This window comes from Limnobacter humi, from assembly GCF_024518835.1.
Classification (GTDB): domain Bacteria; phylum Pseudomonadota; class Gammaproteobacteria; order Burkholderiales; family Burkholderiaceae_B; genus Limnobacter; species Limnobacter humi.
The window spans coordinates 5,522-63,192 of the sequence record NZ_JANIGO010000002.1 but is presented as its reverse complement, the minus strand read 5'-3'; the positions used below and the strand labels follow the sequence as shown (position 1 = coordinate 63,192).

The following is a 57,671-nucleotide window of genomic DNA, read 5'->3' as shown; positions in this document are numbered from 1 at the left end:
CACATCGGCTCGTTTCATTTGTGACTTGAACCCACCACCACCGGCATGGAGAACCACCGCAAAACCAGCGTCTCGCAATTCCTCGGCCAATGTAAATGCCCGACGCGCTGTGCCATCGCCCTGATGAACCACATACACATCCAGATCGGCTGCATCATCCGGCTGCGCACTTTCCAGGTACAGCTCCAGGAGACGCTCCAGGCCAATGGCGAATCCAATGGCTGGCGTTGGTTTTCCCCCCAGAATTTCCACCAGGCCGTCATATCGACCACCGCCACAAATGGTTCCCTGCGAACCCAAGGCATCGGTGATCCATTCAAAGACCGTGAGGTTGTAATAATCGAGACCTCGAACAAGGCGCGGGTTTTCGATGTACGGCACCCCGGCATCATCCAGCAACCGCTTGACGCCGCTGTAATGGGCCAGCGACGCTTCACCCAAATACTGGAACAACTTGGGCGCCGCATTCACCATGGCCTGCATGGCTGGGTTTTTCGTGTCCAGAATGCGCAAGGGATTGCTGTGCAAGCGCCGCTGAGCGTCTTCGTCCAGCATCTCCTGATGTTGCTCGAAGTAGGCAATCAGGGCCTCCCGGTGGGCCAATCTTTCCGAAGCCTCACCCAGGCAATTAATTTCCAGACGAACACCCTCCAACCCCATGTCACGCCATAGGCGAGACAACATGACGATCAGTTCAGCATCAATATCAGGGCCTTCAAAGCCCAGGGCCTCCACGTCCAGTTGATGAAACTGCCGATATCGCCCCCGCTGCGGACGCTCATGGCGAAATACTGGGCCCATGGCGTACACGCGCTGGGGTGCTGCATAAGTCAAGTTGTGCTGAATCGTCGCCCGGGCAATGCCTGCAGTAAATTCAGGACGCAGCGTCAGTTCATCGCCGTTCAAGCGATCAATGAAGCTGAACATTTCCTTTTCAACAATGTCCGTCACCTCACCAATACCCCGGCGAAACAAGGCTGTGGGCTCCACCACAGGTGTTTTGATGAGGCGATAGCCGTAAGCCGTCAGCCATTCACGCAACAAGGTTTCAAGGTTTTCCCAATGAATACCCTCAACAGGCAGAACATCATTCATGCCTTTGACGGACTGGAGTTTGACTGGTTTTTTGGATTTATTGGATGGATCCTGTGACTCGGACTGGCTCATGGATTCGACTGGAAATTGATTCAACCTGGTATTGTCGCTCATTCCTGGGTGCCTTGTCGGGAGGCACCGTACCTTTGTTCCACATAACGTTGAACAATTTTCTGAAACTCTTGAGCAATGTTGTCGCCCTTCAGCGTGACAGACCGCTGTCCATCAAGAAACACCGGCGCAGACGGCGCCTCTCCGGTACCTGGCAAGGAAATGCCAATGTCGGCATGCTTGCTTTCACCCGGACCATTGACCACACACCCCATCACGGCGACCTTCAAGGTCTCCACGCCAGCATAAGTATTTTTCCAGATTGGCATCTGGTCTCGAAGGTAGGTTTGAATTTGGTCTGCCAGCTCTTGAAAGACTGTACTCGTGGTGCGACCACAACCTGGGCAAGCAATCACTTGGGGCGTAAATGCCCGCAAACCAAGGGACTGCAATATTTCCTGCGCCACCACCACTTCTTTAGTCCGGTCACCGCCCGGCTCGGGTGTGAGAGAGACCCGAATCGTGTCACCGATGCCTTCCTGCAACAGAACCGCCATGGCTGCCGTGGACGCAACAATGCCTTTGGTGCCCATTCCTGCCTCGGTCAACCCCAGGTGCAAGGGGAACTCGCTGCGCTTGGACAATTCACGATAAACAGCAATCAAGTCTTGAACCTGGCTGACTTTGCAGGACAGCACAATTCGGTCGGCCGGCAGACCCAGCTCAACAGCCTTGTGGGCGCTGGACAGGGCGGACTCGATCAGTGCCTCGTACATGAGTTGTTCGGCTGGCCATGGCTCTGCACGTCGACCATTGTCGTCCATCATCCGGGCCAACAGGCCTTGATCCAGACTCCCCCAATTCACCCCGATGCGAACAGGCTTGTCGTATTCGATCGCCATGGCAATCATGGCCGCGAAATTGTCGTCCCTCGACCGGCTGGATCCCACATTGCCGGGATTGATTCGATATTTTGACAAGGCTTTGGCACAATCTGGATATTTTTGAAGCAATAAGTGGCCGTTGTAATGAAAATCACCGACGATGGGCACCGGAATTTTCATTTTGTCGAGTTGTTCACGGATGTAGGGTACGGCCTGCGCTGCCGCATCGTTGTTCACGGTAATGCGCACCACCTCAGAACCAGCCAGGTACAACGCCTTAATCTGAAGCGCGGTGTTCAAAGCGTCGGCAGTATCTGTGTTCGTCATTGACTGAACGACAACCGGCGCACCCCCCCCCACCTGAACTGCATGATCTTTCCAGCGCACCACCACGCGGTGCGTTGAACGGCGTATTGAAGGAGTATTGGCGATCACAGTAACACCCGAACATGAACAGAGACCTTGTTGCTTGAATCAAGGGACGGTGGGTCGACTCAAGATCTGAATACAAGGTCACAAAAATCAAAAACCGTCCCGGTGGAGGACGGTCTGCTGCACAACCAACCGATCGTGGATTACTGGACCGTCAATCGGGCCACCTCACCCCGAATGGAAGAGCCCAAATCAACATACTGCCCGTTGTTGAATACCCGAACGGCTTTGGCGTTTCCGACAATCAGTTTGAAGGGACCTTTGCCTTTGACGTCCAATGAGGACCCGCCGGCATTCAACTGGGAGATCAGCACTTGATCATTGGCATCACGCACTGTGACCCAGCTTTGCTCAGAAAAATTAAAACGCAATGTTGAATCGGCGACATTCGCAACAGGTGACGCAGCTGGTGCAGCTGCTGGCTTGTTGGTCAAGTTCGCCGTGCTGGCCGGTGCAGCAGGCTTACTGGGTGTTGGTGTATTGGCAACCGTGGCGGCGGTGGTGGGCGTAACGTTGCTGGGCGCTACGCTGGCCGATGGCGACGCAGACACAGCAGCCGCAGGTGCAGCAGGTGCAGCAGGTGCAGCAGGTGCAGCAGGTGCAGCAGGGGCGGCCGGCGTGGTCAATGGCGCAGCAGACGGTGCAGGTGCGGCAGGTTGTTGCAATGCCGGAAATACAGCGCTTGCCATGGGTTCAATCGACGATCCTGAACCGGTCGGCGTATTTGCAGATTGGGCGGGAGCCGGAATGGGAACCGATGGCGCAGCTTGCTCAACCGCAGGCGAAGTGGCCTCGGCAGAATCTGAAACCTCTTTGGATTTTCCCGACATCAACACGGGCAAATAGAACACAGCCATCAGCACCAATGCACCAAGCACAATGCCATAGCCCAGTGATTTGCCAGGTTTTCGATCGAAACTCAAGCTGGTTAAACGACGAGAGGTGCTGGGCATGCGCGCCTCGGACACATCAGAACGAACAGCTTGCTCACTGGCTGCTTGCGTTGCCCGCGCAACCGTGGAATGTTCAGACAAGCCATACGCCAGAATCACCGGCGTTGGGTCCATTTTCAATACTTTGCAATAACTCTTGATGAATGCCTTGGCAAACGTTTCGGGCGGTAGCTTGGTCGTGTCGCCACTTTCAATGGCCTGCAACTGGCGTTCATTGATTTTGGTTTGACCGCTGATGTCCGACAGCGTCATTCCGGCGCGTTCACGGGCCGAACGCAAGAGGGCTCCAGGGTTTTGCCCAGGTTCTAACAGCGTCAAGCTGGGTTGCTTGTCGGGATTCACAGCAGGCTCCGGCTTGGAACCTGAAGATGCAGTCAGGTCGCTATTGCTCATCGCACGGTTTTCAATCATTTGGGGTTTCCGGTGGCCATACATCGGTATGGCCATTTTCTTTAGTTATAGGTCATTTAATCGGGTGGTGCAGCTTACCATTAGAGAATAATCGAACACGGTCCCGTTGTTCAAGGAAATTTATAAACTATTCAGATAGTTGAACAACGTTTTAAAAATCGGTTTTAAGACAGTCGACCTGCTTTGAAAACCCATCTACCCGAATGCATTGGCATACTCAACACCCAAATCCATTGTAGAGCAAACCACTGCCCAGGAACGTCATGAAAGGCGTCGTTTTGCGCTGGCTTTGAGAATTTCCACGGGCACTACCGACTCAAGACGCTGCTTGATTTTCGTGCGGTCTTTGACTTCTCCAGCCAATTGCCCACAAGCAGCGTCAATGTCATCGCCCCGTGTTTTGCGGACGGTGGTAACCACGCCCGCCTCGGACAAAATATCCACAAAAGCCTTGATGGCCTGAGACTTTGACTTGTGCAAACCAGACTCGGGAAACGGATTAAACGGAATCAGGTTGAATTTGCAAGGCACCACCTTGGCAATATCCAGCAATTGGCGGGCATGCTCAACCGTATCGTTGACGCCATCCAGCATCACATATTCAAACGTAATGAAATCGCGAGGCGCAAAACGCAAGTACCTCAAGCAGGCGTCAAGCAGCTCTTTCAGTGGGTACTTTTTGTTGAGCGGCACCAAGTGGTCGCGCAAAGCATCGTTGGGCGCATGCAAAGAAACTGCCAGCGCCACCGGGCAATCTTGCGACAAACGATCCATAAACGGCACCACCCCCGAGGTGGACACCGTCACCCGCCGGCGCGACAGACCATAAGCCATGTCATCCAGCATCAATTGCAAGGCTGGAACCAAGGCGTCGTAATTGAGCAAAGGCTCTCCCATGCCCATCATGACCACATTGGTCACCGGTCGCTCTTGCGCGAACACATGGTCGCCCGCCTCTTTCAGCAACACGTTGGCCTTCCACAATTGGGCCACAATCTCGGCGGTACTCAGGTTGCGGGAAAAACCCTGTTTGCCAGTGGAACAAAAACGGCAATTCACGGCGCAGCCGGCTTGGGAACTGACACACAGCGTGCCGCGCCGCTCTTCGGGAATAAACACGGTTTCTACAGCGTCGCCATTGCCGACATCGAACAACCACTTGCGTGTGCCATCTCGGGACTTGTGGTCTGAAATAATACCTGGTGAACGCACACAGGCTTTGGCTTGCAGGTTTTGCCGGAAGGATTTGGCCAGGTCCGTCATGGCCTCAAAGTCTGCGACACCGCCCTGGTGAATCCACTTGGCCAATTGCTTGGCTCGAAACGGCTTCTCGCCCAACGCTGTGCACCACTGCACCAGCTCAGGCACCGAATATTCCAGCAGATTGTCCAAGTTGTTTCCCATGTGCTCGAATGAAAAGCGGGAGCGCCTGCGCCCCCGCCAAATTTACCACTTCGCTTACCAATGCTGCCAGGCGTGTGCAAAGCACCCTGGCCGATGCACCCAAATTAGCGCGCAAACACCTGGGAGGAACGGAAGAAGTAGGCGATTTCAACGGCCGCAGTGTCGGCACCATCGGAACCGTGAACAGCGTTGGCATCAATGCTTTCAGCGAAATCGGCACGAATGGTGCCGGCTGCCGCTTCCTTGGGGTTGGTTGCACCCATTAGTTCGCGGTTTTTGGCAATCGCGTTCTCACCTTCCAGAACCTGGATCATCACAGGACCGGAAATCATGAAATCCACCAGGTCCTTGAAGAAAGGACGGGCTTTGTGCACAGCATAGAAGCCTTCCGCTTCAGCGCGGGACAGGTGAGCCATGCGGGCAGCCACCACCTTCAGGCCTGCGCCTTCAAAACGGGAATAAATCTGACCAATCACGTTTTTTGCAACTGCGTCGGGCTTGATGATGGACAGGGTGCGTTCGATTGCCATGAGGACAACTCCAGAAATGATCGAAAAGTTTGAAAAGATTGAGGAAATTAGCCTTATATTATAGCCCGTCTGTGTGAAGTTTGCTTTGCAGTGTTTTAAAAAATTTCCTCTAGGCCCGTTCACGCGCTTGATTTGCAACTTTTCGCCCCTACCATTACTCTAAATTCACACACAGCCCAAGTTCGCCGATGAGCATGGGCATTGATCAGGGAGTGACTCATCCATGTCTGACTACAACGTAACCTCGTTTGGACGATCCGCGGACACCGTCGTGGTGCAAGACACCAACCGTGTGCTGCGCAACACTTACTTTTTGCTGGCGCTGTCCATGATTCCGACAGCGCTGGGTGCCACCTTGGGTGTTCAGTTTGGCTTCTTCAGGTTGTTTGCGGGCAGCCCACTCATCTCGTTCCTGGTCATGATGGCCGCCATGTTTGGTTTTGTTTGGGGTATTCAACGCAACAAAGACAATGGCTTGGGCGTGGTGCTCATGTTGGGCTTTACATTCTTCATGGGCTTGATGCTGTCGGGCATCTTGTCGGTCGCCCTGCGATACAGCAACGGCGGCTCGATCATCGCCATGGCCTCACTGGGCACCGGCGCTATTTTCTTTGGCTTGGCCAGTTACGCGGCCGTGACCAAACGGGATTTCACCACCATGGGCAAAACCTTGTTTGTGGTGCTCATGATGGTGTTGGTCGCTTCGGTGGCCAACATCTTCCTGAAAATGCCAGCCCTGTCGCTGACCATTTCAACCCTGTGCGTGGGCTTGTTTTCGATGTTCTTGTTGTATGACCTGCAGCGCGTGATGCGCGGCGGTGAAGACAACTACATCACCGCTGCCTTGGCCATTTACCTGGACCTGTACAACCTGTTTGTCAACTTGCTGCAGTTGCTCATGGCATTTGCGGGTGGTGATCGCGACTGATGGTGGGATCAACAGGGGTTTACCACGCGTAAACCTTTGTTGAAAAAGACTTTTCTTGACACAGCGCAACATGAAAAGTACTTGCAATCGGTTTGCAAAAGGCGCAATCTGAAAGCTCGACAGGTCGATATAGTATCGACCGCCAAGTTGGAGAGGCCAGTCTCCAACGTAAACGGGGCCCCTAGGGCCCCGTTTGTTATTCTGCGCGCAGCTCAGTCGCTGCACCCTGCTCCGCTGGCGCCCCGATCGGTACCCAATCGGCCTTGCGCTCAAACACAGCAATCGACTCCACATGCGACGTGTGCGGAAACATATTGATCACCCCCGCCTGTTTAAGCACGTATGGCCCCGCGCAACACAGCACAGCCACATCCCTGGCCAAGGTTGCCGGGTTGCACGATACATACACGATTCGACGAGGCTGATACGCAGGCTTTGCACCCACAATCGCTTTGCAAATTTCAAGTGCCCCATCCCGTGGGGGGTCGATCAACACTTTGTCGAACTGCCCCCAACTCTCCCATTCCGGGCTTTCAACCTCGAACAGGTTGCGAACATGAAACTCGGTTTTGTCCTGAAGGCCGTTGAGCACCGCATTGGCACCAGCTCGATCGACCAAGTCCTGTGAACCTTCAAAGCCCTTGACGAAACGGCTTCGGGTGGCCAAAGGCAATGAGAAATTTCCGAGACCGCAAAACAGGTCCAGTACGCGATCTTCGGGTTTCAAGTCCAATAGCGATACCGCACGACTGACCATGGAGTCGTTGATCCAATGGTTGACCTGGGTAAAGTCCGTGGGCCGGAAACGCATCTGCACACCAAAACTTGGAATGTGATAGGCCAACTCCCGAGGCACATCGGCTTCCAGACGATAAGCCGATGCCGGGCCCTCCGGCTGCAGCCACCAGTCAATACCGTGGGCTTGCCCAAACACGCGCAGCGTATTCAGATCACCGTCCGACAAGGGCTCCAGATGACGCAACACCAGTGCAGTGACCTCATGCCCGACAGCCAGCTCCAACTGGGGAATGCGCGTGTAGATGGACAGCGTCTCCAGCATGCGGCCAATCGGCACCAGCAAGTCGGATATGCGCTTAGGCAGTACATGGCACTCGGTCATGGTGGCCACATAGCTGGACCCTTTTTCATGGAAACCCACCAGCATGCCGCCTTTCTTCTCCACAAAGCGAACAGTGAGGCGTGCGCGGTGGCGATACCCCCAAAACGGGCCCACCATGGGGCGCATCATTTGTTCAGGCTTTTGTCGACCAATGCGCTCCAACAAATCTTCCAATGCACGATTTTTGATGGCCACCTGCGCATCGGGCTCAATGTGCTGAACAGCGCAACCCCCGCAAGTTCCAAAGTGTGGGCACTTCGGCTTGACACGCAGTGCGGACTCGGAAAGCACCTGCCGCGTGATGGCCCTGGCATAGGAGGGCTTGCTTCGCGTGACCTCGGCCACCACGGTTTCACCCGTAATGGCACCATCGACGAAATGCACTTTGCCGTCTACATGGCCAACGCCATTGCCTTCGAGGTCGATGGACTCGACCACCAGCTTCACCTGGACCGGTGCGGCCGGTGTTCTGTTTCTGCTGCGTCCCATGTTGAATTGTTCAATAAAGTGTGAATGGATGGCTTATCGCTTGGGCAGGTAGTCCATGGGATCCACAGGCTTGCCCTGTTTGCGCACTTCAAAGTGAAGTTTGGGTCGATCGGCGTCCGACTGGCCTGCCTCGGCAATTTTCTGGCCTTTGGTTACCGGGTCACCCTCTTTGACCAGCAGTGTTTTGTTGTGGGCGTAGGCGGTCAGCAAATTGTTGTCGTGTTTGAGGATGATCAGGTTGCCATAGCCCCGCAATGCGTTGCCGGAATACACCACCCTGCCCGCCTGGGCTGCCACCACCGGGTCGCCCACCTTGGCCGCAATGTCCAGCCCTTTGCTGCTACCGGCTTTGTAACCCTGCAGCACTTCACCAGGGTGGGGCCAAACAAAGCCCAATGTGGCGGCAAACGGTTTGGGCGGCTCAACCGGGGTGGTCTCAATCACCTTGGGGGCTTCGATGGGCTTTGCACCACCCGCAGGCGCAACCGGGGTGACTTCCACGCCATTGCTGTCCGTCGTGGTGCCTGCACCAGCCACAGCAGGTGCAGAAGAAATGCCCTCCACTTTCAAGCGCTGGCCCACAAAAATTTTGTTGGGGTCGCTGATGTTGTTGGCGCGCGCCAACTCGCGCCAATCCAGACCAAACTCCAGGGCAATTTTATACAGCGTATCGCCCCCAACCACGGTGTAATAGCCGTCCACAGCCTGGTAACCGCCTTCAACATTGCGCGTGGGCAAACGGTCAATCACGGGTGCCGGCTGGTTCAAGGGTACGGATGTACAGGCAGCCAACACTGCAGAGGCCACACCAAGCAGCAACAGGTGACGGGTGTTTTTCATTGTTCTCTTCTCCATGCCATGTCTATACCAAGCGTGGGCTCAGGCGGTGAGCCTAAACCTCACGGGTGCCCTTCAGCAGGGGCACGAATTTAACCAAGTCTTTGTTCTCGCGGTGCCATTTATCGGCGGTCAATCGATCCACCGTGACCAGCACCTGTTTGTCCTGATCGGCCACAGGCACAATCAGCCGCCCGCCCACTTTCAACTGCCGAAGCAGCTCCTGCGGAATATCCAGGCCGGCGGCGGCCACAATAATGACATCAAACGGTGCCAGCGCGGGCATGCCCAAGAGGCCATCACCGTGCAATACCTTCACTTTGGAGACCGCAGCAGCAGCAAGGTTCCGCACAGCCTTGTGATACAACGCCTCAATGCGTTCAATGCTGACCACGCGCTTGGCCAGACTGGCAAACACGGCTGCCTGATAACCACAACCCGCCCCCACCTCCAGCACATTGTCCAGCGACTTTCGACCTTGCAATGCGTATTCCGCAAAGCGGGCCACCGTGAACGGCCGCGAAATGGTTTGCTGGTGCCCAATCGGCAGGGCAGCGTCTTCATAGGCGCGTGATGCAAATGCCTCGTCCACAAACAAGTGACGGGGCACAGCACCCACAACGTCCAACACCTGCTGGTTGGCAATGCCCAGTGTTTTTAACTTGGCCACCAGGTTTGCCCGCGCTCGGTCAGAGGTCAAACTCAAACCACCGATGCGCTCGGGCACGCGGTCCACCTTGCGGGCAGACTGCGGCATCAGCACGGGGGCGGGCTTGAAACGGGGCTTCTGGTCCATGCGTTTACAGCCAGGCCGCCACGGTGTTGATCAGGTTGAAATCACTCAGATCGGCCTTCAGCGGGCTCACAGACACACGCCCTGCCTTGACCGCATAAAAATCGGTACCTGGGCCTGCATCCTTGGCGCTGCCTGGGGGACCAATCCAGTACACCACTTCATCTTTGGGGTTGGTGGTGGGAATGACCGGCTCTGCATGGTGGCGCTTGCCCAACCGTGTGCACTCATAACCCTGCAACTCGTCGTAGGGCAAAGGCGGAATGTTCACATTCAGCAGGCAGTGTTCAAGCCCCTGAGGCTTGTCCAGAAAACGCTCCACAATTTCGGCCGCCACACGGGCAGCACTGTCCAGGTGTGCATAGCCTTTACCAGCCAGCGAAAAGGCAATCGCGGGAAGACCGCACTGGTAGCCTTCCATGGCAGCAGCCACAGTGCCGGAGTAAATGGTGTCATCGCCCATGTTGGCGCCGTTGTTGATGCCAGAAAGCACCAGATCAGGCCGCTCGTCCAGCAAACCCGTGACTGCAATGTGTACGCAGTCGGTGGGTGTGCCGTTCACGTAACGAAAGCCGTTGGATGCCGTGCGAACGGTCAGTGGGCGGTCCAGCGTGAGCGAATTGGATGCACCCGAACGGTCCTGCTCCGGCGCCATCACATCGAGGTGAATGGCTGTGCCGAAGCGCTCAATCAGCGCTGCATGCAAGGCCAGAATACCGGGGGCGCTGTACCCGTCATCGTTGCTGATGAGAATGCGAGGAATGCTGTGCGAGGCCATCACGCGGGCTCCTTGCGGCGAAACACCCAGCGGGTATCGGTGGAGGATTTGGCATCGTATTTGTAACCATCGACATTGAATTTTTTTAGTTTCTCTGCCTCGGTAATGCGATGGTCAATCAGGTAACGGGCCATCAAGCCACGGGCTTTTTTGGCGAAGAAACTGATGACCTTGTACTGGCCATTTTTTTCATCCTGAAACACGGGTTCAATGACAGTGGCTTTCAGGGCTTTCACATCCACCGATTTGAAATACTCGTCTGAGGCCAGATTGACCAACACAGGGTTTTCGCCTTTCAGTTCTTTGTTGAGTGCAGGCGCGATCGTGTCTTTCCAGTAGCTGTACAGGTTTTCACCTTTGGGATTTGGCAAACGGGTGCCCATCTCCAATCGGTAGGGCTGCATCAGGTCCAGAGGGCGAAGAATGCCGTACAGGCCCGACAGGATGCGCACATGCGCTTGCGCAAATTTCAAACCGTCTTCATCCAGGGTTTTGGCATCCAAACCGTCGTAGACATCGCCGTTGAAGGCCAGCACGGCTGGACGTGAATTGCGTTTGGTGAATGTTGTTGACCACTCGGCATAACGCGTGGTGTTGAGCACTGCCAGTTTGTCGGAAATCGACATGAGTTCGCCCAACGCTGCCGGACTCATGGGGCGCAACGTGTCGACCAAAGCCTCAGCCTGCGGCACAAACTGCGGCTTGGTGCTGAGCGTGGTGGACAAAGGGGTTTCGTAATCCAGCGATTTGGCAGGCGACAGTACAACTAGCAACATGGCGCAACTCGGAATGGGGGATGAAACACAAACCGACATTATCGCAGGAAGTGGGGAAGCAAAGGATACGGGCGGACCCGATGGCGGGAAAAACTGGGCAGGGTGAACAGTGTGGTGGCCGCGGGGCGAATCGTGTCGCCCCGCTTTGGCCGAGTCTCCCAGGCTGTCCCTCCCGAAGATGTCTGTTGTACCGCTGGTGCAATCAATTGGATTCAACCCGGTTGGTGGTGAATTGCTGGTTGGCAATTTTCAATTTACTGGATATAATTACAGCACATCACTTCGAGAGTGCCACCATGAAAGGCTTGACCGCTCGCCAGCAAGAAATCCTGGACCTGATTCGTGAACAAATCGCGCAATTTGGCCGGCCGCCCACACGGGCAGAAATTGCCAAAACATTGGGCTTTCGCTCAGCCAACGCGGCGGAAGACCATCTGCAGGCTTTGGCCAAAAAAAATGTGATTGCGCTGGATGCCAGCACATCCCGGGGCATTCGCCTGCTGGGTGACTATGCCGAGGGGCTGGATGAGTTGGCTGGCAAAGCCACCGCAGCGGCTACTTTGGCAGCCAACAAAGCAGCCGACCATCTTGCAGCGCTGGCCGAACAATTCATGCAGCTACCCCTGGTGGGACGTGTGGCGGCAGGCAGCCCCATTCTGGCCCAGGAACATGTTGAAAAACATGTGCCGGTTGACCCTGCCCTTTTTCCTGACAAACCCGATTACCTGCTGAAGGTTCGGGGCATGTCCATGAAAGACATCGGCATTCTGGACGGCGACCTGTTGGCGGTTAAACGCACCACCGAAGCCCGGGCCGGGCAAGTGGTGGTGGCCCGCGTCAACGACGATGTCACCGTAAAACGGTTTTTCAAAAAGGGCCATTCGGTGGAATTGCACGCGGAAAACGCGGAGTTCGCCCCCATCGAAGTGGACTTGCGCAAAGACAGCTTTGCAATTGAAGGCTTGGCGGTCGGTTTGATTCGCCAAGGGCACTTGCACTGACATGCACAGCCTATACGGGGTTTTCCATGTCATCCACACCCAAATTGCCTCTGGAAAACGGCGGCCAGCCAGCCGCCCCCCTGCAGCCTGAACACATTCACCCCGCCCTGTGGCGCGCCCACCAACTGGGCAGCGACACCACCGCCCGCATACCCAGTGGCTTTGTCGAACTCGACCAGCAACTGCCCGGTGGCGGTTGGCCAACCCGAAACCTGATTGAACTGTTGCTGAAACACCAGGGTATTGGCGAGCTGCGTTTCCTCATGCCGGTGTTAAGGCGACTATCGCTGGAAGAACGCAAACTGGTGATGGTGGCCCCCCCACACCTGCCCCTCACCCCGGTGTTTGAGCAATATGGCGTCAACCTGAAACAGCTCACGCTGGTACAAACCAGCAAGCCCCAAGACCGCTTGTGGGCCGTGGAACAACTGTTGCGCAGCGATGCCTTTGGTGCGCTTCTGGTGTGGTTGCCCGAGGACCGGCAGTTGGTCAGCCCAACCACGTTGCGGCGTTTGCAATACCAGTCCAGCCGAAGCGCAGGCCTCAGTTTTGTATTTCGCCCCCTACATGCGCAACACCAGCCATCACCGGCCTCACTGCGCCTGTGCCTGACCGCACAAAGCCCACACCGGCTGCGGGTGCATCTCATTAAACGGCGTGGCCCAGTCATGGAACACCCTTTGAGTATTGCACTGCCCACACCACACAGCGCCCTGCCCGGGCTGATGCTTGAACATGAACTAAACGCCACGATTGGCCCACGCTCACAGGAGGTTTATGGTGCGCTGGATCGCCGTGAGATTCACACCCACACCCCAGGCAAGCCGCAACAAACCCTCTTCTGAACCCTGGGTGCTGCAACGCCAGGCCGAGGTGTACGAACGGATGGCGCGTTTCACCCCAACCATTTGCCTGCGGCAGGATCAACACCAGGCCAACCGGGGTTGGTTGCTGGAAGTGGCCAGTTGCGAGCGCCTCTTTGGTGGTCTGAACGGCTTGCTGAACACAGTGTGGGAAAGCCTGGATGGTTTGGAATACCCGGTCTACCTGGGGCGTCATGCCACCGCCACAGGCGCCTGGTGGATCAGTAAGCACAAAGCCGCTGAACGGCACGCAGATTGGCTAGAGCAGGACACCTGCCCCGCGCTGGACGACTTGCCAGTCCAGGCACTGGATGCCCCATTGCACACCTTGCAAACCTGGGAACAATGCGGCTTCCACACCTTGGCTCAGTTGATGAACCTGCCGCGCGACGGTTTCATCCAACGCTTTGGCAACACCCTGCGAGGGGAACTGGATTCCGGCTTTGGCTTGCAGCACCGAGATGCGCCCGCCTTGCTGGTTCATGCACCCACTGAGTTTTTCGAACAGCGGGAGGAACTGCCTTTTCACACGCAGCAGCACGAGGCCCTGCTTCGGCATGCAGAGCGGCTACTCAAACGACTGGAAGACTGGTTGAACGCCCGGCAAGAACACACCCGGGCTCTGCACTGGACTTTCGAAGAAGCCCATGCGCAGATTGAACTGCCCCTGCGCAGTGCAAACCCCATGCACCAGGCCAAGGATTGGTTGCACCTGTTGAAACATCGTCTTCAGCGCTTGCCGTTCACCGACGATGTGCGCCATGTCCTGCTGCGCTGTGAACACACCGAACCCTGGCAAACCCACAGCTTGAGCCTGTTTCCCAGTGCAACGGAAACCGAAACCCACTGGGACAGCACTTGCGACCTGCTGCGCGCGCGCCTGGGTGAGCAAGCGGTGCTATTTGCACACACCGCACCAGACCCAAGGCCCGAACACAGTCTGCAATTCAAACCCACACCCGCACAGGCCAGCCAACGCAAGGTACCCACCGCATTGCCTGGCAGCACACCACGCCCACTGTGGTTGCTGCCACAAGCACGCGCCGTGCAAGGCGCCCTCCCCAGTTGGACGTTGAACAGCCGTTGGCAATTGCTGTCGGGCCCTGAGCGGGTGGATTACGGCTGGTGGGACAACACCCCATGCCAACGTGACTATTACTGTGCAATGAATCCCCAACGGAGCATGGTGTGGATTTATCGGGATTTGCAGATGGATCCTCCCCAGTGGTACTGGCATGGAGTATTTGCGTGAGTACCGAACAAACACCCCCTGAGTTTGCCGAGCTGCTGTGCACCAGCAACTTCAGTTTTTTGAAGGGTGCATCCCACCCAGAGGAACTGGTGCTGCAGGCCAGCCGCTTGGGTTACCGCAGCCTGGCAGTGACCGATGAATGCTCACTGGCGGGCATTGTGCGTGCCCATGAAGCCGCCCGAGAGCATCACATCCATCTGATTGTGGGCGCTCAGTTTGAACTGTCCAGCAGCGGCGAGTTTGCCGGTCAACGTTTTGCATTGCTCGTCAAAAATCGCGAAGGCTACACGCAGTTGTGCAGGCTCATTACACGAGCCCGAACCCGTGCAGACAAAGGTCAATACACCATCACCCACCGCGACCTGGCCACCCCCCTGCCCGGCCTGCTGCTGTTACTAATCCCGCGAGAGCACAATAAGGCGGGTTTCCCGGTTTTTCTGGCGTGGTGCAGCAGCCGGTACACCGGCAGAATCGGTATTGCAGCACACATGGCCCAGCAAGGTTTTGATGCAGCCTGGACCACCCAACTGCGAACGTTGGCTGGCCTATACCAATGCCCGGTGCTGGCCAGCAATCGGGCCGTGATGCATGCGCCCGACCGAAAACCCCTGCACGACCTGCTGACAGCCATCCGCTGCAATGGTAGCTTGCAGGCTGTGCGCAGCAAACTGCTGCCCAACAGCAGCCGAAGCCTGCACACCCGTACCCAATTGGCGCAGCTTTACCCGACGGACTGGCTAGACAACACCCTGCAATGGGCAGCGCAATGCAGCTTTTCCATGGACGAGCTCAAATACCAGTACCCTCGGGAGGTTTGCCCCGAAGGCCTGAGCCCAACAGAGTACCTCCGGGCACTGGTCAAACAAGGGGCTGGACAACGCTTCCCCAACGGCATCCCCCCCTCTGTTCAGGAACAGCTGGACCACGAACTGCGCTTGATCGCTGAGCTGCAATACGAGGCTTACTTTCTGACGGTGCATGACATTGTTCGTTTTGCTCGCAGCCAGAATATTCTGTGCCAGGGGCGAGGATCCGCCGCCAATTCAGTGGTGTGTTACTGCCTGTACATCACCGAAGTCAACCCGGCCGACATGGCAGTGCTGTTTGAACGCTTCATCAGCCGTGAGCGCAATGAGCCCCCCGATATTGATGTGGACTTTGAACACAGTCGGCGAGAGGAAGTGATCCAGTACATCTATCGCAAGTATGGCAGGCACCGTGCAGCCCTGGCGGCCAGTGTGGTGGTGTACCGCCCGCGTTCAGCCATTCGGGATGCCGGCAAAGCCTTGGGCCTGTCGCCTGAACTGATTGAACAGATTGCCACCTCGCAAGACGGCGGATACAACCGGGTGATGAACCTGGAGCATGCCCAACAGGCTGGTTTGGATACACAGGACCCTGTGGTGCGTCGCTGCCTGTTTTTTGCAGAAGAGCTGCTGCGCTTTCCCAGGCATTTGTCGCAACACACGGGTGGCTTTGTCATAGCCCGGGACAATCTGGATGAATTGGTCCCGGTTGAAAATGCAGCCATGGCGGAGCGCACCGTCATCCAATGGGACAAGGACGACTTGGATGCCATGGGCTTGATGAAAGTGGATGTGTTGGCCTTGGGGATGTTGAGCGCCATTCGGCTCACACTGGATGAGCTGCAGCACAAGCCTGGGGCGCCCAAGACGTTGCAAGGTATTCCTGCCGAGGAACCCGAGACCTACCGCATGATGAGCCGGGCCGACACCATTGGTGTATTCCAGGTGGAAAGCCGGGCCCAAATGGGGATGCTGCCGCGTTTGCGGCCCGAGAAATTTTACGACCTGGTGATCCAGGTGGCCATTGTGCGGCCAGGCCCTATTCAGGGTGGCATGGTGCACCCCTACCTGAAACGTCGTCAAAACCCGGCTGCCGTGAAATACCCGTCAGAAGACCTGAAAGCTGCGTTGAAGCGCACCTTGGGTGTACCCATTTTTCAAGAACAGGTCATGCAAATTGCCATTCTGGCGGCTGGGTTTTCACCGGGTGAAGCCGACCAGCTTCGCCGCGGCATGGCCGCCTGGAAACGGCGTGGTGGCCTGCACCACTTTTACGATCGCGTGGTGGGCGGGATGCTGGAACGCGGATACACCCGCGAATTTGCCGAAAGCATTTTTCGGCAAATGGAAGGCTTTGGTGAATACGGTTTTCCGGAAAGCCATGCCGCCAGTTTTGCCAAACTGGTTTACATCTCTGCATGGCTCAAATGCAACCACCCGGATGCTTTTCTGTGCGGTCTGCTCAATGCGCAGCCCATGGGCTTTTATGCCCCCGCCCAACTGATTCAAGATGCCCAACGGCATGGCGTGCACGTACTGCCTGTGGATGTACAATGCAGTGGCGTCGACAGTCACCTGGAACACCCAATAACCCGTGACGACCACGCCCGCTCACGGCTGATCAACAACCATTGCTTGTATCCGGTACGCCTGGGGTTTAACCGTGTCAACGGCCTGAAACAGGCAGCAGCACAACGCATTGTGGAAGCCCGGCAAGCCGGTCGCTTTCACAGTGTTGAAGACCTCAGCAAACGCGCCCAATTGGACCGCCGCGACCTACAAGCATTGGCAGACGCCGATGCACTGAAAGTGTTGGCCGGGCATCGACGGCAGGCTGTCTGGCAAAGCGCGGGCTTGGACCACCACCGGGATTTGCTGCAACAAACACGGCAAACCGAGACGACCGTGACCTTGCCACCGGCGGGGGCTTTGCAAGACATGCTGGCGGATTATCGATCACTGGGTGCCAGCCTCGAGCACCACCCCATCGCATTCTTGAGGATGCATTTGAGCAAGCACCGCATACAGCCCATCAGCACTTTGAAAACCTATCCCGATGGTCGACTGGCCAGGGCCTGTGGACTGATCACCCACCGTCAACGCCCGGCCACAGCCAAAGGCACTGTGTTTCTAAATCTGGAAGACGAAACCGGACATGTGAATGTGATTGTTTGGAATGACCTGGCCGAACAGCAGCGACACATATTGCGCAATGCCACCGTGATGGGTGTGTTTGGTGTTTGGCAACAGCAGGGGGAAGTGGTGAGCCTGCTGGCCAAAAAGCTGGTGGACTACACGCCACTGCTGACCGAACTCACCGTTCACTCCCGGGACTTTCGCTAGTCCCGGCATCGACATTAAATATCGACATCCACCAAGTTACCCTTTTCTTCCAGCCAGGTGCGGCGCGCGCCACTCTCGGTGCGCCCCATCAGCATGTGCATCATGGCATTGGTTTGGTCTGTGTCCAGCTCGCCCAGGGTAACGGGCAACAATCGACGGGTGTCCGGGTTCAGCGTGGTTTCCCACAACTGCTCTGCATTCATCTCGCCCAAACCCTTGAAGCGGGAGATCTTGATGTTGTGTTCCTTCACGCCTTCCTTGCCCAGCTTGTCTTGCACCGCGAACAGCTCAGCTTCGTCCAGGCAATACAGCTTGCGCGCTGGTTTTTTACCCATGGCGGGCACATCCACCCGGAACAAAGGCGGACGTGCCACGTACACATGGCGATGGCGGATGAGCGCTGGAAAATGGCGATAAAACAGCGTGAGCAACAGCACCTGAATGTGCGAGCCATCCACGTCTGCATCTGACAGAATACAAATTTTCCCATAGCGCAAACCAGACAGGTCTGGTTCGTCTGACACGGCGTGCGGATCAACCCCAATGGCCACCGAAATATCGTGAATTTCCTGGTTGGCAAACAAACGGTCTTTGTCGGTTTCCCAAGCATTCAACACCTTACCCCGCAAGGGCAAGACAGCCTGAAACTCTTTGTCGCGGCCCATTTTGGCAGAGCCACCTGCTGAATCACCTTCCACCAAAAACACTTCATTCAACGTGATGTCGGTGCTTTCACAATCGGTGAGTTTGCCCGGCAAAATCGCCACCGAGGAACTCTTTTTCTTTTCCACTTTTTGAGCAGCGCGTGAACGAGCCTGAGCCTGCTTGATGGCCAGTTCAGCAATTTTCTTGGCGTCTTCCACGTGCTGGTTCAACCACAGTTCAAATACCGGACGGACCAATGACGATACCAATTTCACAGCGTCGCGGCTGTTCAGGCGTTCCTTGATTTGCCCCTGGAATTGAGGGTCGAGCACCTTGGCCGACAATACAAAACAGGCCTTGGAGAAGATGTCGTCGGGCATCAACTTGATACCTTTGGGAAGGAGTGAATGCAGTTCACAAAACAACTTCACAGCCTGGAACACAGCCTCGCGCAGGCCAGACTCATGGGTACCGCCCGCCGGGGTTGGAATCAGGTTCACGTAACTTTCACGCACCGGTGCACCTTCGGTCACGAAGGCCAGCGCCCAGGCAGCGCCCTCACCCTCTGCAAACCCCTCATCGCGCTTGAGATCAACGGTGAGGTCACCCGAGAACAGTGGTGCAACCAACTCGCGTTCCATCAATTCTTCACGCAAAAAGCCTGTCAAACCATCGTCAAATTTCCACTTGCGGGTTTCACCCGATTTCTCAATCACCAGCACCACTTCCACCCCCTTGAGCAGCACGGCCTTGCTGCGCAACAGGCGCTCCAGTTCAGCCATGGGTAGAGCGGGCGAGTCAAAGTATTTTGGGTCGGGCCACACACGGACCAGCGTGCCTTTTTTCGGGTCACCCGATGTTTGAGGGCGAACCTTGAGCTGTTCAACCACATCACCGCCGGAAAATGCCATGGAGCCAACCTGCTTGTCACGCACGGCAGCAACCTCCAGCCGAGTACTCAGCGCGTTGGTTACTGAAACACCCACACCATGCAAACCGCCCGAGAACCGGTAAGCACCACCATCTGCCTTGTTGAACTTGCCACCCGCATGCAGGCGAGTAAACACCAGCTCAATCACTGGGACTTTTTCCTCGGGGTGCAACCCGATGGGAATACCGCGACCTTCATCCTGAACAGACACACTGCCATCCACATGCACAGTGACCGTGATGCGGGAGCCGAACCCGCCCAGGGCTTCGTCAGCTGCGTTGTCGATGACTTCCTGAATGATATGCAAGGGACAGTCAGTACGGGTGTACATGCCGGGGCGCTGTTTGACTGGCTCCAGACCTTTCAAAACACGGATGGACGATTCTTGATATTGGCTCATGGCTTGGTCAATGGAAAACACCCTTGGATGATATCAACAACCGGCTGATTCTCCCGATTTCCGGAACCATTTCCGGGGATGAAGCACCTAGAACATGAATGAATTCCCGGGAGCGCCAAAGCTTGGAGCGGTTAACACAATTAAGTGGCGTTGAGAACTTGCACCCCGGTGACTCGCTTCGAATGATTAACTCCCGGTGTCGATTTTTGAGAGATTGCTACCCTTGTGGCTCAATCAAATCATACAAGCCGAGGAATCAATGCAATCCATCCCATTTCAAGTTGAGAGGTTTGCCGTGACCCCCAAGCTGACTCCCTTGAAAATTGCTGCCATCCAGCAGTGTGACACCGACCGAGGAACAACCACCCGCTCGGAGTTTGAGAGCCTGATTGCCAAACAGGACAAACGCCTGCGGAATTTTATCGTCAAACACTTTCGTGATGAAAATGCGGTCGAGGATGTTTTTCAACAAACATTGATCGAAGCGTACTGCTGCTGGGACAGCTTCCGCGGTGACGCCAAGCGCGCAACATGGCTGTTTGGCATTGCCTTGAACATCATTCGAAACATGTCACGCCGCTCCCCACAGTTTCGATTCAATTTCACCACCGATGACGAACTGGAAAACGAGCAGGCCGAGGATGCAGACCCACTGTCGCATTGCATGAAAAACGAATTCAGCATCAAGCTGCAAAGCGCGATCGACAAATTGCCAACCGACTTGAGAGAAACATTGGTGCTCGTCGTTCAAAATGGAAACTCCTATCAGGAAACAGCCGACATCCTGGGCATCCCGATTGGTACCGTTCGATCTCGCATTTCGAGATCCAGAGCACAGCTGAAAAACATTTACGATCAATACATGGACTGATGAACGCCCCTGAAGCTTGCATCCCAGACCCAACACAGAATACGACCGCCTTGATTCTTGAACAGTTGGGTATGGGCGGTGGTGAACTTGTTGGCGTTCAAACAAACCAGAGCTTTCGGATTGAATTTGAGAATCAGTTTTGTGTGGAGCTTTACCCACTGTCCAACAACATTTGCAGGATCAGTGCGCGTTTGAGCCGTTTGGCGAAATCACTTGAAACCCAAAATCGGCAAATTGAAAAGGCGCTGGATCTACAGAGAGATTTGATTCATCGAACACCACATGCCAGTGCCTTGGCGATTTCAAATCATGACAATTGCCTGCGCAGCGTGCTTGACCTGCAGTGGCCGACCACCGCAAGACTGCAGATGATCGGGCACTTTCAAGATTCGTCTGAAGACTTGATGCAACGCTTTCAGGAATTTGTTCATTTTGCATATGCATTCAAACTGACATTTTTGGCAGAAGGCTAAGGCCCGCGTTGGGGCTGTTGATGAAGCGGGTCAGAATTGATCAAGCCCGTTCAGTGCTGGCCACTTCCAATTCGCCCAGCAATGTATCAACCCAATGATCGAACGCCAGTTGAGCTTGCTCTGGCGAATCAAAGGTACGCATCAAACAAATATCCAGTTGATTAACGTTACGCAAATGTAGCGCAGAACCTGCGAGGCTGAAGAATCGCCACCGATAATCGAGCCATTCTCGATGACAACGGCTGTGGTATTCATTCAAGCGGAGTTCCCAGATGAATTCATGGGGTGCCGACTGATGCTGAAGAAGAGAGAACCAACCCAAACCCGGTTGAGTACGCTCAAGCAGTGTTAAATGACGTTCGATCACATCGGGATTAGAAGCCATGCGCTGATTACTCCACTTCAATACTGCAAACAACTGTCCTGCCGAAGGTACACCTCTGAAGAATCATTGCTGTTGATCACCTTGACTGACAGAGGCTGCAAGGGTTTGGACGCCAAGCGACTCATGACCGAATCGAAGGTGTTGACTCTCGCATTGACCGCTGAAACTCCAACACCACCCACAGCACCAGTGCTTGCGGCTTGGGAACGGAGTGAAATGAGGTTGCTGGGCAAATTGCTCATGAGATGTTTTCCAAAGGTTTTATTTGAGTGCAATTTCTGACGGACTGGTTCCATCGGAACGACCACTGGGATTGAATTCCAGTTCATACCGGCGCAAACGGTAATACAAGGCGTGCAGCGGTAAACCCAGTTCAGCACTGGCTGATTTTGCACAGCCCTGGTGTCGCTTCAACGCTTGCTGTATCAATGCCAGTTCGAATGCAGATACCCGCTCCTTGAAACTGAGCGGTGCCTGCTCATGCGCAGCCGGCAGTCCGTCCGGCCCGGTATCCAATCCAATCACGTGCCGCTGTGCGCACGCTTGTAGCTCACGCACATTGCCTGGCCAGGCATGACTCAACAATTGATCGGCCAACTCTGCCGTCAACACTGGCGCTGAGCATTGGTAACGCTGGGTAAATAAATTCAGGAAATTCGAATACAGGGGAACAATGTCTTCCAAACGGTCCCGCAAGGCAGGCAATTGCACCTGGGACACATGCAAGCGAAAGTAGAGGTCTTCACGAAAGCGCCCTGCATCAATCAACGCCCGAAAGTCCACCTTCGTGGATGCAATCACCCGGCACTCTGACTCGACATAATGATTGCCACCCAATCGTGTTGCTCCACGGTACTGAAGGGCTGTCAGCAATTTGGCCTGACAAGGTAAGCTCAGGCTGTCGATTTCGTCGAGGTACAAAGTACCTTGGTGGGCGAGCTCCAGTTTGCCGGGCCTGTCTTTGCTGGCACCTGTGTAGGCCCCTGCACTCACACCGAACAACTCCGCCTCAAACAAATTTTCCGGCAAGGCTGCACAATTCACGTGGACAAATTGACCAGTGCAGCGGGATTGTTGATGCAACCAACGCGCGGCGGTGTCTTTGCCTGCGCCAGTCGGTCCAAGCAACACGGTGTCGACTGTCAGGTTTTTCAATCGAGTCAGTTGCTGCACTGCCCGTCTCATGCCTGGCGATCGGACAACATCAGCATGAAATGGGTTATCCGCATCAGGCTCAGTGAATGAGCCTGACTGACCCAGTTGAAGAGAAAACGGCTGTGTCTTGGCCAGCTTTTCCAAAATCTGGACAGTTGACAATGGATCCGCTGGAACGACGATCGACGCAAAAATGGGTATATCGTGATACACATAGGTCTGCCACGGTTGATCGATGAAGCGGATGATCTGCGTGGCGGGATCCCTGCCCTCTGCCTTCAGCCGATCGATGAGGTTGACCAGCTCATCCACGGGTGAATCCACCGCAATCCAGTGGTCTGGCAAAGGCCGCCGGCTCAACAAATCTTCCAGTTGTATCTCCCTCAGCTCGGTTTGCATCAACAGGGCTGCTGCGCGCAAGCGGCTTCGTAGGTCTGGGGATCGTACACACACAGTCAGTCGGTTCATGACGGGCTTTGAAAGCGGCAACACGTGAATTGTCCTCAAAACAGTCTTCAGACACCTCACCCACTGGTGCGGGTAACCCGCATAGGTTCAGTGGGTTTTCTCAGGGGGCAATTCAGCGCGCTCCATCTCTTCTCGAAGTGCATCCCTGGCGCGAGACAGCCTGGAGCGGACTGTCCCAATTGGCAGATCCAATTCCACCGCAGCATCCTGATAACTCAGCCCCTCCAGCAACACCAGTTGGACCACACGTTGCATTTTCAAAGGCAAGTGTTCGATGGCGCCTCGAAGCAAATCAATGCGCTCGCGCTGCAGCGCAGCCTGCTCGGGTTCCAGCTCGCTGTTGCAGGGCAAATTGTTGATTTCGTCCTCACAATCGTCTTGACAAAATCGATGGCTGTCGTCGCGATAGCGGAAGTTTTTGACCAAGTTCAATGCAATACCGAACAACCAGGTTTCCGGTTTGGACTCACCACGGAAGCGGGACCAATTTCGGAATGCCGCCAAGTGTGTTTGCTGCAACACATCATCCACCCAGTCGTCTTTGCGCAAATGCTTTCGAATGAAATGGGTCAAACGGCTACGCTGACTGGTCAGGAGTATTTCCAGGGTGCGCAACTGCTCCGGGGCCAGTGGTGCATCCTGAACCAGCGCATGGGCCAACAGGCTGTCTTGAAGGCAGTGAACATCTTGCAGGGTATTCATCATCATGGGCCGACCTTTTGAGAATGTATTTCCTTCTCACGGTGCAGGTGTTGTGCCAACAACCCCATGTATGCAACCTATTGATATATTGATATTTAATTGGGTTAACTCGAACGCTGCGTTTGAATTTTTGTATACAGCCCGCGCAATCAACGTCGAAAAAACCAAATCAGACGCCACAGGCAAACCCGGAACGCTCCCGTTGGCTGGTGGTGTAGAATACGGCGCTGGTCAGGTGGTCCCGGTCGTATAATGGATAATACAGGCCCCTCCTAAGGGTCAAATACAGGTTCGATTCCTGTCCGGGGCACCACGGAACTTTCAAGCGTCGATGTGGGTCATCTCTGTTATTGCCTTTGAGATTGCTCCATGACCGTACCCGGTGCAGTAAGCACAATCGAGTGGGTCGCAGCCGTGCTGTTTGGCTTGGCTGTTCTTCACACATTTTCCACCAAGCTGTTCGCCAAGCTGGCCCACGGTCACTCTGCGCATTCAGGCCTTTGGCACTGGTTCGCTGAAATCGAGGTGGTATTCGGCGTGTGGGCACTGGTGCTCATGCTCAGCCTGTATGCCTTGCTGGGCGAGCAGCAGGCCGTGGCTTATCTGGAAAGTCGCAATTTTACGGAACCACTGTTTGTGTTTGCCATCATGGTGGTGGCCGCCAGCAGACCTATTTTGCTGAGTGTGCAATATCTACTTGAAACAGCCACCCGATTCATGCCAGTGAACCAGGGCATTGCCATGTATTGGTTGTGCCTGGGGATTTTGCCACTGTTGGGCTCGTTCATCACCGAACCTGCAGCCATGACCCTGGCAGCCTTGCTGTTGCGAGACCGATTCTTTACTGCGTCGGTCAGCAGTCGCTTTCGTTACGCCACCTTGGGTGTGTTGTTTGTCAATATTTCAATTGGCGGAACATTGACCAATTTTGCAGCACCACCGGTCCTGATGGTGGCCGCAAGCTGGAACTGGAGCTCGACCTTCATGCTGACCCAATTTGGGTGGAAGGCAGCTCTGGCGGTGTTTGTAAATGCCAGTGTGCTGGCACTGTGGGTACGGCATGAACTCAGAGACCTGAAAATGCCAAAAAATGCAGAGGTGCCAGTTCCACGATTGGTGAGTGCGATACACGTCACCTTTTTGGTGGGTGTTATCGTGTTCGCGCATCATCCACCTGTGTTCATGGGTTTGTTGCTGTTTTTCATTGGCTACACAGAGGCCTACAAGCAGCATCAATCGCCACTCATCCTCAAAGAGGCGTTGTTGGTGGCTTTTTTCCTGGCTGGATTGGTGGTGTTGGGTGGACTGCAACAGTGGTGGTTACAAGACACCCTGCTGGGCGTCGGTTCAGGTGCGCTATTTTTCCTGGCCACCGGTTTGACGGCGATTACCGACAATGCGGCGTTGACCTATTTGGCCTCTTTGGTTGAAGGCACCAGCGCTGAGTTCCGTTATGCGATTGTGGCTGGGGCGGTGACAGGGGGTGGTTTAACGGTGATTGCCAATGCGCCCAATCCCGCTGGCCTGTCCATTTTGAAAGACCGCTTCACTGATGGGACGGTTAACCCGATAAAGCTGCTCCTGGCGGCTTTGCCGCCAACAGTGATTGCTGGCAGCGCTTTCATGCTGCTATAAAAAAACCCCGCCAGAGGCGGGGTTCAAACTCGATTACAGACTGCTGGTTTGGGCGCCCAATTCAGCGACGCCGGGTACAACGCTTCTTGCATGCCGGTGATGCATGCAATCTCTCAATTGGCTTGTTCAGCGGTGATTCTCCAGTGCCCATCTTCTTTGCTCAAGCGCAAGGTTTTTTGAGTCACTTCCTTGAAATTGTCCGAACGGTAATCTTGTTCAAAGGTGGCCACCGCCGTGGCTGAATTGCCATCGGCCGTGACATCGATTTTGAGGTTGGCCAATGACACTTCAATGGACTTTTTGCTGGCGATCCGCTGGCGACGCTGTTTTTCCCACTGATCGCGGGACAAAGCACCCGGAATCTCAAATTTAGGTGAGTAGAAACTAAGGTAGCCATTGACGTCACGCGCACTCCAGGCCGCAGCCCAATTGCTCACAGTTTCATTCACCTCCGCCTTCAAGGCCCCCAAATCGGGGCCGGCTGGCACGGGTTCAGGCGCTGGGGCAGCAGGTTCCGCCGCTGTTACGACCGGTGCAGCATCGGCAGGCAATGCTGGTGCCTCAGCAGCAGGTGCTGCCGCCGGTGCAGCTGGTGCGGCTGGTACTTCACTGCCCAGTTCTTTCGGGCGAAGCTGGTCCAGACCGAGGAAGTGGCTGACCGGCTTCAATGCCTCGGCATTGTTGATCATCAACTGACCACCGTACACCACAATCAACAAGCCGGTCATCATGGTGTAAACAGGCAGCAGCCAGCGCTCGTACTTGTAATAGAACGGACGGTGTTTGCTTTCTGCGTCGGCCTTGTCCATTTCCGCCTCGCCCACCACTTGCCGAGCAAGCAGCTGGTTCAGCGCCACAGGTGGTGACAGGTAACCCAATTCAAACGCGGTGACCACAATCATCCAGAAGTGCACGGGGTGAATGCCGTTGGAATACGCCACTGGGGCGACTGTGGCTGACACCAGAATCACCGCACCGAACGGGTCCATCACCATGCCGATGAAAATCATCAACAGCATGAGCAAGGTGAGTGCAATCCACACACTGCCCATGTCGGCCGGCACCAGGCTCATGATGCCGGAGCGTTCGATCATGCCACCCACACTGACCGACAAGGCCATCAGCATGATCAGCGCGCCGATGTGACCGATGGTCTCGGTGGTGGCTGCTCGCACCGCAAATTCCAAGCCTTGGTTCTGCTTTTTCTCGGACGGTGTGTCGCCACCCACCTTGGTGGGGCCACCGCGCAGTTTGTCGAAAATGATCACGAACAGCATGATCACGGGCAACATCACCGGTGCAGTGAATTCGTCCAGCTTGGTGTCCAGCAGGTATTCATAGCCAAACACCACCAGCAGCATGATGACGATGTAGGGTGACACCGGCACCAAGGCCCGCAATGACTGCGGCAAGGCGTCTTTGGCTTTGGCCCGTTCAATGGCACGGCCTTCCGACTTCAGCAAAGCGATGATGACAAACAGGGTGGATGTCATGATGAACACGAACAGACCCCAGCCGTACAACTCACTGGTGGTGACTTCCTTGTTCAAGGCGGCAATCACCACAATCAGCAAGCAGGGGCGAAGTACCACACCCAGTGAACCGGACATGGCTGCAGCGGCCAGCGCAAACTGGCGGCGGGCACCCACGCCCAACACTTCCCGGTACACGATGGCACCGGCAGCAATCACAAATACACCCGAAGCCCCGGTGTAGGCCGTGGGCACCGCAGCGGCCAACAGCACAATCCAGGTAAACACTTCGGGCGGCAGTTTCCATGGGCGCAGAATGTCCATGAACAACTGCACCACGCGGGTTTGCTTCAACAGCATACCTGCCCACAGGTACAACGCCAGGTTCAGGAAGATGGAGGCCAGTTCGGTGATTTGACCAAAATAAATGGCCAAGCCAGCAACATAGTCGTCCATGAAGAAGTTGAAGCCCGCATTGATGGCCATGAAGGCATACAGCGGAATACTCAGGACACCCAAGCCGTATGAGCCACCGGGCTCGGCATGGGCCGGCATTTTCAACACGTCGCGCAGGCTGATTAGCGACAGGCCTGCAAACAAAATAATCGAGATCCAGCTAATCGCCGGGTGCTCCACCGGTACACCAGAGTCCATCTGCAGCTTGAGGTAATAGCTGGTGGACACAAACATGATGAGGTTGGCAATCAACATGGCGACCGAATACACCTGGAAATCTTTCCGGGTGCGGGGCGGCCTCAAATTGATGTGGTGATACCCCATGGTCGTGGTCACGGCGGCAATGGCCACCATCACCAGTAGAATCAACGGCCGGTTTTCAGTACCAAATTTAAAGATGCCGAAGAAACCGGTCTCCAGACTTCGAAACGCTTTGAGTTCGGGGGTGATGGCTTTGCTGACTTTCTCGTACACCGCATAGCGTTCCTGACACAAGGAACGGGCTGCTTCCAGGGACTGGCGGATTTCATCTGGGTTTACTTCCTGGGGACCAAACAGGGAATCCAGATCGGAGGCCGGTGCATTTTTCGCCTTTTCAACTTCTTTGGCCACCAGGGTATCGATGTCTGGATTGGGATCGCAGGTGGGCTTTTCCGGATCGGCACGCAGCAGGAAGTATTGAACCTGTTTTTCCGAATCACCAAACATGCGCTCGCCCAGCCGCAACAACTGGCCGTGAACCATCTCACCGGTACCGATGATCAGGGTCAACAACAGCAACGAGAAGATGGGTAAGCTGGATAACCATTCCTGTGGGGAACGGCCAATCCACTTTTTGCCTGCGGAAGTCTGCATGACGAGTCCTTATCAGTGCCAGCCCTTGGGCCAACGAACAAAACAATAGGTGTTTAGCAACTGTAAAAACGGGGGCATGCACAACCCCCGCTTTTTTAGGTCAAATAACCCGGTGCAGGTCTGCCGCACCGGTGACACATGGCATTACAGCTCGTTCTTGGTCGCGCATTCGGAGTCTGCACGGTTTACACCGCAACGAATGCTTTTCATGATGTTCAAGGTTTTGGGATCATAGGCACCGCTCTTGGCCAGGTCCACGCGGGACTCACGCAACAACACGGTGTATTTCACGGAATCTGCTGGCGCAATTTCCATCCAAGCTGCGGCTGGAATGGCTTTCTCGGCGTTGTGAACGATCTTCAAACCGTCACCAAAACGCTTGGCCCAGTAGTCACGCGACTTGGTGGCAAAACCATCGGGGAACTTGGTTTTGTTGACCACGATCTGGTAAGTCAACACAGCCACGGGGAAGCGTGCAATTGCACCCTTGGTGCCCACGCCTTTGTAGAGTTCCAGTGGCTTGTAGGCAGCAGCGGGCGCGGCAATGATGTCCACAGACCCGTTGTTGAACTTGGCACCGAAGTTGGAAATGTCGGCAGACACTGGGGATGCACCCACTTTGGAAATCATCTGCTTCTGAGCTGAATCGTAGTCAAAAGAGGCGATTTTCTTGCCAGCCAGCTTTTCCACCGAGTTGATGGAGCGGTCGCGGGTGTACAGGTAAGCAGCACCGAACGGGATGATGCCGGCGACTTGGTAGTTGCCAGAGGTCATCAGTGCATCGGCTTTCTCGGAGGCAAACAGCTGAATGGTGCGCTTGACCACTTCGTAGCTCAGGTCCATGTCCACCTTGCCGTCTTTCACCACAGAAGCGGCACCCAGGGCGTCGATGGAACCGGCCACCGAGTTGTAAGCGCGTGTGCGGAATGATGTGGCCACGAGCATGTCGCACTGGCCAGTCTTGAAGTTTTCGGACGCAATTTTCTCGTCGGTGAATGGCTCCAGTTCCAACTCGGCACCAAAGCCCTTGGCAGTCAAGGCATAGTCTTTGGTCATGTTGAACACATCACCACCAGCACCCAAAATGTCGAACACGCACACTTTGTTTTTGGCTGCCAGGGCTGGCGTTGCTGCTGCCATCATGGCGAGGCCCAAACCGGCGGCCACTGCTTTCAGTTTAATTGTCATGGAATATCTCCCTTCAGGTAGTTGACGCTCACGGGACAGGCGGGCAACTCGAGGTTGAACCGCCCAGTGCAACATCCGCAGCATTATTTCAATAGATCGTCCACGTTCATGCCTTCAGGCATCGCGGCTTCTTCGTCCCAGTATTTACCCATGGCACCCACTGGCGTGCGGGTTCCCGTATTCTCGGTCCAGTAACGGTCTGACAGGTTCAGCATCGTGGTGGACGCCAAAGCCTCAACCAACCGGTATTGTTTGCTGGGCTTGAAGTCTTTGACGTTGGCAAATCGCTTGGTGGCGTCGCGGAAGCGAGCCGTGTCGCCCACAGCCAGTGCAGACAAACCATACATCACGTGGGCCAAACGAACGCCGTGGCGCTCACCGATGGTCATGGACAGGCGGAAGGTTCCCCAGATGTCCTTGCCTTCAGAGGCACCGGGAAGAATGCTCCACACCACCGCACGGGCCGCATTGGGAGCACCCCACCACTTGCCGTTTTGCAAACAGGCCAGTGCACGTTCCGCTTTGGGTGCGATGTCGGTGGGCACGCCCACCATTTGCTGCGACGCAATATCATTCACCACGGCTTGCAAGCCAGCCACGGTACCCAAGAGGTAAACCAGCTCATCAAAATCGCGCTCGAATTCGGGGCACTTGTCGCCGTACGAGAACCGGTACTTGTCTTCCAGTTTGGTGCGCATGACCTCGAAGCTGGCCAGTTGGCGGCGGGCCGTCAGTTCCAACAAGCGCTTTTGGGCAATTCGCGCGTCTTGCGCTTCAGGAATGCGGTTTTCTTTGGATGCACGAAGGTAGCGCAGCTCTTCTTCCACAGCCCGGGCTTCTGAACAGGCGGCAGCTGACACATACAGCAAGGACTCGATCAGTGAAGGGTCACCGTGGAAGGCGCGCAAGGCTGAATTCAGGAGGGGGAAGTTGGATTGGGCGAAATTACAACCCATGTCAACATCGGCAATTTCAAGCTGGGGAGGAAGAACGCGGCGTTCAACCAGATTAATGGCCAGGTTGGTGGCAGCCCCTTCTACCTTGGCGCACCCTGAAACGAATGCCGTGAGTGCAAGAAAGCCAGAAATGGCGGCTATGCGTAGTACGCCCGCTTTGATCATTCAGATGTCTCCGTCAGTGTTTTTCTTTTTACCTTGCAAGCGGTCAATTGGATTTGACCGGCGAGTAACAAAGTTATTTTTTGTTATTAAACCATGAATCACCGGGCACACAAAGGGAAGTCGCGCTCTAAAAGCCGTATTTGCCGCAGTATCCGAACGGTGATTCGAAAAATGGATGCAAAAAGCCCCCCAGTTCCAGCGGTAACTTTCCCCTCGAAGTTGGGACAATCAGGTGTTGGTTTTTTTCAGAAGATGCCCATGACACCCACATTGAATGCTGCGGAACGTGCGCACACCCCCCCTTCTGCGCTCAATCCTGCCGTCCACCAGGCGGTGCAGGACATGACGCCATTGAAGGGCAAAAATGCATTGGTGGTGGACTCAGCCTTGGCAACACGCCGGGCCTTGCAGGACCAACTGTCTCAGTTGGGTGCCCGATCGGTGGTGTTTGCCAGCAGCGTATCCGAAGTGGAGCAACAACTGCTGAGCCGGGATTACTCGCTCATTGTGTGTGAATACCAACTGGAAGGCGAACGCAACGGACAACAATTGCTGGAAGACTTGCGGGTTAACCGGAAACTGGACCCACACGTGGCTTTTATGATGGTGACGGGTGAGCGCAGCTACGCGAATGTCGTGGCAGTGGCCGAATTTGAACCCGATGATTACTTGATCAAACCATTCACCGCCTCGACACTGTCTGATCGGGTGGTTCGCATTTTTAATAAAAAACTTCGCCTGTCCAAGATTTATTCGGCCCATTTTGAGGGTCGGTTTGAGGAATTGCCGGCCCTGTGCCTGGAGATGCTGGTGGAATACCCCCAGTACAGCCTCGAACTGGAAAGGGTGCGAATCGAGTCGTATTTCAGATCGGGGCAACTGGACAAAGCCGAGGCCGCCCTGAAAGAAGACCTGGAGCAAGAGCCACGCCCCTGGATGAAGCTATTGCTGGCCAAATTGAAAGTGGAACGCAAACGCTATGATGAGGCTGGTCAATTGCTGTCGGGTATCGTGAAACACAACCCCGAATACCTGGCTGCGAGTGATTTGTTTGCCGATGTGTTGTGGGAACAAAACCGCCCAGCCGATGCGTTGGATATTCTCGAAAAAATGGGTGCCAAGGCCCTGGCCTCCACCACGCGGTTGCGAAAACTGGCGGATTTGTCTGTGCGGGTGGGAGACAACACCCGATCCAAGAATTACCTGAACAAGGTTATTGATCGTTCCAGAAACACGTCCCTGTCGCAGTTGGGCGACTACTTGCAACTGTCGAAAATTTATGTGGCTGAAGGCCGAGTGGATGAGGCGGAAAAGCTGACTGCCAAACTGCGCAGCACCGTGAGTTCCAGTGCACTGGAGATCGCACGGGCCATCCTGAACATTCAGCGCGATATTTCAGATGACCGGGGCGGCCGTGCCAAAGAACGATTGCATGCATTCTTTGAGGAACACACGGACGACCTGGACAGCATGGAACCTGAAACACTAACCAGTCTGCTGGAAATGTGTTTTTCAGTGAATATCCCGGGGAAAGGCTACGAACTAGCCCGACTGATTTCCAAGAGGAAGCCCAGCAAAGGCATGCTAGACCGTATTCGCGTGGCCATTGAAGCCTTCAAACAGGATTTTGAGGACAGTTAAAGCACGAACACCGGGCTACTGCGACCTGAACACCTGCTGAATGAGTTCGTCCAGATACTGGTTGTAAAAATCGGGCAATCCAGCCCCTTGCAACGGTTTGGCAGGTGTACCCCCCGTGGGTGTAAACACCCAAACTGTGGGCGAGAACTTCACATCCAGGCGCTGAGCAACTGCTTTACCGGTTCGTTGTTGACCGTCAAACCAGACCACCCGACGGCGATCGTCGGTAAAGTCCAATTCAAATACACGCACGTGCCCTCGATAAGCAGGGTCTTTTTCCAGGTGACGCAAAGACTGCGCCCGCACCTGCTCGCAATACGTGCAATCTGGAATGGAAAACAGAATGACCACCGCGCCTGGTTGTTGAAGGCTCAGCGCGTGAGCCTGAGACAGGTCCACCGGAAACGGCAGGTGCTGGTCCTGGCCATACGAGCCCCCAGACAGTGCTGCACACCACAACAGCAGCAGACACCTGATCATCATCTACAGCACCAAGCCGGGATTGCCTTGCATGCCAGCGAGCTCGGGCAGATAAGGGAATTTTTTCGCAATGGTTTTGTGGGCTTTCAAGTAGCCTTCCACCACATCCCAAATGGGTGCACCTGGCGCATTTTTTGCCGCCTCGGCCACTGGCGCCCAACCGGCGACTTTGTAGAGTTTGTCGGCATCCAACGGTTTGCCGTTCAAACGCAGGTTGTCAATGCGCCTGCCCATTCCTTCATTGGGCCTGCACGTGTAGGTGAGCCCGCCCACGCGAACCATGTCACCACCCTGCTGATAATACGGGTCCGGGTTGAACAGGTTGTCGCACACGTCCTCCAGAATGGTCTTGATCATGCTGCCGGGCATGTCGGTCAATGTGGTGTAAGGATAAGTGATGGCAGTTTGATCCATCACATGTTCGCGGGTGATGGTCTGCCCGGGCAGCAAGGTGGTCCCCCAACGGAAGCCTGGCGAAAATGCAATCTCGGCGCCCTTCACTTCCATCAAGGCATCGACAATCAACTGGTCCCAACTGCCATTGAAATTGCCGCGCCGGTACAACAGCCCTTCGGTGACTGCCAGTGGTTCGGCCAGCCTGGCGGCAAACGGTGCACGAACACGATCGATCAGTGCTTGCATGGCTGGGTCGGCGGGTAACAAGTTGGAAAATACGGGAAGCAATCGATAACGGAAATCTTGCAATCGACCGCCCCGAACATCCATGTCCAACACACCGAGAAACTTGCTGTTGCTGCCCGCGTTGGTGACATGGGTCACCCCACCAGGGTTTTTCACGGCGATGGGTTTTGGCACACCGTCGTGCGTATGCCCACCCAGAATAAAGTCGATGCCGCGAACGCGGCTGGCCATTTTCAGGTCCACATCCATGCCATTGTGGGACAACACCACCACCACTTGGGCGCCTTTGGTTTTGACCTCTTCCACCACGGATTGCATGGTCTCTTCCTGAATACCAAATGACCAATCAGCCACCATATACCGTGGGTTGGCAATCGGTGTGTAAGGGAATGCCTGGCCAATGATGGCAACCCGAACACCGTTGATGACCTTCATCACATGGCTGGGAAACACTGCATCGCCAAAATCGACGGTTTTGATATTTTGGGCAATGATGTCAATTTGACCTTTGAAATCATTCTGCGCAATTTCCAGGACACGGGCTTGCCCGTAGGTGCATTCCCAGTGAAGGGTCATGACATCCACACCCAGCAACTTGCTGGCATCGACCATGTCTTGGGCATTGGTCCAAAGACTGGTGGCTGAGCCCTGCCAGGTGTCTCCGCCATCGAGCAAAACTGCCCCGGGGCGTTGGGCTTTCATCTGCTGAACCAACGTGGCCAGGTGCGCAAAGCCACCCACTTTGCCGTACTTTTGCGCGGCTGCCTCAAAATTCAGGTGGGTGAAAGCATGGGCCTGCGGGGTGCCTCGGGATATGTTGAACGCCTTGAGCAACTGCTCGCCCACCAGGTGAGGCGCCTTTCCAAGCGCGCTGGCCACCCCGAGATTGACACTGGGTTCGCGAAAATAAATCGGTGTGAGCTGGGCATGGCAATCGGTGAAATGCAACAGGCTGGCATTGCCAAACGGTTTGATGTCGTACAGTGCAGTGCCTTTGCCGGCCGCCAACGCATCTGGACTGTTGAGCACCATGCCAGCAGCCGAGGCAGCAGCCAGCATACCCATGAATTCACGTCGATTCATTTGCATGAGAATGTGTCCAGTGGAGTAAATGACATCGGAGGCGACACTGTCGCCCCCGAGCAGTGAACGCTTACTTGTTGACCGGTGAGTCGGGCGACATCAACAGGGCCATCACGTCCTTGATTTGCGCTTCGGTCAAAATGCCTGCATCGCCAAACCGGGGCATCACCGAACAGGCGTTGTACGCATGGGAGTTCCAGATTTTCGCCCAAGTGTACTTCATGGTCTCTTCGCTGTTGCCACGCAATTTGGCGTAGTTGTAGAGCGAGGGGCCGATATTGCCGTAAGCCAATTCCTGGGGGGCCAGTTGGTGGCAGGCGTAACAGTTGCCGCCAGCCGGGTCACCGGCTTTGTCGGAAAACTGAAAACCCGTACCAGTTTGTGCAATTTTCTCGCCGCTTTTCCAGTCGCCCAAATACTGGCCATCTGCAGGAAACTTCACGGAACTCAGCGCTGCTTTTTCGATGGCTGCACGTGTCGATTCAGGCAGTGGTTTGCCAGAGTCGGCGACCGAACATGCCTCCTGCAAGGCAGTCTGCTGCACGCGCTCCAGTTTGGCCTGGCCCTTGTCCTGAAAGCTGCTCAACAGTTCCTGACGAATTTGCCCATCACTCACCCTGGGTGAATCTTGCAGAATTGCACAGCCCGCAACCGTGAGACCCACTGTACCCAAAGCGATGTAAACAGTTTTACGCATCATGTGTGTGCTCCTTCAACGCTTCAGCGAAGTGGCCTGCATCGTACCGCCTTTGGCATTCACGCCCAGGAAGGTGATGAGGTCGATGGACGCCTGCGAACCAAACTTCAGTTCAGGAAAGCGCTGCTGGCGGAAACAGTCATACATGCGCCACTGCATGCTGCGAACCGCCCCTTGGGAAACCCGGTAAGCTGGCCATGCGGCAAAAGCGGCTTGTGCGGGGCCCGACTTGGTCAGGTTGGGTAGACCTTGCAACCGAATGCGCTTGTCGTCAGACCCATGGCAACTGGCACATGAAAAATCGTAAGGGCCACCCCGGTAATAAAACAATTTCTCGCCGCGTGCACGGGCCGCGCGCTCTTCCGGGTGCGATTGCGGAACATCAATCGTTGCCCCGCGGGACTGGGCATATACATAGGCAACCAGCGATTCCATTTCGGTGGGTTTTTCCGCCGTGCCAGAGAAGGGTTTTTTAATCACCTCCGCCTCATCCCGGCCTTGCAAATTCACCATGCAATACACCAGACGGGATTCCACATCCAGCACCTTCCCCGCATCGGCGAAAAACTTGGGTAACTTGGCCACAGCGCCTTCCAGCTTGCCGGGGCCCATGCCCAAATCGCACTGTTCCAGGGAAACCTTTTTCGGGCCTTTCGGTGTTTTCCACAAGTCTTCGCCGCGCAGTTCAACCAACTCGGCCGGGTTGCCATCGGCCAACATGTCCCGATATTCCTGAATGCCCTGCTCGGTGGTTTTTTGTGCCATGGCCACTGGGCTACCCACCAGGTAACCGATGGTGCAACCCACTGCGAGCGCAAGCCATGAGCCTGCCTTGACCGACAATTTGCGGTGTGATGTGTGTGTCATCCCCGACTCCTTCTGGTTGTGATTGGATTAGGCAATCTTGGCCTTGTCGGTCCGTGTTTCGCCTTTGTTGTCGACCCAGCTAACTTCAACCGTATCGCCCACATTGCCGCCCTTGAACTGGAACGAGAGGAATGGATTCTTGGAAACCGATGGACCCCAGTTGGCCTGAAGCACCACTTTGTCGTTGCACTTGGCGGTAACCGTCTGAATGTACCACGCAGGCACCAAACTACCATCGGCGGCTTTGCGCTGACCGGTTTCCATTTCATGGGACATCAACACTTTCACTTCCACATCAGCGCCATTGGCTTTGGCGCGAATTTTCATTGGATCTGCCATTTTCGAATTCTCCGGCTTGTTTGTTGTGTGAATTGCTCGACGATGTGTGCTGCATCAGCCGCCACAACCACCCAAGGTGACTTTGACTTCTTTCTTGGCAAAGTAATACTGTCCATCGGCTTTCACCAGGGCGTACACATCGCTGGAGCGGCCCATTTTGACGCGGGTATTCACTTTGGCATCCGTACCAGCGGGCAATACAAAACTGGCTGACAGCACCGATGGATTGTTGGCCACCAGCAAAGCCACTTCTGTGGTGTTGGGCAATGTGCTGGACACACCCACCGGCACCACCGCGCCGTTTTCCGCAATGTCGGGCGCAATCACGGTGACCGCATTGCTTTCCTTGGGGGCTTTGGTGCCCATGGCTTTCCACAAATCGTCCAGGGTTTTGGCAGTGAATGCCTTGTCGTTGTAGCCGGCAGTTGAGGCCAACACGTCGCTTGGTTTAATCAAACCAGCGGCCACGGCCAACCCCAGCACGGTGAATCCGGATGACGCCTTCAGCAAGGCACGTCTGTTTTCATTCATGGACTTCGTCCTCCTAAAAAACGGTTTGTTCTTCGCGGCTATTTGTTCAGTTTGACCAAATCCTGACTCACCCAACTCGCCAATGTATTCAACTCATGTTCACTTAGCTGCGACTGCGCCGGCATCGGCACATTGCCCCACTGGCCCGTTCCACCTTGCCGAATTTTGGAAACCAGATAAGCATGCGCGTCACTGCGGTCTTTGTACTTGCCAGCCACAGCCACCATGGCAGGCCCCAAGCCCGCTTGGCCCACCGCATGGCATGCGGTACAACCTTGCGCATTGAACAGCGCTTCGCCAGCAGACACGTGGCTGACTGCAAGCTTTGGCGCCAGCGCCGTGGATGTTTGCTGCCCCCGCACAGGGCCGATGACCCGGTTCTGATCCATCAGATTGCCGTGCGCATCGGCAGCGTAATCTGGAATGCTGGAGCTGACAACAACAGACCTCACGCAGTTTGACATGCACCGCCGCTCTTTCACATCGGGTTTTCCCGAAACCTGCCACAGGCCGTGTTGCTGGGTCATGCCATGGCGGTTGGGCATTTTGTTCTGCACGGCTGCCATGTTGTCCTGGTTCAACTCAAAATCGTCGGGCACGATACCCCCCAAATTCAAAATATACGCCGTCACGGCATACACCTCGTTGGCACTCAATGATTTGGGCGCATTCCACGGCATGGCGCGGTTGACGTAATCCCACAAGGTCGAGACGGTGGGCACCTTCATCAGGGTGGTGCGCTGAGGCACGGCACCGGTGCGCAAGGCGGCCACATGGCCTGATTGAATATCGGCATCCGTGGTGCCACCCACGATCGGCGTAAACACCTCATTGCTTTCACCAAAAGCGCCGTGACACGACGCACACTGTGCATCCCACACCAACTGCCCTTGTTGTACGCTGCCCCTTCCCTTGGGAATGCCTTTGAAGTCTGGGCGTACATCAATGTCCCACGCTTTGATTTCGGCTGGGGTCGCAACGCGGCCCAAACCCTCAAAAGCCCATGCCTGCACAATCGTGCAACATCCAGCGACCACCCATGCACACCCAATCCATCGCCTCGCATTCATCATGATGCCTTCACCTGCACGTTGTTCACCTCGCCCGAGGCCAACACCTGCCAGCTCTGAATGGCGTTGTTGTGGTACACGCTTTTACTGCCACGCACGCCACGCAAGGTTTGATAGCTGGGTTGCACATAGCCCGTGCTGTCCACAGCCCTGCTTTGCAGAATGGCCTCCTGTCCGCTCCACACCCAAGGCAGACTGAAACGGGTCAAACACTTGCTAAGCACGGGCTCTTCCAGTCGCGCAGGCTTCCAGTTGCGTCCACCATCCACCGACACATCCACCGCTTTGATGGCACCGCGCCCTGACCATGCAAGGCCCGTGATGTTATAGAACCCAGTGTTTAACAACTTCTGACCACCCGACGGTGTGGTGATGACGGATTTGCATTCCTGAATGGACGTGTATTGGCGGTGTTGACCATCCGGCATCAAATCCACGTAATGGACCGACTCGTCTTTGGTGCCGTACGGTTGATCCCCCACCTCAATTCGGCGAAGGTATTTCACCCAACTCACACCCTGAACACCGGGCACAACCAGGCGGAGTGGATAGCCATTTTCCGGGCGCAGCATCTCCCCGTTTTGCCCGTAGGCCAGCAACACCTCACCAGACTCGACCATCTCCATGGGAATGGTCCGCGTCATGGAAGAACCATCGGCACCCTCGGCCAAAATGAAGCGACCCTTTTTCAGGTCAACGCCGCAATACTCCAGCACTTTAATCAGTGGTACACCGGTGAACTCCGAGCAGGACAGCATGCCATGCGTGTACTGCACCGTGGGCACCGCCACATTGCCCCATTCCATGCCCGAATTGGCGCCGCACTCAATGAAATGCATGCGGGAGACCGATTCCATGCGCATCAGTTCGTCCATCGTAAACACCATGGGGCGGCTCACCAGGCCGTTGATCATCAACCGGTGCTGGGTGGGATCGATGTCCCACCAGCCTTGGTGGTGGCGTTCAAAGTGCAAACCAGAGGGGGTAATCATGCCAAACAGGCCCTGCAAAGGCGAAAACGACACCGATGCCGCACCCACCCGCGTCAAACCCGGTGACTGGCGGCGTTGCAAATTGGACTCGTATTTGGATGGTTGCCCATACGGATGTGCAGCCACCGACTGTCCCAAGCCTTTGCTGTGTTCTGGCAACTGAAGAATGACGGGGTCGCCCTCGCCCACCGCTTGAGCTTGAGCTTGAGCCAGGGTGGGTACCAAAGCCGCTGCGCAGGCCAGAGCAAATGCCTGACGGAAAAATTGCCGGCGATCGATCTCACTGGATCGATTGACCATCGCCACATCGGAACGGGAAATGAAATATTCGGGTGCCCGCTGCACCCGCCCCAATGCCACGTTGGCCGGAATATTGTCTGTCACGAAGATCTCCTGCGTGTCGAATTCTTTCTTTATATGAGCATATGCTCATTATTAGAATAATGCCACTACTCGATGCTTCGTTTCAGTGAATGGATTTACCCAACCCCTGCTTTCAAGGGGGTTATCAAGGTTTTCGGGGCTTTTTCTTGTCGCGCAGAATGGCGTCGTGATCGAGCTTGTACTCAGGCTTGGCAATGCCCTGGCTTGCAGGGTCGGTTGGCAGCACATTGTGAACAGCCTGTGCGCCCACTTTGGCCACCAGCCGCACCGTGTCATAGGCTGAGTGGGTGATCTTTTTTTCCACCATGTGCACTGCCGACGATATCGGTGCAATGGGGCGGATTTTTTTCAACACCGAGAAAGGAATGTCCGCGATGCGGCGATGCACGCTCTCAACCTGGCGGGTGCCTTCGTCGAGCGTGGCTGAAACCAAGTCAACAAGGCCACGCAGGTGCGGTTCCAGGGACTTTTTGCGGGGCATACAAAACCTCTTGGGGGCTTTAATTGAGTGCACGGAAGTCTAGAGAACTTTGACAGACCCGTGTAGGCAAACCATTCCACTGTAAAATACTGGAATTCATCGATTCATTCAATTGCAGTGGCCACAATCATTTACGACCTGGAGTGCGAGTACGCACACCGCTTTGAAGGCTGGTTTCGTTCAGCCGACGACTTCGACAGCCAACGCGAACAACAATTGCTGACCTGCCCGGAATGCGGCACAGCGGCCATACGAAAGGTGCCCTCTCGCATCAATATTGGCCAGGCACGCGCATCAGCCGAGGCCTCCAGCACGGAAGCCGCCCCCCCCACATCGGCTCCTGTGGTCGATGGGAAGGCCAACACGGTGGATGTGGCCACGGCATTTGTCATGGCCAAGCAGGCCATTCAGGCGTTGATTCGGCATTCGGAAGACGTGGGTGACCGGTTTGCAGAAGAAGCCCGCAAAATTCACTATGAAGAAGCACCAATTCGCGCCATTCGCGGACAGGCCAGCCCAGAAGAATTTGAAGAACTGCGGGATGAGGGCATCGACATCATTGCCCTGCCCCACTTGCCCTTGGAAGATGATCTGAACTGAGGCCGTACAGCCTCTAAGCCATGTGCACACCCAGTGCTCTACCCAACAGTGCACTGGCGGCCATCGAGAAGGTGCCCCAAATGGCCACCCGGAATGCGCTGCGCCACACATGGGCATTGGACGCCCTGGCCACCAACGCACCTGTGACAAACAGCGTAAACACACTGCCCAACCCCATGGCCCACAAGGTTGTTGTCAAATCGAACTGCAAAGTCTGGGTAAGCCACATCAGCAGCAAGGGCACCACACCACCACTGAGGAATGTAAGCGCCGACGCCAAGGCCGCTTGGGCTGGTTTGGCTTTGCTGTGCTCGGTGATGCCCAATTCATCGCGTGCGTGGCTTTCCACCACATCATGCTCCGTGAGCGCCACTGCAACCTGGCGAGCAAGGTCGGGTTTCAAGCCTCGACCTTCATAAATTTTCTGCAACTCCATCAACTCTTGCTGAGGGTTGTTTTCGATGTGTTTGATTTCCAGCGCCAGTTCAGCCTCTTCAGCATCCGACTGCGACATGACGGACACCCATTCGCCCGCGGCCATGGACGCGGCGCCTGCCACCAGGCCAGCCACGCCGCTGGTCATGACCACAGACCATTGCGCACCGCTGCTGGCCATGCCCACCAGAAGGCTGGAGATGGAAATAATGCCGTCATTGGCGCCCAAAGTGGCAGCACGCAGCCAGCCGATGCGATGAATCAGGTGTTCATGGTTGTAATGGGGGCTCATTTGACACGCTGCTTTTCAAGTTTGCGGGCCAGCGTTCGTCGATGCATGCCCAAACGCCGGGCGGTTTCTGAAATATTGAAATCGGTTTCCACCAATACCTCGTGAATACGCTCCCATTCCAGGTTCTTCAGGGATGTCGGTCGGTTGGTCAACTCGGGTTCTTCGGTACCCGCCACGTGGTTGAATGCGGCTTCGATGTCGTCGGTATTCGATGGCTTGGCCAAGTATTGGCACGCACCCAGTTTAATGGCTTCCACAGCGGTGTTGATACTGGCGAAACCTGTCAACACCACAATCAACATCTCTGGATCGTGCTCATGCAAGGCCTGTACGCAGGTCAGGCCGGATGCCTTGCCATCCAGCTTCATGTCCACCACGGCGTGGGTGGGGTTGTGCTGTTTGAGGAAATCTTGCATCTCGTCAAAATTGGCGGCGTGCAGCACCGTGTAACCTCGACGCTCGAACGAGCGACTCAACACACGGCCAAACGATGCATCGTCTTCCACAATCAACAACAGTCGATCACCGGACATCCAACTTCTCCACAGACAACTCAATCGACTTCATGGGCAGTTGAATGCGCACTTGGGCACCCCCTGCCACCCTGTTACTGGCTGTCAGCGTGCCGCCCAAGGTACGGACCACATTGACTGCCAAAAACAGCCCCAGGCCGCCGCCGGGCCGCCCTTTGCTGCTGTTGTAGGGTTTACCGATATTGTCCAGTATTTCAGGCAGAAAGCCAGGGCCTTGGTCGGATACGGTGAGAACCAATTGTTCATCCTGGCAATCCGCCTCCAAACACACCCACTGCGGTGACACTTCAGCTGCGTTGTCCAACAGATTGAACATGGTTTGCTTCAAGGCAGACTCAAAAACCACAGGGGTATTTTGCTCAATTCGGTTGACCAACTGAAACTCGATGGTGGGTTGGGCCTGCTTCCACTGCTCAATCACCTCATCAACAAAAACCTTGAGGGTGGTTCGGCGCGAGGATTCGCCTCGGGTTTCACCAGCAGACATCAGAATGCCGCTCACGATGCCCTTGCACCGGATCAACTGGGTTTGTAAATCCTCCAGGTCTGCCTGCAAATCCGGATCATCACGAAACAGGGGCATGTGTTTCCAGTCATTCAGAATAACAGCCATCGTCGCCAACGGTGTGCCAAGCTCATGGGCTGCGCCCGAGGCCAGAAGCCCCATGCGAACAATGTGCTCCTCCTCGACTGCGCGCTGGCGAATGTTGGCCAGGTAGGCATCACCGGCACGCAGGTTGCTGCTGATGCGGGTAATGAAAAACACCAGCAGTGCAGCAATCAAGATGAAACACACCAGCAAACCCTGTAAATAGAGGCTCGGCATCAGGTGGGCGCTGGTTGGCGGCAACTCCAGGGGCTCGTGAAAGACCGACAAAAATGCCAGACAATAGGTGGTGATGAGCATGAACAGCCAGGCACTGCTGGCTTTGAGCAACACGGCACTCAACGTCACCTGCAACAGAAACAGGAATGCAAACGGGTTGTTGGTGCCACCGCTGAAATACAACAGCGCTGTGAGGGTTGCCACATCCACCATCAAAGCCAAAAACAGGGCCTGGTTGGTGACCGTGGTTTCATCATGCCAACGCAGATGGCTACCGGCATTGAATGCAATCAAAACCACCAGCACGGTGATCATTTTGGCCATGGGCAAATGAATGCCCAGCACCAGGGTGGCCACCAAAATGGTGGCAATTTGACCCAACACCGCCAGCCACCGCAGATGAATGAGGTGCAGCATGTTTTTGTGCCCGGTCTGGCTCAGCACGCCATGCTCGAGGCTGGCGTCATCCAGTGGGGTGCGTTTGCTGACAATGTCGGTGTGGCTGGCCATGGGGTACCGCGGGTTCAGTCTGGGCGGCGACGTGCAAGCCAAATGCTGACACCGGCCACCATGCAGGCCAAAGCATACCAAGTGATGGCGTATTGCAGGTGATTATTGCGAAACACGAGCACAGTCAAACCCGTCAAAGGTAACTTGGCGGGATCAATGCTCAGCCGCTGTTCGCCCGTGTCATCTTGTGCCCTGTGGGCACGTACCACCGCGTCAATTCGGTATTCGGGGCTTGGTGCTTGCTGAGCATCCACAAAATAAGGTGAGGCCTTGGTCAACTGCAGCTGTTGATTGAACGCGGCAACATCCCGCGAATACCACTGCCCTGTGTCAGGGCGATTGGGCCTTAAAAATCCGCCATGCGGCTCGGGCAATCGAAGCAAGCCCACCACGTGAGCCTCAGCTGGATTTTCTGCCGGCAGGGGATCGGTCCAGTTTTCCGGCACAAAACCCCGGTTGATCCAAACGCGATAGCCCTCAGCCGTTTGCAGGGGTGTCATGAGCCAAAAGCCCTGGCCATAAGGGGATGCAGCCCGAACGCGCATGGTGTGAGCGACATCCCATTGACCTGCAACATGCACCCTCAGGTACTCATGGCTCTGCGCCGTGATCTCGCCCCATTGTGCTGGGCCTGGTGCATCCACTGGCGTGCCATAGGCCCGGCTTTCAACGCGCTCAATCAGGTCAAGCTTCCACTGTCGACGCTCCACCTGCCAAGTGCCCAAAGCTGCAAACACGAAAAACAAAAAGGCCGCGCCCAGTGCGAGCGCAGCCTTTTTGAAGTTGAGACGTTGCCGTCCGCCGATCATGGCAGCTGCTTGATTTTGTCCAGCATCTCGTGGTTCATGCCGGGCATCATGTTGGTGTTCATGTGGTGCATCACCCAAATAGAACCGGCCAATGTGATCACCAGCAGCACCAGGGTAAAGATCAGCGCCAACATATTCCATCCCCCTTCACTGCGGGTGTTCATGTGCAGGAAGTACACCATGTGAACCAGAATTTGCACCACTGCAAAAGCCATCAGCACCAAGCCCATGGTGGTGGAGCTTGGAATCGCTTTGTTCATGACCAGCCAAAATGGAATGGCGGTGAGAATGACTGACAGCACAAAGCCAACGGTGTAGCTTTTGACCGTGCCGTGTGCGTGGTCGTCATGGTCATCGTGGTGACCATGGTCGTGTGTGTGGTGATCGCTCATGGCAACACTCCCATCAGGTAAACAAAGGTGAAAACACCAATCCAGATCACGTCCAGGAAGTGCCAGAACATCGACAGACACATCAGGCGGCGCTTGTTTTCAGGAATCAAGCCATGCTTGCCCACCTGCACCATCAACACCAACAACCAAATGGTGCCAAAGAATACGTGCAGGCCGTGGGTGCCCACCAGTGCAAAAAACGAGGTCAGGAAACCACTGCGTTGAGGGCCGGCACCTTCATGGATCAGGTGCAGAAACTCATAAATTTCCAAACCCAGAAACGCGGCACCGAACACACCGGTGATGGCCAACCAAACCAGCGTGCCGCTTTTGTTTTTGGCTTGCGAGGCAATCATCGCAAAGCCATAGGTGATGGATGACAACAGGAGGAAACCTGTGTTGATGGCCACGAGTTTCAGGTCAAACAACTCGGCGCCGGTGGGGCCACCCGCATAATTGCGGCCCAGCACAGCATAGGTTGCAAACAGACAAGCGAAAATCAGACAGTCGCTCATCAGGTAAATCCAGAAGCCCAACAGCGAGCCGTTCTGGGGGTGATGCTCCTTCACGTAATACCGTGAACTGACATCGTTGGACGCTTGGGCGTCCAGCACGGCAGCATTAGACATGCTTGGCCTCCATCAGAAATTGAGTGTGTGCGTCCTCGGTGCGAACCACGTCGCTGGCCGGGATGTAGTAATCACGCTTGTAATTGAAGGTGTGAATGATGGTTGCAGCCACCATGGCCACAAAGCTCACACCCGCCACCAGCCACATGTGCCAGATCAGGGCAAAACCCACCACCGCACTGATGGCGGAGATGATGAAACCTGCACCCGTGTTCTTGGGCATGTGGATGTCAACGAAGCCGGTCAGGGGGCGCTTGTAGCCATTGGCTTTCATGTCGGTCCAGGCATCGTTGTCATACACCTTGGGGGTGAACGCAAAGTTGTATGCGGGAGGTGGGCTGGATGTGGCCCACTCCAACGTACGACCATCCCAGGGATCGCCGGTCACGTCACGCAGCTCCTTGCGCTTCCAGATGCTGACGCCAAACTGCACCAGCATGGCAGCAATACCCAGAGCAACCAGCGCGGCACCCAATGCAGCAATCTGGAACCAGATCTGCAAGCTGGGGTCACTGAACTGGCTCATGCGGCGGGTCACGCCCATCAGGCCCAACACATACAGCGGCATGAAGGCGAGGTAGAAACCAATGACCCAGCACCAGAAGGACACTTTGCCCCAGAAGACATCGAGCTTGAAGCCAAAAGCTTTCGGGAACCAGTAGTTGATACCGGCAAACAGACCAAACAGCACACCGCCAATGATCACGTTGTGGAAGTGCGCAATCAGGAACAGGCTGTTGTGCAACACGAAGTCAGCAGGCGGTACCGCCAGCAGCACACCGGTCATGCCACCAATTACAAAGGTCACCATGAAGGCGATGGTCCACATCATGGGCAACTCGAACTTGATGCGGCCCTTGTACATGGTGAACAGCCAGTTGAAAATCTTCGCACCCGTGGGGATGGAGATGATCATGGTGGTGATCCCGAAGAACGAGTTCACGCTGGCGCCACTGCCCATGGTGAAGAAGTGGTGCAACCACACCAGGTAGGACAGGATGGTAATCACCACAGTCGCGTACACCATGGAGGTGTAACCGAACAAACGCTTGCGGCTGAATGTGGCCACCACCTCGGAGAAGATGCCGAACACGGGCAGCACCAGGATGTACACCTCGGGGTGACCCCAAATCCAGATCAGGTTCACATACATCATGGCGTTGCCGCCAAGGTCGTTCGTGAAAAAATTGGTACCGAACACACGGTCCAGACCCAACATGGCCAGCACAGCAGTCAACACAGGGAAAGCGGCCACAATCAGCACGTTGGTGCACAGCGCGGTCCAGGTGAATACGGGCATTTTCATCAACGTCATGCCGGGTGCGCGCATTTTCACAATGGTCACCACCAGGTTGACCCCGGACAGCAATGTACCCACACCCGCAATTTGCAAAGCCCAAATGTAGTAGTCCACGCCAACCCCTGGGCTGGCCAAAATGCCAGACAGCGGTGGATAGGCCAACCAGCCTGTGGTTGCGAATTCACCCACAAACAGCGAGGCCATGATAAGCGCTGCGCCCATGGTGGTCATCCAGAAGCTGAAGTTGTTCAGGAACGGGAACGCCACGTCGCGTGCGCCAATTTGCAGGGGCACCACATAGTTCATGAAGCCGGTGACCAAAGGCATGGCCACAAAGAAAATCATGATCACACCGTGGGCCGTGAAAATTTGGTCGTAGTGGTGTGGTGGCAAAAAGCCTTCGTTTCCATTGAAGGCAATGGCCTGCTGCATCCGCATCATGACAGCGTCGGCAAAACCGCGCAGCAACATGACCAAACCCAGAATCACGTACATGATTCCGATTTTTTTGTGGTCAATGCTGGTAAACCAGTCCCGCCACAGCACGCCCCACAGGCGGTACTTGGTCACCAATGCCATGGTCGCCAGTCCGCCCAGCATCACCATCGCGAAGGTTGCACCCACGATGGGGTCATGCAGGAACGGCAGTACGTCCAGACTCAGTCGCCCGAACAGCAAATTGGGCTCAGTTGGATAGTGAATCATCATGGTCGTCGTTCTTCGAAGATTGGATAATCGGGAGGGGCTTGTTGCTGGCGTTCACGCCATTCGGTGTGACTGTGCACATCGCCTTGTTGATCAGAATGGCCAGTTCCTCAGCTTTCAATGCCGTGCCATTGCGCAGGCTGTCAGCCATCATTTGGGCGTCCATGCACACAGAACCTTCAGCCACGCAGCGGTTCACAATGGCGTGGAACAGGTCTTTGGACACTGTGCCAAACTTTTGAACAGGGTCTTTGACGCTGGGCTTTTCCAGTTCGGTGTACAGCGCTCGATCCAGGGTTTTGCTGGCTTTGCGCGTGTTGGCCACCCATTGGTCGAAATCAGCGTCATTCATGCCGTAGTACTTAAAGCGCATGTGAGAAAAACCGGCGCCGCTGTAGTTGGCCGAAAAGCCTTCATATTCACCGGGCTTGTTGATCACGGCGTTCAGCGTGGTCTCCATGCTGGGCATGGCGTAAATTTGCCCAGCCAATGCAGGAATGAAAAAGGAATTCATCACAGTCGAGGCCGTGATCTTGAAGCGAACCGGCCGATCAACCGGCGTGACCAGTTCATTCACCGTGGCAATGCCCTGTTCGGGATAGATAAACAACCATTTCCAGTCCATCGCCACCACCTGGATTTCCAGGGGCTTGTGGTCTGCAGCCAAAGGGCGTGATGCATCAATGCGCTCCAGGGGGCGATACGGGTCCAGTTTGTGGGTGCTGACCCAGGTAACAAGACCCAACACAATGATGATCAGCAGCGGCGCACCCCAGATCACCAGTTCCAGTTTGGTGGAATGGTCCCATTCAGGATCGTATTCAGCGGCTGTGTTGCTTTGGCGGTATTTCCAGGCAAAAAACAAGGTCAGCACAATGACCGGAACGATGATCAGCAGCATCAAGGCTGTGGAGACCAAAATCAGGTCGGCCTGCTGCGCGGCCACATCGCCTGAGGGGTTCATCACCACCGTTTTGCACCCTGTGAGGAGCATCGCCGGCAGCAGCGCGATCAGACCCGCGCGATGCTTGATGCGCGGCCCGATGGAGGAGCTTAGTTTGCGTAGCGAAATCATTCGAATACACCAATGCCAGAATGTGAATGTGTGCTACTTTAGTACCGTGGGTTGGCGGTGGGGATTGGACATTTTGTCCCACCCCGTAACAACAAGAAATAAACCATTGAAAATCCACAAAAAATCAAGCAAAGAACGATGCGAGGAGTGATTCTAAACATGAGCGGGCAAACCGTGGACAGCAGCCAACTTCAGGCAAAACCAACCCCCCAGGCCAACAACATCTCGGCACACCACCACGGCAGCAGCCATGTAGACCCGGGTGACATCGCCATTGGCGTGGTGATTGGCCGGGCCTCCGAATACTTCGATTTTTTCGTTTACGCCATTGCGTCGGTGCTGGTATTCCCATCGGTGTTTTTCCCGTTTGAAGACAAGCTGACCGGCACGCTGTATTCCTTCGTCATTTTCTCGTTTGCATTCCTGGCCCGCCCATTGGGCACGGTGCTCATGATGCGGGTGCAGCGTCAATTTGGCCGCGAAGTCAAACTGACGATTGCGCTCTTCATGATGGGCATATCCACCGCAGGCATTGCATTTTTACCCATCTACGAACGCATTGGATTTACCGCTGTCATCCTGCTGGCCTTGCTGCGCATTGGACAAGGCATCGCCTTGGGTGGTTCCTGGGATGGCTTGCCTTCGCTGCTGGCCTTGAGTGCCCCGGAAAACAAGCGGGGTTGGTACGCCATGATTGGTCAATTGGGTGCTCCGGTCGGCTTCATCATTGCGGCTGGTGTGTTTGCTTACCTGTTGCACAACCTGTCTCAGGACGATTTCCTGACCTGGGGCTGGCGCTATCCCTTCTATGTAGCCTTTGCCATCAACGTGGTGGCTTTGTTTTCGCGCCTTCGCCTGGTGGCCACCAATGAATATTCCCGCATGCTGGAAGAGCAGGCTTTGCAACCGGTGAGCACCTCGGAAATGGTCAGCTCACAGGGCTACAACATTCTGGTGGGTGCACTGGCTGCCCTGGCCAGTTATGCCCTCTTCCACGTGGTCACCGTTTTTCCCTTGTCGTGGATTTCCCTGTACTCCCAGCGCTCGGTTGATGAATTCCTGGCTGTGCAAATGCTGGGGGGTGCCATGGCAGCCTTCGGTGTATTCACATCGGGCCTGATCGCCGACCGCTTTGGTCGCCGCAATACCCTGGGCACCTTGGCCGTGTTGATTGCTATTTTCAGTGGCTTCGTTCCCATGCTGATGAATGGGGGCGATTCCGGCCAAACCATTTTTATTCTGGTGGGTTTCCTGTTGTTGGGCTTGTCGTATGGCCAGGCTGCGGGTGCGGTAACCGCCAACTTCAAACAGAAATTCCGCTACACCGGTGCAGCACTCACGTCTGACCTGGCCTGGCTGGTGGGCGCGGCATTTGCGCCGCTGATCGCCTTGGGCTTGTCTGCCCATTTCGGCCTGGAATATGTAAGCCTGTATTTGTTGTCAGGCGCCTTGGGCTCACTGGCGGCGCTCAGCTTGAACCGGGCACTGGAAATTCGGGACTGAGCATTCTTGAATACATTTCACTGCACAACCTGCGACTTTATGCCGCACACGGTGCAGTGAGATGCCCTGCCAAACCAGACGCTGAACAGCGAGAATACAGGCTTCGCATTTTCAACGCCTGAACCATGACAATCCGCGCTTACGCCCTGCACCGCCGCCTCATGTGGTTGGCTGCCAGCGCCGTCACGCTGTGGGGGCTATCCGGTTTGTTGCATCCCATCCTGACAGCGCTGGGCATTCAACAAGTGGTGTTCAACGCGCCCACACCGGCGCTGCAACTGCAGCACACCCGGTCGATTGCCGGTATTCTGAAAACAGCGGGCATCCAGCAGGCTCAACTCATTCAGGTGCTTCCCCATGACGGACGCCCGCTTCTTCAAGTCACCCAGTCCAACCAGGAACCCCGGCGTTATTTCGACATGACCACGGGCCAAGAGCTTCCTGGACAGGACCTTGCGCAAGCTGCGTTCATCGTGCGGCACTACATGAAACTGCCTGCCGATCGAATGGCGACCCGCTCCACCTTCATCACCGAATTCAGTACCGAATACCCGGCCGTAAACCGATTGTTACCGGTTTACAAACTGGAGTATCCGGAAGCGAATAGCCTGGTGGCTTATGTGCACACCGGAACCAACGCATTGGCTGCGGTCACCGATCCAACCAAGCGCCGCCTTCAAACCGCATTTCAGTGGCTGCACACTTGGAGCTGGATGCCAGAGCCCCTGGCCTGGGTTCGAGGGCCGGCCATGGTGGTGCTGCTGGGCACTGTCTTGCTGATGACGGGTACCGGGCTGACGGTTTTTTTCAAAACGCTTCGGCTGCGCAAACCGCGAGGCTGGCCCCGAGCGCTTCACCGCTGGGTAGGCCTTGGGTTGGCTGTGCCACTGGCCGCCTGGGCGTTCAGCGGGGCGCTGCACCTGCTGATGAATTCGTCAAGCAACGTGGAAGTGCGCACCGTGGCTGCGCCACCCATTGAGACTCACCGATTGCGATTTGATATTCAAGCCGATTGGGCGCACACCACCCGGGGACTCCAACTGGCTGGTTTTTCGATTGTAGAGTCACCCCATGGCGAACTGCTGTATCGATTGGCCCTTAAACCTGAGAGCACAGCCGACGGTATTCCAATTCTGCCCGATGCCATTCGCAATGCGCGGTTTGATGGTGCGCCGGTGACCGGCCCAGCGCTGTACGTGAATGCTGAAACAGGCCAGGCATGGAACGGGGATGACAGGCAATTGGCCATCCAATTGGCCACCCGATACATGGGACAAAGCGAGGCCAACATCCGCTCTGCACGGCTGATCACCCGTTTTGGTCCCGAGTATGATTTCAGAAACAAACGCCTGCCCGTGTGGCAAATCGAATTCGAAGCCCCATTGAGCAGCACCGTGTTTATCGACACGCAAAGTGGTGTGCTAGCCGACTCGATTCACCAGTTTGAAAGGCCGGAACGCTGGAGCTTCTCATGGCTACACAAATGGGCCTTTGTTCAGCCACTGGGCCGGGGCTTACAGAACTGGGCCACTGGCAGTGTTGCACTGGCCTGTGTGTTGTTGCTGGCGGTGTTGGGTGTGATCAAGGTGCGCCGTTCGCATCGACCCGGCTAAACTGCTGCAGGTGGACCCTGTATCACCAGCGAATCTGCACCCCGGCGTACAGCGAGCGGCCGTCCCCCGGTAAAAACTGGGCTGCCTGTGCTGGGTTGAATTGACGTACAACACTGGTGGTGGCCACATAGCGCTTGTCGCCTAAGTTGCGGGCATCCACAAACCATTCTGCAGACGGCTGAGCACCCAGGCCCAGGGGGACACTGACACGTGCGTTGAATACACCATAACCAGGAGCCTGCAGCGTATTTTTGTGGTCAACCCAGGTCGGGCCAGCTGCATCCATGGACAGACTGGTTCGCCAACCACTGTTCCACAACCGCTCGGCGCTCAGGCGCGTGGCTGCCGCTGGCAGGCCAGCAATTCGTGCATCGCCAAAATCTGGGTCCGACGCAAAACGGAAGTGGTTCAACAGAGTGCTGTTTCGGAATGTCCAAGCACCAGCCGAGTAGCGCAACCCCAATTCAAGGCCGAGGCGATGGGTTTCCGGTGCATTGAACGTGCTGGAAATGGTGGTTCCGGGAATAACAGTGGCCATGAGTTCGTTGTACACCTCAGCGTAGTAAGCCGATACATCCCACCCCCAATTCAATTGTTCACCACGGTAACCCGCCTCCACGGAAACACCGTCCTGGGCTGCATTGTTGATGGTGAATTGACCTGCGGTGCCCGAGACACCCAACTCACCAAACGACGGGGGTTCAAAGCTTCGAGACAGGTTGGCATAGACCTGCGACTGATCAGCCAGCGTTTTGATGATGCCCACGCGTGGGCTGATCTGGCCGTATTGCCGCTCAAATGAGAGAAATTGCCCGGTGCCGCCCAAGGCGGTGCTGTTGTAGCCGTCGTACTGGCGTTGTGATTGTTGAAATTGCAGCGCGGTAATCCACAACAAGTCCGATTGCAACGCGAGGCGGTTTTCAATGAAAAAGGACTGGTTTTCAGCCCGTTGGCGGCTTTGGTCCAACAACGGCCCTGCCGGCACACCCCCATTGTTGGCGCGGTTGGTGTTGTCCGTCACGCCACGGCCATAGGCAAGGCCAACGGCGGTATCGGCCAGCATGCCCCACAGGGTGTGCGGCAAAGCGTATTTCAATTGCCCACCCCAATCGAGGTTGTTCTGTTCAATCACTTGGAAAATGGGGTGAAACAACTCTTTGCTGCTGACATACCCATTCACATCCAACACACCTTCACCGATGCGGATTCGCGTGCGGTTGGAAAACCGGTCGAGGTTCAGATCACGCCGCTGCCGCAGGGCCGCATTGGTGGCATTGGCCTGCTGGGGGTTTTGTTGAATCTGGTCCAAAGTCAAATTGCCAGGCAGTTGCGAATTGCTGCGTGCGCTGGCCATGAAGAACCGAGTTTGTACATCGGGGTTGATGACCCGGCCGAGGTTACCCACCAGCTTGACGCTGTCTTGTTTGGAAAAATCCCGAAACCCGTCTTGACGGGATTGGGACAACATCCAATACCCGTCGCTGGCAACGTCCTTGAAAGCGCCCTGCACCGCCGAGCGCAAATAACCGAAAGAACCCGTTTCCATGCGAGCAGCGGCTCTGGGGGCGGTCAAACCTGTTTGAGACACATAGTCGATGGCACCACCCAGCGAAGCCACACCCAAGCCAAATGCGTTGGCACCGCGGTACACCGCCACGTGGTCAGCCGCCAAAGGTTCAATCGCCTGAAAATCAAACGACCCGTCCGCCAGATTAACGGGAATGCCATCTTGGGTAAGCCAAACACCCCGACCATGGAAGGTCCGTTGAACACCCGAACCCCGAATGGACAAACGGGCTTCGTCTGCACCAAATCGTGGTTGAATAAACACACCGGTGGCATAACCCAGGCTGTCTGCAAAAGTGGATACGCGGCCTTGCTCGAATTCTTCTCGATTCACCGCGCCAATGCCGCCTGGGGTGTTCTCAATCCGCACTTTAAACTCCGCCCGGCTGGGCTGCGTCGACAGGAGCGGTTGCTCGCTGGCCCCACTGACCACCACGTCCGGCATTTGATGACTGGGCTCATGCTCAGCCAAAGCATGGCCGTGGACTGTACACAGCGTGGTTGATGACAAAACCAAAATCCAGGGGCGTAACAACGGCATGATTTAAAAAAACGGGTTGGGTGTAACGTGGCGACAGCTTAAGGATTGGCGGCCGCTAACGCCATGCGACATGATGTCGCACAAGTAGAGTGGGTGCTCCTTGGGCCATGTTGCGGCCGGTGTTAGACTTCGGGCGTTTCGATATTTCCCTGTGCTGCATGAACCTGCCCCTGCCCGTGAATAACCCGGCGCTGTTTGATGGCGTTGCCCAATGGTTGTGCCGCATTCCACACTGCACTATTTTAAAACTTGAATTTGTGCAGGGTGAGCGCGGCAAAGCCACCCTGCGCCTGCCCTATCAGGACCGCTTGGTTGGCAACTCCAAAACCGGCGTGTTGCACGGCGGCGTGATGACAGCCCTCATCGACACCACCAGTGCACTGTCCATTTTCTCGTTGCTGGAAAGCCCGGAAGCCACGCCCACGTTGGACTTGCGGATTGATTACCTGCGGCCCGCCACACCGGGTTTGGATGTTTACTGCACGGCCGAATGCTATCGACTGGCCCGCAATATAGCGTTCACCAGGGCCACCGCTTACCAGGAAGGCAACCCGCAGCCTGTGGCCTACAGCGTGGGTACCTTCATGCGACGCCACCCATCCAAAGGAGAAGCCGCATGATGGACCAACGCGATCAACTGGAACAATTGCTGGACCAGTCGCCTTATGCGCGGCTCATCGGCATGCAGATTGACGTTCGGGACGGGCAACTGGAATTCCACTTGCCCTTTCAAGCCCACAACATTGGCAATGACCAGTTGCCCGCGCTGCATGGTGGGCTGATTGGGGGCTTCATGGAAATGGCTGCGCTGATGCACATGATCTGCATTCGGGAAACCGACTCGGTTCCAAAAACAGTGGACTTCTCGATTGATTACCTGCGGCCTGGCTTTGCTAGGGACTTGATGGCGGTGTGCACGGTCACCAAGCACGGCAAGCAAGTGGCCAATGTGCAGGTATCTGCATGGCAAGAATCACCCGACAAACCCGTGGCGGTGGCACGGGCTCATCTCTTACTGGATTGAGTCCATATCAACGCGCGGCAGCAGTCTGCACCGAGTCGATGAACACCTTCACATCGCGTGCAGACTCTTCCGGCGCTTCCACCATCGGCATGTGGCCCAGGTCGTCGTAAACTTTCGCGCGCAGGTTTTTAACACCGGCTTGCCACACAGGCACCGAGCTGACGTCAATCAACTCATCCTTCGCACCCCACAGCAACAGCATGGGCGCCTTGATGTCACCCAGTCGGTTGCCCAGCACATCCATTTGGTGAATCGCCTTGAAAATGGTGGCCAATTCATCACGACGGTCCATGTAGGTTTTGGCCATGCCATTGAGCACAAACTGTGGCAGATAAGGCGGTTTGGCCATGGTCATGGCGTAGAACTCCTTGAACTGCTCTGCACTCTGCACTTCAAAGGGGTTGCGACCGCCAGCCACCATTTGTGCCATTTTGCTGGGCTTGGGGCTTTGCACGCCAGCCGGGTCCAGTGCCGACACACTCCACACACGGTCGGGATAATTGGCTGCCAAGGTGGCAGAAATATACCCGCCCATGGAGTTACCGACCACATGGAATTGCTGTACGTCCAGGGCATCCATCAAGGCCACCACCCGCGACGCCTGCGCGGTGATGGAATAATCCCAGCCAGGCTGAAAGCCAGTTTCTCCGTGACCCGCCATGTCGGGAATCACCACATGGTAGTCCTTCACCAGATGCGCAGCAAAACGGGGCCATACATCCTTGTCAGCACTGTAACCATGCAGCAGCACCACAGTGGGCTTGCTGGCATCGCCACCTTCATACAGTCGGTGGGCAATGCCCGTGGCCGTTACCGTTTTTTCAGCAAAGCCATGCACACGGGCTTCCAGCTGCCCACCGTACTGCATGAACAACTGCCCCGCCACCGGGTTGGCATTCAAACCCCAACTTGCAAGCCCTGCCAATGCCAGTGCAGCAACAATCCATTTTTTCATGATGACAACCCTGATTATTGAAACACGTGGTGCTGTGGCTTGAAGTTGTTCGCCAGCTGTCGGTACGTGAAGCTAAAGCCTGGAAACATGGCAATCACATGGCCGCTCTTGCTTTGGTACCAGCTGTTGCAACCACCAGTCTTCCACACGGTTTTGTCCATCTCAGTGTGAATCATGTGCGTGTAGTCATGCTCGGCCTGTGGTTTTACCTCAATCACTTGCTTGTTGTTTTTTCGAAGCGCATCAATGCTCTTCATGATGTAGTTCATCTGCGCCTCGATCACAAAAATGGCGGAGGTGTGGCCAATGCCGGTGTTGGGGCCAGTCACAATGAACAGGTTGGGAAAGCCAGGTACCGTGGTGCCCAGGTAAGCGCGTGGAAACTCCTTCCACACTTCGCCCAAGGACTTTCCATCTCGGCCTTTCACCGGGTAGGAAATCACGCCATCGGTGGCATCATAGCCGGTGGAATACACAATCAAATCGAGCTCAATCTGTGAGCCCGACTGGGTTTCAATACCAGTTTCAGTGATACGGGCAATGCCATCGGTTTTGTCATGCAGGGTGACGTTTGGCCGACAGTAGGCCGGGTATAGCGTGTTGCTCAGGATAATCCGCTTGCAACCAATGGTGAAGTCGGGTGTCACCTTGCGGCGCAGCTCAGGGTCGGCGATCTGCTGTTCAATGTGTTTAAGGGCATGGTTTTGCGCAAACACCTTGAGCGCAGTCTGCGAGTATTTAAAGCCCACCACCCGGGCTTCCAGCCCCCAATAAATGGCGGTGCGCAGCGCCTTGTATACAGGTTTGATGCGCAACAGGGAACGCTGCCACGGCTTGAAGCTGCGGTCTGGGCGCGGCAATACCCAATGCGGACTGCGCTGGAAAATGTGCAGCTCGCCCACCTCGCCAGCAATGGCGGGAATCACCTGTGCCGCACTGGCACCACTGCCAATAATGGCCACACGCTTGCCACGGTGGTCATAGCTGTGGTCCCAGTTGTTGGTGTGAAATGTTTTTCCTTTGAAGGTGTCACGCCCTGGGAAATTGGGAATCACCGGGGTGCTCAAAGGGCCCGATGCATTGATCAGGATTTGCGCATACACCGCATCACCCTGCTCGGTTTCAATACGCCAGCATTTCAATTCTTCTTGCCACTCCACCTTGACCACATTGGTTTGGGTGCGGGTTTTTTCACGCAGTTTGTACTTCTCAATCACGTGGTTGGTGTATTCCTCCAGCTCAGCCTGCTCCGCAAACATTTGCGACCAATCATAGGGCTCGTGGGAGATGGAATACAAAGGCGATTGAACATCGACGGCGGCACCCGGGTAACTGTTTTGACACCAGGTACCACCCATGAATTCCCGGCGCTCCAGAATCACAAAATCGCTGATACCGCGTTTGATGAGGTTGATGGCTGCGCATTGCCCACCAAAGCCACTGCCAATAATGACCACCTGATGCTTGTCCATGTGTCTCGTGTCCCGTTGAATTGTTATGGTCTGAGAGAAATCCGGTTAACACTGTATATCTGACAATGGACGTAGTCAATTTAGAATATAGAAAACTGAATGTGTACTCCAAACGATGGGATGAAACATTCACCGCCCGCTGAACGGATATCGGTTCAGCGGGGGGATTGACTTTTGGCGATTGAACGGGAAAGGTGTCAAACCACAGTACTGCTGCCAACCACCAGCGAATTAATTTTGGTTTGATCCCAAAAGGTACCATCCGCAAACGTAACTCTATCGATGTCGTACGGATTGTTTCCTGTGCTTGAAAAATGGTTGCTCACACGAATGGTGTCGGTGGTGCCTTTAATTCCCAGCACCAAGTCGCTGTAGAAGCGAGTAACCACGATATCGGCCTGAGCAACACCACTGTTGAATGAAATGGCGTCCACCTTGCCTGTGGTTAAGTCGTAGTGGTTAATCACATCTTGGCCATACCCACGCCCAAAAACATAGGTATCGTTGCCAGTGCCGCCGTCCAGATAGTCATTTCCAGCACCACCGTCTAGCCGGTCGGTGCCCAACCCCCCATACAGCGAGTCATCGCCATTTCCACCCGTCAGCAAATCATTGCCATCGTCTCCACTCAGATAATCATTACCATCCCCACCATGGATGGTGTCGTTGCCTTCGGCACCATACACGTAGTCATTGCCTGCCTGGCTGTTGATGGTGTCGGCCGCTTGTGTGCCGTGCAGTGAGTCGTCGCCAGTTGTCCCTGCCAAGTGTTTGCTGATGATGGTGGATCGGCTCCACGTGGTGCCATCGGCAAACTTGATCTGCTGCAGTGGGTTGTAAAGGATGTTCGCCTCGTCTGGCGTAAAAAACTGCCTGACGGTGATTTGGTCTGTGGTGCCGTTGATCTTAATCACCAGGTCTGAACCTGAAGCCTGCAGGTTTAGCTCAGTGGGCAGAACCCCAGTCTTGAACAACAATGTGTTCACGCGTGCGGCGTTGGTCTCGTAGTAGTCCTCGACCATGGTGTCTTGCCCATCGCCTTTGCCAAACACGTAGGTATCGTTGCCCAGGTCGCCGTCCAGATAGTCATTTCCAGCCCCGCCTTCCAGGCGGTCGTCTCCTGCATCGCCATAGAGGGAATCGTTGCCTGCGGATCCAAGCAAGTTGTCGTTGCCTAACCC

General features: G+C 55.5%; 53 protein-coding genes and 1 tRNA gene (1 of these 54 cut by a window edge). 15 read left to right on the top strand and 39 right to left on the bottom strand.

Features of this window, described 5'->3' with window-relative positions; translation table 11 throughout:
* The 5 genes from hisS to ndk all read right to left on the bottom strand — a co-directional run.
* On the bottom strand, window positions 1-1,167 hold the 5' portion of the coding sequence (gene hisS, locus NQT62_RS05250; RefSeq protein ID WP_256763611.1) for a histidine--tRNA ligase. The gene continues 162 nt to the left of window position 1, outside the view; only the first 1,167 of its 1,329 coding nucleotides appear in the window; it begins with the start codon at window positions 1,165-1,167; its stop codon lies beyond the left edge, outside the window.
* A gap of 38 nt (window positions 1,168-1,205) precedes the next feature.
* Entirely contained in the window at window positions 1,206-2,465 is a 1,260-nt protein-coding gene (gene ispG / locus NQT62_RS05245) for a flavodoxin-dependent (E)-4-hydroxy-3-methylbut-2-enyl-diphosphate synthase (protein ID WP_256763610.1), read from the bottom strand.
* Window positions 2,466-2,605: 140 nt separating this feature from the next.
* Window positions 2,606-3,826: a RodZ domain-containing protein gene (locus tag NQT62_RS05240; RefSeq protein WP_256763609.1), complete on the bottom strand. Its 1,221-nt coding sequence runs from the start codon at window positions 3,824-3,826 to the stop codon at window positions 2,606-2,608.
* Window positions 3,827-4,087: 261 nt separating this feature from the next.
* A complete protein-coding gene (gene rlmN, locus NQT62_RS05235) occupies window positions 4,088-5,230 on the bottom strand; it encodes a dual-specificity RNA methyltransferase RlmN (RefSeq protein WP_256763608.1) in 1,143 nt (380 codons plus the stop codon).
* A 104-nt stretch (window positions 5,231-5,334) separates the two neighbouring features.
* Window positions 5,335-5,760 (bottom strand): nucleoside-diphosphate kinase, encoded by a 426-nt coding sequence (gene ndk / locus NQT62_RS05230; RefSeq protein WP_256763607.1) that lies wholly within the window; start codon window positions 5,758-5,760, stop codon window positions 5,335-5,337.
* 223 nt (window positions 5,761-5,983) lie between these two features.
* Here ndk and NQT62_RS05225 point away from each other — a divergent pair, with 223 nt between their 5' ends.
* A complete protein-coding gene (locus NQT62_RS05225; protein ID WP_256763606.1) occupies window positions 5,984-6,688 on the top strand; it encodes a Bax inhibitor-1/YccA family membrane protein in 705 nt (234 codons plus the stop codon).
* A 196-nt stretch (window positions 6,689-6,884) separates the two neighbouring features.
* On the opposite strand, the gene rlmD is transcribed toward NQT62_RS05225, so the two are convergent.
* From rlmD to yaaA, 5 genes are read right to left on the bottom strand one after another with little or no spacing between them, the layout of a single operon-like run.
* Window positions 6,885-8,297 (bottom strand): 23S rRNA (uracil(1939)-C(5))-methyltransferase RlmD, encoded by a 1,413-nt coding sequence (rlmD, locus tag NQT62_RS05220; RefSeq protein WP_256763605.1) that lies wholly within the window; start codon window positions 8,295-8,297, stop codon window positions 6,885-6,887.
* A gap of 33 nt (window positions 8,298-8,330) precedes the next feature.
* The gene (locus NQT62_RS05215) at window positions 8,331-9,137 is read right to left on the bottom strand and encodes a peptidoglycan DD-metalloendopeptidase family protein (protein ID WP_256763604.1); all 807 of its coding nucleotides are present in this window, start codon (window positions 9,135-9,137) and stop codon (window positions 8,331-8,333) included.
* 52 nt (window positions 9,138-9,189) lie between these two features.
* Window positions 9,190-9,930: a protein-L-isoaspartate(D-aspartate) O-methyltransferase gene (locus NQT62_RS05210; protein ID WP_256763603.1), complete on the bottom strand. Its 741-nt coding sequence runs from the start codon at window positions 9,928-9,930 to the stop codon at window positions 9,190-9,192.
* A gap of 4 nt (window positions 9,931-9,934) precedes the next feature.
* Window positions 9,935-10,705: a 5'/3'-nucleotidase SurE gene (surE, locus tag NQT62_RS05205; protein WP_256763602.1), complete on the bottom strand. Its 771-nt coding sequence runs from the start codon at window positions 10,703-10,705 to the stop codon at window positions 9,935-9,937.
* Window positions 10,705-11,478 (bottom strand): peroxide stress protein YaaA, encoded by a 774-nt coding sequence (gene yaaA / locus NQT62_RS05200; RefSeq protein ID WP_256764411.1) that lies wholly within the window; start codon window positions 11,476-11,478, stop codon window positions 10,705-10,707. Before yaaA ends, surE begins: the two co-directional genes overlap by 1 nt.
* Before the next feature lie 299 nt (window positions 11,479-11,777).
* Here yaaA and lexA point away from each other — a divergent pair, with 299 nt between their 5' ends.
* Genes lexA through NQT62_RS05180 form a run of 4 tightly spaced genes read left to right on the top strand, consistent with a single transcriptional unit; the run spans window position 11,778 to window position 17,746 of the window.
* Complete coding sequence (gene lexA / locus NQT62_RS05195) at window positions 11,778-12,482, top strand: transcriptional repressor LexA (RefSeq protein WP_256763601.1); 705 nt, start codon at window positions 11,778-11,780, stop codon at window positions 12,480-12,482.
* A gap of 26 nt (window positions 12,483-12,508) precedes the next feature.
* Window positions 12,509-13,327 (top strand): translesion DNA synthesis-associated protein ImuA, encoded by an 819-nt coding sequence (gene imuA / locus NQT62_RS05190; RefSeq protein ID WP_256763600.1) that lies wholly within the window; start codon window positions 12,509-12,511, stop codon window positions 13,325-13,327.
* Window positions 13,278-14,597, top strand: a complete 1,320-nt coding sequence (locus NQT62_RS05185; protein WP_256763599.1) for a DNA polymerase Y subunit UmuC family protein — start codon at window positions 13,278-13,280, stop codon at window positions 14,595-14,597. Before imuA ends, NQT62_RS05185 begins: the two co-directional genes overlap by 50 nt.
* Complete coding sequence (locus NQT62_RS05180; protein ID WP_256763598.1) at window positions 14,594-17,746, top strand: error-prone DNA polymerase; 3,153 nt, start codon at window positions 14,594-14,596, stop codon at window positions 17,744-17,746. Before NQT62_RS05185 ends, NQT62_RS05180 begins: the two co-directional genes overlap by 4 nt.
* Window positions 17,747-17,760: 14 nt before the next feature.
* Here the strand turns inward: NQT62_RS05180 and NQT62_RS05175 are convergent, their stop codons facing one another.
* The gene (locus NQT62_RS05175; protein WP_256763597.1) at window positions 17,761-19,722 is read right to left on the bottom strand and encodes a DNA topoisomerase IV subunit B; all 1,962 of its coding nucleotides are present in this window, start codon (window positions 19,720-19,722) and stop codon (window positions 17,761-17,763) included.
* A gap of 295 nt (window positions 19,723-20,017) precedes the next feature.
* Here NQT62_RS05175 and NQT62_RS05170 point away from each other — a divergent pair, with 295 nt between their 5' ends.
* Both NQT62_RS05170 and NQT62_RS05165 read left to right on the top strand, forming a co-directional pair.
* Window positions 20,018-20,593 (top strand): RNA polymerase sigma factor, encoded by a 576-nt coding sequence (locus tag NQT62_RS05170; RefSeq protein WP_256763596.1) that lies wholly within the window; start codon window positions 20,018-20,020, stop codon window positions 20,591-20,593.
* A complete protein-coding gene (locus tag NQT62_RS05165; protein WP_256763595.1) occupies window positions 20,593-21,066 on the top strand; it encodes a hypothetical protein in 474 nt (157 codons plus the stop codon). The genes NQT62_RS05170 and NQT62_RS05165 overlap by 1 nt, the downstream gene beginning before the upstream one ends.
* A gap of 40 nt (window positions 21,067-21,106) precedes the next feature.
* Here NQT62_RS05165 and NQT62_RS05160 read toward each other — a convergent pair whose 3' ends face one another.
* From NQT62_RS05160 to NQT62_RS05145, 4 genes are all read right to left on the bottom strand, one after another.
* Window positions 21,107-21,451 carry a hypothetical protein gene (locus NQT62_RS05160; protein WP_256763594.1) on the bottom strand — a complete coding sequence of 115 codons (345 nt, stop codon included), beginning with the start codon at window positions 21,449-21,451 and terminating at the stop codon, window positions 21,107-21,109.
* Between the two features lie 17 nt (window positions 21,452-21,468).
* Window positions 21,469-21,693, bottom strand: coding sequence for a hypothetical protein (locus NQT62_RS05155; protein ID WP_256763593.1), 225 nt, complete (start codon window positions 21,691-21,693; stop codon window positions 21,469-21,471).
* A gap of 19 nt (window positions 21,694-21,712) precedes the next feature.
* A complete protein-coding gene (locus NQT62_RS05150) occupies window positions 21,713-23,074 on the bottom strand; it encodes a sigma 54-interacting transcriptional regulator (RefSeq protein ID WP_256763592.1) in 1,362 nt (453 codons plus the stop codon).
* An 87-nt stretch (window positions 23,075-23,161) separates the two neighbouring features.
* The gene (locus NQT62_RS05145) at window positions 23,162-23,782 is read right to left on the bottom strand and encodes an RNA polymerase sigma factor (RefSeq protein WP_256763591.1); all 621 of its coding nucleotides are present in this window, start codon (window positions 23,780-23,782) and stop codon (window positions 23,162-23,164) included.
* 232 nt (window positions 23,783-24,014) lie between these two features.
* On the opposite strand from NQT62_RS05145, the gene NQT62_RS05140 reads away from it, so the two are divergent.
* Both NQT62_RS05140 and NQT62_RS05135 read left to right on the top strand, forming a co-directional pair.
* Window positions 24,015-24,089 (top strand) — tRNA-Arg (locus NQT62_RS05140).
* 56 nt (window positions 24,090-24,145) lie between these two features.
* On the top strand, window positions 24,146-25,411 hold the full coding sequence (locus tag NQT62_RS05135) for a putative Na+/H+ antiporter (RefSeq protein ID WP_256763590.1): 1,266 nt from the start codon (window positions 24,146-24,148) through the stop codon (window positions 25,409-25,411).
* 113 nt (window positions 25,412-25,524) lie between these two features.
* On the opposite strand, the gene NQT62_RS05130 is transcribed toward NQT62_RS05135, so the two are convergent.
* The 3 genes from NQT62_RS05130 to NQT62_RS05120 all read right to left on the bottom strand — a co-directional run bounded on the left by NQT62_RS05130 (window position 25,525) and on the right by NQT62_RS05120 (window position 30,503).
* Complete coding sequence (locus NQT62_RS05130; protein ID WP_256763589.1) at window positions 25,525-28,194, bottom strand: TRAP transporter large permease subunit; 2,670 nt, start codon at window positions 28,192-28,194, stop codon at window positions 25,525-25,527.
* A 144-nt stretch (window positions 28,195-28,338) separates the two neighbouring features.
* Window positions 28,339-29,382: a putative solute-binding protein gene (locus NQT62_RS05125; RefSeq protein ID WP_256763588.1), complete on the bottom strand. Its 1,044-nt coding sequence runs from the start codon at window positions 29,380-29,382 to the stop codon at window positions 28,339-28,341.
* Window positions 29,383-29,465: 83 nt separating this feature from the next.
* Window positions 29,466-30,503, bottom strand: a complete 1,038-nt coding sequence (locus tag NQT62_RS05120) for a hypothetical protein (RefSeq protein ID WP_256763587.1) — start codon at window positions 30,501-30,503, stop codon at window positions 29,466-29,468.
* Window positions 30,504-30,761: 258 nt separating this feature from the next.
* On the opposite strand from NQT62_RS05120, the gene NQT62_RS05115 reads away from it, so the two are divergent.
* Window positions 30,762-32,144: a tetratricopeptide repeat protein gene (locus tag NQT62_RS05115; RefSeq protein ID WP_256763586.1), complete on the top strand. Its 1,383-nt coding sequence runs from the start codon at window positions 30,762-30,764 to the stop codon at window positions 32,142-32,144.
* Between the two features lie 15 nt (window positions 32,145-32,159).
* Here the strand turns inward: NQT62_RS05115 and NQT62_RS05110 are convergent, their stop codons facing one another.
* From NQT62_RS05110 to NQT62_RS05070, 9 genes are all read right to left on the bottom strand, one after another.
* Entirely contained in the window at window positions 32,160-32,627 is a 468-nt protein-coding gene (locus tag NQT62_RS05110) for a thioredoxin fold domain-containing protein (protein ID WP_256763585.1), read from the bottom strand.
* Entirely contained in the window at window positions 32,628-34,349 is a 1,722-nt protein-coding gene (gene soxB, locus NQT62_RS05105) for a thiosulfohydrolase SoxB (protein WP_502361302.1), read from the bottom strand.
* Window positions 34,350-34,419: 70 nt separating this feature from the next.
* Entirely contained in the window at window positions 34,420-35,046 is a 627-nt protein-coding gene (soxX, locus tag NQT62_RS05100) for a sulfur oxidation c-type cytochrome SoxX (RefSeq protein ID WP_370569150.1), read from the bottom strand.
* A gap of 15 nt (window positions 35,047-35,061) precedes the next feature.
* Window positions 35,062-35,913 (bottom strand): sulfur oxidation c-type cytochrome SoxA, encoded by an 852-nt coding sequence (gene soxA, locus NQT62_RS05095; protein ID WP_256763582.1) that lies wholly within the window; start codon window positions 35,911-35,913, stop codon window positions 35,062-35,064.
* A 27-nt stretch (window positions 35,914-35,940) separates the two neighbouring features.
* Window positions 35,941-36,252, bottom strand: a complete 312-nt coding sequence (gene soxZ, locus NQT62_RS05090; protein ID WP_256763580.1) for a thiosulfate oxidation carrier complex protein SoxZ — start codon at window positions 36,250-36,252, stop codon at window positions 35,941-35,943.
* A gap of 54 nt (window positions 36,253-36,306) precedes the next feature.
* A complete protein-coding gene (gene soxY, locus NQT62_RS05085) occupies window positions 36,307-36,783 on the bottom strand; it encodes a thiosulfate oxidation carrier protein SoxY (protein ID WP_256763579.1) in 477 nt (158 codons plus the stop codon).
* 38 nt (window positions 36,784-36,821) lie between these two features.
* The gene (locus NQT62_RS05080; RefSeq protein WP_256763578.1) at window positions 36,822-37,856 is read right to left on the bottom strand and encodes a c-type cytochrome; all 1,035 of its coding nucleotides are present in this window, start codon (window positions 37,854-37,856) and stop codon (window positions 36,822-36,824) included.
* Window positions 37,853-39,145, bottom strand: coding sequence for a sulfite dehydrogenase (soxC, locus tag NQT62_RS05075; RefSeq protein WP_256764410.1), 1,293 nt, complete (start codon window positions 39,143-39,145; stop codon window positions 37,853-37,855). The genes NQT62_RS05080 and soxC overlap by 4 nt, the downstream gene beginning before the upstream one ends.
* A gap of 208 nt (window positions 39,146-39,353) precedes the next feature.
* A complete protein-coding gene (locus NQT62_RS05070; protein WP_256763576.1) occupies window positions 39,354-39,710 on the bottom strand; it encodes a hypothetical protein in 357 nt (118 codons plus the stop codon).
* Window positions 39,711-39,827: 117 nt separating this feature from the next.
* Between NQT62_RS05070 and NQT62_RS05065 the strand changes: the two genes are divergently transcribed.
* A complete protein-coding gene (locus tag NQT62_RS05065) occupies window positions 39,828-40,310 on the top strand; it encodes a DUF1178 family protein (RefSeq protein ID WP_256763574.1) in 483 nt (160 codons plus the stop codon).
* A gap of 13 nt (window positions 40,311-40,323) precedes the next feature.
* Here the strand turns inward: NQT62_RS05065 and NQT62_RS05060 are convergent, their stop codons facing one another.
* Genes NQT62_RS05060 through cyoA form a run of 8 tightly spaced genes read right to left on the bottom strand, consistent with a single transcriptional unit; the run spans window position 40,324 to window position 47,816 of the window.
* On the bottom strand, window positions 40,324-41,037 hold the full coding sequence (locus NQT62_RS05060) for a VIT1/CCC1 transporter family protein (protein WP_256763573.1): 714 nt from the start codon (window positions 41,035-41,037) through the stop codon (window positions 40,324-40,326).
* Window positions 41,034-41,570, bottom strand: coding sequence for a response regulator transcription factor (locus NQT62_RS05055; protein WP_256763572.1), 537 nt, complete (start codon window positions 41,568-41,570; stop codon window positions 41,034-41,036). The genes NQT62_RS05060 and NQT62_RS05055 overlap by 4 nt, the downstream gene beginning before the upstream one ends.
* Window positions 41,560-42,906, bottom strand: a complete 1,347-nt coding sequence (locus NQT62_RS05050; RefSeq protein WP_256763571.1) for an ATP-binding protein — start codon at window positions 42,904-42,906, stop codon at window positions 41,560-41,562. The genes NQT62_RS05055 and NQT62_RS05050 overlap by 11 nt, the downstream gene beginning before the upstream one ends.
* A 14-nt stretch (window positions 42,907-42,920) precedes the next feature.
* Window positions 42,921-43,715, bottom strand: coding sequence for an SURF1 family protein (locus NQT62_RS05045; protein WP_256763570.1), 795 nt, complete (start codon window positions 43,713-43,715; stop codon window positions 42,921-42,923).
* Window positions 43,712-44,107 carry a cytochrome o ubiquinol oxidase subunit IV gene (gene cyoD, locus NQT62_RS05040; RefSeq protein ID WP_256763568.1) on the bottom strand — a complete coding sequence of 132 codons (396 nt, stop codon included), beginning with the start codon at window positions 44,105-44,107 and terminating at the stop codon, window positions 43,712-43,714. The genes NQT62_RS05045 and cyoD overlap by 4 nt, the downstream gene beginning before the upstream one ends.
* On the bottom strand, window positions 44,104-44,736 hold the full coding sequence (gene cyoC, locus NQT62_RS05035) for a cytochrome o ubiquinol oxidase subunit III (RefSeq protein ID WP_256763567.1): 633 nt from the start codon (window positions 44,734-44,736) through the stop codon (window positions 44,104-44,106). Before cyoC ends, cyoD begins: the two co-directional genes overlap by 4 nt.
* Window positions 44,729-46,741, bottom strand: coding sequence for a cytochrome o ubiquinol oxidase subunit I (gene cyoB / locus NQT62_RS05030; RefSeq protein ID WP_256764409.1), 2,013 nt, complete (start codon window positions 46,739-46,741; stop codon window positions 44,729-44,731). The genes cyoC and cyoB overlap by 8 nt, the downstream gene beginning before the upstream one ends.
* Window positions 46,722-47,816 (bottom strand): ubiquinol oxidase subunit II, encoded by a 1,095-nt coding sequence (cyoA, locus tag NQT62_RS05025; protein WP_256763566.1) that lies wholly within the window; start codon window positions 47,814-47,816, stop codon window positions 46,722-46,724. Before cyoA ends, cyoB begins: the two co-directional genes overlap by 20 nt.
* 159 nt (window positions 47,817-47,975) lie before the next feature.
* Between cyoA and NQT62_RS05020 the strand changes: the two genes are divergently transcribed.
* Together NQT62_RS05020 and NQT62_RS05015 are read left to right on the top strand one after the other, a co-directional pair.
* A complete protein-coding gene (locus tag NQT62_RS05020; RefSeq protein WP_256763564.1) occupies window positions 47,976-49,319 on the top strand; it encodes an MFS transporter in 1,344 nt (447 codons plus the stop codon).
* 125 nt (window positions 49,320-49,444) lie between these two features.
* Complete coding sequence (locus tag NQT62_RS05015) at window positions 49,445-50,932, top strand: hypothetical protein (protein WP_256763563.1); 1,488 nt, start codon at window positions 49,445-49,447, stop codon at window positions 50,930-50,932.
* 22 nt (window positions 50,933-50,954) lie between these two features.
* Here the strand turns inward: NQT62_RS05015 and NQT62_RS05010 are convergent, their stop codons facing one another.
* Window positions 50,955-53,009, bottom strand: a complete 2,055-nt coding sequence (locus NQT62_RS05010; protein WP_256763562.1) for a TonB-dependent receptor family protein — start codon at window positions 53,007-53,009, stop codon at window positions 50,955-50,957.
* Window positions 53,010-53,197: 188 nt separating this feature from the next.
* Here NQT62_RS05010 and NQT62_RS05005 point away from each other — a divergent pair, with 188 nt between their 5' ends.
* Both NQT62_RS05005 and NQT62_RS05000 read left to right on the top strand, forming a co-directional pair.
* Window positions 53,198-53,659, top strand: a complete 462-nt coding sequence (locus NQT62_RS05005) for a PaaI family thioesterase (RefSeq protein WP_256763561.1) — start codon at window positions 53,198-53,200, stop codon at window positions 53,657-53,659.
* A complete protein-coding gene (locus NQT62_RS05000; RefSeq protein WP_256763560.1) occupies window positions 53,656-54,063 on the top strand; it encodes a PaaI family thioesterase in 408 nt (135 codons plus the stop codon). Before NQT62_RS05005 ends, NQT62_RS05000 begins: the two co-directional genes overlap by 4 nt.
* A gap of 7 nt (window positions 54,064-54,070) precedes the next feature.
* Here NQT62_RS05000 and NQT62_RS04995 read toward each other — a convergent pair whose 3' ends face one another.
* The 3 genes from NQT62_RS04995 to NQT62_RS04985 all read right to left on the bottom strand — a co-directional run.
* Window positions 54,071-55,018 carry an alpha/beta fold hydrolase gene (locus NQT62_RS04995; RefSeq protein WP_256763559.1) on the bottom strand — a complete coding sequence of 316 codons (948 nt, stop codon included), beginning with the start codon at window positions 55,016-55,018 and terminating at the stop codon, window positions 54,071-54,073.
* Between the two features lie 14 nt (window positions 55,019-55,032).
* A complete protein-coding gene (locus tag NQT62_RS04990) occupies window positions 55,033-56,490 on the bottom strand; it encodes a flavin-containing monooxygenase (RefSeq protein ID WP_256763558.1) in 1,458 nt (485 codons plus the stop codon).
* Window positions 56,491-56,687: 197 nt separating this feature from the next.
* On the bottom strand, window positions 56,688-57,671 hold a 984-nt coding region (locus NQT62_RS04985; protein WP_306173569.1), incomplete at its 5' end, for a calcium-binding protein.

Coding starts and splice junctions, on each gene's coding strand:
- NQT62_RS05240 (WP_256763609.1), bottom strand. CDS start 3,826: ATGATTGAAAACCGTGCGATGAGCAATAGCGACCTGACTGCATCTTCA.
- rlmN (WP_256763608.1), bottom strand. CDS start 5,230: ATGGGAAACAACTTGGACAATCTGCTGGAATATTCGGTGCCTGAGCTG.
- ndk (WP_256763607.1), bottom strand. CDS start 5,760: ATGGCAATCGAACGCACCCTGTCCATCATCAAGCCCGACGCAGTTGCA.
- NQT62_RS05225 (WP_256763606.1), top strand. CDS start 5,984: ATGTCTGACTACAACGTAACCTCGTTTGGACGATCCGCGGACACCGTC.
- rlmD (WP_256763605.1), bottom strand. CDS start 8,297: ATGGGACGCAGCAGAAACAGAACACCGGCCGCACCGGTCCAGGTGAAG.
- NQT62_RS05215 (WP_256763604.1), bottom strand. CDS start 9,137: ATGAAAAACACCCGTCACCTGTTGCTGCTTGGTGTGGCCTCTGCAGTG.
- NQT62_RS05210 (WP_256763603.1), bottom strand. CDS start 9,930: ATGGACCAGAAGCCCCGTTTCAAGCCCGCCCCCGTGCTGATGCCGCAG.
- surE (WP_256763602.1), bottom strand. CDS start 10,705: ATGGCCTCGCACAGCATTCCTCGCATTCTCATCAGCAACGATGACGGG.
- lexA (WP_256763601.1), top strand. CDS start 11,778: ATGAAAGGCTTGACCGCTCGCCAGCAAGAAATCCTGGACCTGATTCGT.
- imuA (WP_256763600.1), top strand. CDS start 12,509: ATGTCATCCACACCCAAATTGCCTCTGGAAAACGGCGGCCAGCCAGCC.
- NQT62_RS05175 (WP_256763597.1), bottom strand. CDS start 19,722: ATGAGCCAATATCAAGAATCGTCCATCCGTGTTTTGAAAGGTCTGGAG.
- NQT62_RS05165 (WP_256763595.1), top strand. CDS start 20,593: ATGAACGCCCCTGAAGCTTGCATCCCAGACCCAACACAGAATACGACC.
- NQT62_RS05160 (WP_256763594.1), bottom strand. CDS start 21,451: ATGGCTTCTAATCCCGATGTGATCGAACGTCATTTAACACTGCTTGAG.
- NQT62_RS05155 (WP_256763593.1), bottom strand. CDS start 21,693: ATGAGCAATTTGCCCAGCAACCTCATTTCACTCCGTTCCCAAGCCGCA.
- NQT62_RS05150 (WP_256763592.1), bottom strand. CDS start 23,074: ATGAACCGACTGACTGTGTGTGTACGATCCCCAGACCTACGAAGCCGC.
- NQT62_RS05145 (WP_256763591.1), bottom strand. CDS start 23,782: ATGATGATGAATACCCTGCAAGATGTTCACTGCCTTCAAGACAGCCTG.
- NQT62_RS05135 (WP_256763590.1), top strand. CDS start 24,146: ATGACCGTACCCGGTGCAGTAAGCACAATCGAGTGGGTCGCAGCCGTG.
- NQT62_RS05130 (WP_256763589.1), bottom strand. CDS start 28,194: ATGCAGACTTCCGCAGGCAAAAAGTGGATTGGCCGTTCCCCACAGGAA.
- NQT62_RS05125 (WP_256763588.1), bottom strand. CDS start 29,382: ATGACAATTAAACTGAAAGCAGTGGCCGCCGGTTTGGGCCTCGCCATG.
- NQT62_RS05120 (WP_256763587.1), bottom strand. CDS start 30,503: ATGATCAAAGCGGGCGTACTACGCATAGCCGCCATTTCTGGCTTTCTT.
- NQT62_RS05115 (WP_256763586.1), top strand. CDS start 30,762: ATGACACCCACATTGAATGCTGCGGAACGTGCGCACACCCCCCCTTCT.
- NQT62_RS05110 (WP_256763585.1), bottom strand. CDS start 32,627: ATGATGATCAGGTGTCTGCTGCTGTTGTGGTGTGCAGCACTGTCTGGG.
- soxB (WP_502361302.1), bottom strand. CDS start 34,349: ATGAATCGACGTGAATTCATGGGTATGCTGGCTGCTGCCTCGGCTGCT.
- soxX (WP_370569150.1), bottom strand. CDS start 35,046: ATGCGTAAAACTGTTTACATCGCTTTGGGTACAGTGGGTCTCACGGTT.
- soxA (WP_256763582.1), bottom strand. CDS start 35,913: ATGACACACACATCACACCGCAAATTGTCGGTCAAGGCAGGCTCATGG.
- soxZ (WP_256763580.1), bottom strand. CDS start 36,252: ATGGCAGATCCAATGAAAATTCGCGCCAAAGCCAATGGCGCTGATGTG.
- soxY (WP_256763579.1), bottom strand. CDS start 36,783: ATGAATGAAAACAGACGTGCCTTGCTGAAGGCGTCATCCGGATTCACC.
- NQT62_RS05080 (WP_256763578.1), bottom strand. CDS start 37,856: ATGATGAATGCGAGGCGATGGATTGGGTGTGCATGGGTGGTCGCTGGA.
- soxC (WP_256764410.1), bottom strand. CDS start 39,145: ATGGTCAATCGATCCAGTGAGATCGATCGCCGGCAATTTTTCCGTCAG.
- NQT62_RS05070 (WP_256763576.1), bottom strand. CDS start 39,710: ATGCCCCGCAAAAAGTCCCTGGAACCGCACCTGCGTGGCCTTGTTGAC.
- NQT62_RS05060 (WP_256763573.1), bottom strand. CDS start 41,037: ATGAGCCCCCATTACAACCATGAACACCTGATTCATCGCATCGGCTGG.
- NQT62_RS05055 (WP_256763572.1), bottom strand. CDS start 41,570: ATGTCCGGTGATCGACTGTTGTTGATTGTGGAAGACGATGCATCGTTT.
- NQT62_RS05050 (WP_256763571.1), bottom strand. CDS start 42,906: ATGGCCAGCCACACCGACATTGTCAGCAAACGCACCCCACTGGATGAC.
- NQT62_RS05045 (WP_256763570.1), bottom strand. CDS start 43,715: ATGATCGGCGGACGGCAACGTCTCAACTTCAAAAAGGCTGCGCTCGCA.
- cyoD (WP_256763568.1), bottom strand. CDS start 44,107: ATGAGCGATCACCACACACACGACCATGGTCACCACGATGACCATGAC.
- cyoC (WP_256763567.1), bottom strand. CDS start 44,736: ATGTCTAATGCTGCCGTGCTGGACGCCCAAGCGTCCAACGATGTCAGT.
- cyoB (WP_256764409.1), bottom strand. CDS start 46,741: ATGATTCACTATCCAACTGAGCCCAATTTGCTGTTCGGGCGACTGAGT.
- cyoA (WP_256763566.1), bottom strand. CDS start 47,816: ATGATTTCGCTACGCAAACTAAGCTCCTCCATCGGGCCGCGCATCAAG.
- NQT62_RS05020 (WP_256763564.1), top strand. CDS start 47,976: ATGAGCGGGCAAACCGTGGACAGCAGCCAACTTCAGGCAAAACCAACC.
- NQT62_RS05015 (WP_256763563.1), top strand. CDS start 49,445: ATGACAATCCGCGCTTACGCCCTGCACCGCCGCCTCATGTGGTTGGCT.
- NQT62_RS05005 (WP_256763561.1), top strand. CDS start 53,198: ATGAACCTGCCCCTGCCCGTGAATAACCCGGCGCTGTTTGATGGCGTT.
- NQT62_RS05000 (WP_256763560.1), top strand. CDS start 53,656: ATGATGGACCAACGCGATCAACTGGAACAATTGCTGGACCAGTCGCCT.
- NQT62_RS04995 (WP_256763559.1), bottom strand. CDS start 55,018: ATGAAAAAATGGATTGTTGCTGCACTGGCATTGGCAGGGCTTGCAAGT.
- NQT62_RS04990 (WP_256763558.1), bottom strand. CDS start 56,490: ATGGACAAGCATCAGGTGGTCATTATTGGCAGTGGCTTTGGTGGGCAA.